Source organism: Cryobacterium sp. TMT4-31, from assembly GCF_004403385.1.
Lineage (GTDB): Bacteria > Actinomycetota > Actinomycetes > Actinomycetales > Microbacteriaceae > Cryobacterium > Cryobacterium zongtaii.
This window is the reverse complement of sequence record NZ_SOGI01000074.1, coordinates 170192-227315: the sequence shown is the minus strand read 5'-3', so window position 1 is coordinate 227315 and position 57124 is coordinate 170192. Positions and strand designations below refer to the sequence as shown.

50 protein-coding genes (1 of these 50 only partly in view) are annotated in these 57124 nt (G+C 69.1%); 20 read left to right on the top strand and 30 right to left on the bottom strand.

The window, feature by feature from the left end:
* Positions 1-71: 71 nt before the first annotated feature.
* The 5 genes from E3T19_RS18695 to E3T19_RS18675 form a co-directional block, all read right to left on the bottom strand.
* Positions 72-749, bottom strand: a complete 678-nt coding sequence (locus E3T19_RS18695; RefSeq protein WP_134409555.1) for a maleylpyruvate isomerase N-terminal domain-containing protein — start codon at positions 747-749, stop codon at positions 72-74.
* A gap of 47 nt (positions 750-796) precedes the next feature.
* Positions 797-1792, bottom strand: coding sequence for a dihydroxyacetone kinase subunit DhaK (dhaK, locus tag E3T19_RS18690; protein WP_088455688.1), 996 nt, complete (start codon positions 1790-1792; stop codon positions 797-799).
* Between the two features lie 93 nt (positions 1793-1885).
* Positions 1886-2575, bottom strand: coding sequence for a dihydroxyacetone kinase subunit DhaL (dhaL, locus tag E3T19_RS18685; RefSeq protein ID WP_088455687.1), 690 nt, complete (start codon positions 2573-2575; stop codon positions 1886-1888).
* Positions 2572-3375, bottom strand: coding sequence for an HAD-IA family hydrolase (locus E3T19_RS18680; RefSeq protein ID WP_134409554.1), 804 nt, complete (start codon positions 3373-3375; stop codon positions 2572-2574). Before E3T19_RS18680 ends, dhaL begins: the two co-directional genes overlap by 4 nt.
* 1 nt (position 3376) lies before the next feature.
* Positions 3377-4234, bottom strand: a complete 858-nt coding sequence (locus tag E3T19_RS18675; protein WP_134409553.1) for a class II fructose-bisphosphate aldolase — start codon at positions 4232-4234, stop codon at positions 3377-3379.
* A 143-nt stretch (positions 4235-4377) separates the two neighbouring features.
* On the opposite strand from E3T19_RS18675, the gene E3T19_RS18670 reads away from it, so the two are divergent.
* Positions 4378-5955, top strand: a complete 1578-nt coding sequence (locus E3T19_RS18670; protein WP_241980349.1) for a Na+/H+ antiporter — start codon at positions 4378-4380, stop codon at positions 5953-5955.
* Between the two features lie 55 nt (positions 5956-6010).
* On the opposite strand, the gene E3T19_RS18665 is transcribed toward E3T19_RS18670, so the two are convergent.
* Positions 6011-7135: an AI-2E family transporter gene (locus E3T19_RS18665; RefSeq protein ID WP_088455684.1), complete on the bottom strand. Its 1125-nt coding sequence runs from the start codon at positions 7133-7135 to the stop codon at positions 6011-6013.
* A 278-nt stretch (positions 7136-7413) separates the two neighbouring features.
* Between E3T19_RS18665 and fdhA the strand changes: the two genes are divergently transcribed.
* The 6 genes from fdhA (at position 7414) to E3T19_RS18640 (ending at position 11970) form a co-directional block, all read left to right on the top strand.
* Positions 7414-8631 (top strand): formaldehyde dehydrogenase, glutathione-independent, encoded by a 1218-nt coding sequence (gene fdhA, locus E3T19_RS18660; RefSeq protein WP_088455683.1) that lies wholly within the window; start codon positions 7414-7416, stop codon positions 8629-8631.
* Between the two features lie 137 nt (positions 8632-8768).
* Positions 8769-9500: a molybdenum cofactor guanylyltransferase gene (locus E3T19_RS18655; RefSeq protein WP_088455682.1), complete on the top strand. Its 732-nt coding sequence runs from the start codon at positions 8769-8771 to the stop codon at positions 9498-9500.
* Between the two features lie 2 nt (positions 9501-9502).
* Complete coding sequence (locus E3T19_RS19530; RefSeq protein ID WP_255453157.1) at positions 9503-9628, top strand: hypothetical protein; 126 nt, start codon at positions 9503-9505, stop codon at positions 9626-9628.
* Positions 9628-10821: a molybdopterin molybdotransferase MoeA gene (locus tag E3T19_RS18650; RefSeq protein WP_088455681.1), complete on the top strand. Its 1194-nt coding sequence runs from the start codon at positions 9628-9630 to the stop codon at positions 10819-10821. Before E3T19_RS19530 ends, E3T19_RS18650 begins: the two co-directional genes overlap by 1 nt.
* A 129-nt stretch (positions 10822-10950) precedes the next feature.
* Positions 10951-11553 carry an NADPH-dependent FMN reductase gene (locus E3T19_RS18645; protein ID WP_088455680.1) on the top strand — a complete coding sequence of 201 codons (603 nt, stop codon included), beginning with the start codon at positions 10951-10953 and terminating at the stop codon, positions 11551-11553.
* Between the two features lie 102 nt (positions 11554-11655).
* Positions 11656-11970: a DUF6457 domain-containing protein gene (locus tag E3T19_RS18640; protein WP_088455679.1), complete on the top strand. Its 315-nt coding sequence runs from the start codon at positions 11656-11658 to the stop codon at positions 11968-11970.
* Positions 11971-12021: 51 nt separating this feature from the next.
* Here E3T19_RS18640 and E3T19_RS18635 read toward each other — a convergent pair whose 3' ends face one another.
* The 7 genes from E3T19_RS18635 to nirD form a co-directional block, all read right to left on the bottom strand.
* Positions 12022-14400 (bottom strand): FdhF/YdeP family oxidoreductase, encoded by a 2379-nt coding sequence (locus tag E3T19_RS18635; protein ID WP_134409552.1) that lies wholly within the window; start codon positions 14398-14400, stop codon positions 12022-12024.
* Positions 14401-14826: 426 nt separating this feature from the next.
* Positions 14827-16602 carry an FAD-dependent oxidoreductase gene (locus E3T19_RS18630; RefSeq protein WP_134409551.1) on the bottom strand — a complete coding sequence of 592 codons (1776 nt, stop codon included), beginning with the start codon at positions 16600-16602 and terminating at the stop codon, positions 14827-14829.
* Positions 16595-18751 carry a molybdopterin oxidoreductase family protein gene (locus E3T19_RS18625; protein ID WP_134409550.1) on the bottom strand — a complete coding sequence of 719 codons (2157 nt, stop codon included), beginning with the start codon at positions 18749-18751 and terminating at the stop codon, positions 16595-16597. Before E3T19_RS18625 ends, E3T19_RS18630 begins: the two co-directional genes overlap by 8 nt.
* Before the next feature lie 102 nt (positions 18752-18853).
* Positions 18854-20272: an MFS transporter gene (locus E3T19_RS18620; RefSeq protein ID WP_088455675.1), complete on the bottom strand. Its 1419-nt coding sequence runs from the start codon at positions 20270-20272 to the stop codon at positions 18854-18856.
* 229 nt (positions 20273-20501) lie between these two features.
* Complete coding sequence (locus tag E3T19_RS18615) at positions 20502-21383, bottom strand: hypothetical protein (RefSeq protein WP_134409549.1); 882 nt, start codon at positions 21381-21383, stop codon at positions 20502-20504.
* Positions 21384-21453: 70 nt separating this feature from the next.
* Positions 21454-22263 carry a sirohydrochlorin chelatase gene (locus E3T19_RS18610; RefSeq protein ID WP_134409548.1) on the bottom strand — a complete coding sequence of 270 codons (810 nt, stop codon included), beginning with the start codon at positions 22261-22263 and terminating at the stop codon, positions 21454-21456.
* Positions 22260-22712 carry a nitrite reductase small subunit NirD gene (gene nirD, locus E3T19_RS18605; protein WP_088455672.1) on the bottom strand — a complete coding sequence of 151 codons (453 nt, stop codon included), beginning with the start codon at positions 22710-22712 and terminating at the stop codon, positions 22260-22262. The genes E3T19_RS18610 and nirD overlap by 4 nt, the downstream gene beginning before the upstream one ends.
* Before the next feature lie 251 nt (positions 22713-22963).
* On the opposite strand from nirD, the gene nirB reads away from it, so the two are divergent.
* Genes nirB through E3T19_RS18590 form a run of 3 tightly spaced genes read left to right on the top strand, consistent with a single transcriptional unit; the run spans position 22964 to position 28090 of the window.
* The gene (gene nirB / locus E3T19_RS18600) at positions 22964-25810 is read left to right on the top strand and encodes a nitrite reductase large subunit NirB (protein WP_134409547.1); all 2847 of its coding nucleotides are present in this window, start codon (positions 22964-22966) and stop codon (positions 25808-25810) included.
* A 4-nt stretch (positions 25811-25814) separates the two neighbouring features.
* Entirely contained in the window at positions 25815-26915 is a 1101-nt protein-coding gene (gene cobA, locus E3T19_RS18595) for a uroporphyrinogen-III C-methyltransferase (RefSeq protein ID WP_134409546.1), read from the top strand.
* A 2-nt stretch (positions 26916-26917) separates the two neighbouring features.
* On the top strand, positions 26918-28090 hold the full coding sequence (locus tag E3T19_RS18590) for a uroporphyrinogen-III synthase (protein ID WP_370291491.1): 1173 nt from the start codon (positions 26918-26920) through the stop codon (positions 28088-28090).
* Between the two features lie 206 nt (positions 28091-28296).
* Here E3T19_RS18590 and E3T19_RS18585 read toward each other — a convergent pair whose 3' ends face one another.
* Positions 28297-29175, bottom strand: coding sequence for an LLM class flavin-dependent oxidoreductase (locus tag E3T19_RS18585; protein ID WP_134409545.1), 879 nt, complete (start codon positions 29173-29175; stop codon positions 28297-28299).
* A gap of 144 nt (positions 29176-29319) precedes the next feature.
* Between E3T19_RS18585 and E3T19_RS18580 the strand changes: the two genes are divergently transcribed.
* The 5 genes from E3T19_RS18580 (at position 29320) to E3T19_RS18560 (ending at position 33312) form a co-directional block, all read left to right on the top strand.
* Positions 29320-30081, top strand: coding sequence for an SDR family NAD(P)-dependent oxidoreductase (locus E3T19_RS18580; RefSeq protein WP_088455667.1), 762 nt, complete (start codon positions 29320-29322; stop codon positions 30079-30081).
* A gap of 66 nt (positions 30082-30147) precedes the next feature.
* Entirely contained in the window at positions 30148-31293 is a 1146-nt protein-coding gene (locus E3T19_RS18575) for a M4 family metallopeptidase (protein WP_134409544.1), read from the top strand.
* Between the two features lie 92 nt (positions 31294-31385).
* Positions 31386-31652, top strand: coding sequence for a protealysin inhibitor emfourin (locus E3T19_RS18570; protein ID WP_134409543.1), 267 nt, complete (start codon positions 31386-31388; stop codon positions 31650-31652).
* A gap of 109 nt (positions 31653-31761) precedes the next feature.
* A complete protein-coding gene (locus tag E3T19_RS18565) occupies positions 31762-32823 on the top strand; it encodes a hypothetical protein (protein WP_088455664.1) in 1062 nt (353 codons plus the stop codon).
* A 63-nt stretch (positions 32824-32886) separates the two neighbouring features.
* Positions 32887-33312: a pyridoxamine 5'-phosphate oxidase family protein gene (locus E3T19_RS18560; RefSeq protein ID WP_088455663.1), complete on the top strand. Its 426-nt coding sequence runs from the start codon at positions 32887-32889 to the stop codon at positions 33310-33312.
* Positions 33313-33315: 3 nt separating this feature from the next.
* On the opposite strand, the gene E3T19_RS18555 is transcribed toward E3T19_RS18560, so the two are convergent.
* The 3 genes from E3T19_RS18555 to E3T19_RS18545 form a co-directional block, all read right to left on the bottom strand.
* Positions 33316-33756, bottom strand: coding sequence for a hypothetical protein (locus tag E3T19_RS18555; RefSeq protein WP_088455662.1), 441 nt, complete (start codon positions 33754-33756; stop codon positions 33316-33318).
* Between the two features lie 185 nt (positions 33757-33941).
* On the bottom strand, positions 33942-34313 hold the full coding sequence (locus E3T19_RS18550; RefSeq protein WP_088455661.1) for an FKBP-type peptidyl-prolyl cis-trans isomerase: 372 nt from the start codon (positions 34311-34313) through the stop codon (positions 33942-33944).
* 178 nt (positions 34314-34491) lie between these two features.
* A complete protein-coding gene (locus E3T19_RS18545; RefSeq protein ID WP_088455660.1) occupies positions 34492-35715 on the bottom strand; it encodes a PrsW family intramembrane metalloprotease in 1224 nt (407 codons plus the stop codon).
* A gap of 179 nt (positions 35716-35894) precedes the next feature.
* Between E3T19_RS18545 and E3T19_RS18540 the strand changes: the two genes are divergently transcribed.
* The 3 genes from E3T19_RS18540 to E3T19_RS18530 are packed head-to-tail and all read left to right on the top strand — an operon-like array spanning position 35895 to position 39118.
* Positions 35895-37475 (top strand): DNA-3-methyladenine glycosylase 2 family protein, encoded by a 1581-nt coding sequence (locus E3T19_RS18540; protein WP_134409575.1) that lies wholly within the window; start codon positions 35895-35897, stop codon positions 37473-37475.
* A gap of 4 nt (positions 37476-37479) precedes the next feature.
* Complete coding sequence (locus tag E3T19_RS18535; protein ID WP_088455658.1) at positions 37480-38355, top strand: fumarylacetoacetate hydrolase family protein; 876 nt, start codon at positions 37480-37482, stop codon at positions 38353-38355.
* A complete protein-coding gene (locus tag E3T19_RS18530) occupies positions 38345-39118 on the top strand; it encodes a glycosyltransferase family 2 protein (protein WP_088455657.1) in 774 nt (257 codons plus the stop codon). The genes E3T19_RS18535 and E3T19_RS18530 overlap by 11 nt, the downstream gene beginning before the upstream one ends.
* 41 nt (positions 39119-39159) lie before the next feature.
* Here E3T19_RS18530 and E3T19_RS18525 read toward each other — a convergent pair whose 3' ends face one another.
* The 4 genes from E3T19_RS18525 to E3T19_RS18510 form a co-directional block, all read right to left on the bottom strand.
* Positions 39160-40011, bottom strand: a complete 852-nt coding sequence (locus E3T19_RS18525) for an alpha/beta fold hydrolase (RefSeq protein WP_134409542.1) — start codon at positions 40009-40011, stop codon at positions 39160-39162.
* Positions 40012-40112: 101 nt separating this feature from the next.
* Positions 40113-41690: an aspartate ammonia-lyase gene (locus tag E3T19_RS18520; RefSeq protein ID WP_241980348.1), complete on the bottom strand. Its 1578-nt coding sequence runs from the start codon at positions 41688-41690 to the stop codon at positions 40113-40115.
* Positions 41691-42017: 327 nt separating this feature from the next.
* Positions 42018-43484 carry an NCS2 family permease gene (locus E3T19_RS18515; protein WP_240632418.1) on the bottom strand — a complete coding sequence of 489 codons (1467 nt, stop codon included), beginning with the start codon at positions 43482-43484 and terminating at the stop codon, positions 42018-42020.
* Between the two features lie 162 nt (positions 43485-43646).
* Positions 43647-45257: a carboxylesterase/lipase family protein gene (locus tag E3T19_RS18510; protein WP_134409541.1), complete on the bottom strand. Its 1611-nt coding sequence runs from the start codon at positions 45255-45257 to the stop codon at positions 43647-43649.
* A gap of 125 nt (positions 45258-45382) precedes the next feature.
* Between E3T19_RS18510 and E3T19_RS18505 the strand changes: the two genes are divergently transcribed.
* A complete protein-coding gene (locus tag E3T19_RS18505; protein ID WP_088455653.1) occupies positions 45383-46657 on the top strand; it encodes a uracil-xanthine permease family protein in 1275 nt (424 codons plus the stop codon).
* Between the two features lie 84 nt (positions 46658-46741).
* On the opposite strand, the gene E3T19_RS18500 is transcribed toward E3T19_RS18505, so the two are convergent.
* The 3 genes from E3T19_RS18500 to E3T19_RS18490 all read right to left on the bottom strand — a co-directional run bounded on the left by E3T19_RS18500 (position 46742) and on the right by E3T19_RS18490 (position 48908).
* Entirely contained in the window at positions 46742-47074 is a 333-nt protein-coding gene (locus tag E3T19_RS18500; protein WP_088455652.1) for a peptidase, read from the bottom strand.
* On the bottom strand, positions 47071-48261 hold the full coding sequence (locus E3T19_RS18495) for an inorganic phosphate transporter (protein WP_088455651.1): 1191 nt from the start codon (positions 48259-48261) through the stop codon (positions 47071-47073). Before E3T19_RS18495 ends, E3T19_RS18500 begins: the two co-directional genes overlap by 4 nt.
* Positions 48262-48431: 170 nt before the next feature.
* Positions 48432-48908, bottom strand: a complete 477-nt coding sequence (locus tag E3T19_RS18490) for an 8-oxo-dGTP diphosphatase (RefSeq protein WP_134409540.1) — start codon at positions 48906-48908, stop codon at positions 48432-48434.
* A gap of 57 nt (positions 48909-48965) precedes the next feature.
* Here E3T19_RS18490 and E3T19_RS18485 point away from each other — a divergent pair, with 57 nt between their 5' ends.
* Complete coding sequence (locus E3T19_RS18485; protein WP_088455649.1) at positions 48966-49229, top strand: mycoredoxin; 264 nt, start codon at positions 48966-48968, stop codon at positions 49227-49229.
* Positions 49230-49296: 67 nt separating this feature from the next.
* Here E3T19_RS18485 and E3T19_RS18480 read toward each other — a convergent pair whose 3' ends face one another.
* The 6 genes from E3T19_RS18480 to E3T19_RS18455 form a co-directional block, all read right to left on the bottom strand.
* The gene (locus E3T19_RS18480) at positions 49297-50325 is read right to left on the bottom strand and encodes a 6-phosphofructokinase (RefSeq protein WP_088455648.1); all 1029 of its coding nucleotides are present in this window, start codon (positions 50323-50325) and stop codon (positions 49297-49299) included.
* A gap of 132 nt (positions 50326-50457) precedes the next feature.
* Positions 50458-52632, bottom strand: a complete 2175-nt coding sequence (locus E3T19_RS18475) for a DEAD/DEAH box helicase (RefSeq protein ID WP_134409539.1) — start codon at positions 52630-52632, stop codon at positions 50458-50460.
* Between the two features lie 202 nt (positions 52633-52834).
* On the bottom strand, positions 52835-53173 hold the full coding sequence (locus E3T19_RS18470; RefSeq protein ID WP_240632417.1) for a DUF6804 family protein: 339 nt from the start codon (positions 53171-53173) through the stop codon (positions 52835-52837).
* Entirely contained in the window at positions 53173-55071 is a 1899-nt protein-coding gene (locus E3T19_RS18465; protein WP_134409538.1) for a DUF2207 domain-containing protein, read from the bottom strand. The genes E3T19_RS18470 and E3T19_RS18465 overlap by 1 nt, the downstream gene beginning before the upstream one ends.
* A gap of 76 nt (positions 55072-55147) precedes the next feature.
* Positions 55148-55708 (bottom strand): GDSL-type esterase/lipase family protein, encoded by a 561-nt coding sequence (locus E3T19_RS18460; RefSeq protein ID WP_088455645.1) that lies wholly within the window; start codon positions 55706-55708, stop codon positions 55148-55150.
* A 131-nt stretch (positions 55709-55839) separates the two neighbouring features.
* Positions 55840-57124, bottom strand: the 3' portion of a protein-coding gene (locus tag E3T19_RS18455) for an SDR family oxidoreductase (protein WP_134409537.1). The gene runs 287 nt beyond the window's last position; 1285 of the gene's 1572 nt are visible here — the last part of the coding sequence; its start codon lies off the right edge, out of view — the gene reads right to left on this strand; the stop codon is at positions 55840-55842.

Genomic DNA, 57124 nt, shown 5'->3' with positions numbered 1-57124 from the left:
CCCGTTCTAACGCGGGCCGCCGAGCACAACACGGGCCGCGGGGAGCAACACGGGCCGCGACAATAGTGCGCTCAGAGCACGGAGAACCCGGCGGGCAGCGGGGCACGGCCGGTGGCGGCGCGCAACAGGGGTGCGGACAGGCCCTTGTGGGCGGCCAGGTCGGCGAGCACGTGCAGGGTCGCGGCGGCGGCGGGCTCGGGCACGGTCTGGTCGGCGGCGGGTACTCCCTGGCTCTGCAGCAGGTCGCTCGTGTGCACGGTGAGTTCCAGGGTGCGCGACGGCAGGTACTCGGCGATGCGGATGCGCCCGGCCGGCGTATCCGCCGGCTCGGAGCCGTCGAGGGTGGCCACCCGGGCCAGCACCCTGGCGGCGAGCTCCGCGACCGCGACCGCGGGCTGGGCGCCGAGGGTGGCGGCGGTCTCCCGACCGCGTTGCGCGATCAGCTCGGGTGTTCCCGCGGCGAGCGCGCGCTCGAAGTAGGCCGCCGGCGTTGTCACCTCGATCGGGGCGGCGACGCCGACGGCATCCTCCTCTGCCGCGAGGTCGAGGTAGGCCTCAATGGTGGACAGGGCCCGGCTGGTGTGCCCGACGAGGTCGCGCACACTCCACTCGCCCAGGCCCAACTGCCCCCAGACCTCGTCATCCCCGGCGGCGCGCTCGGCGATGCCTGCGGTGACCGCCACGAACCACCTCGCGGCCGAATCGAAAGCGAAAACCGTGTCTGACCAGTCCCTGGGAGTCTCACTCATGCCCACAGAGTAGCCGCACCGTGCCCGCTCGTGCAGAACGCGCCGGGCTAGAACACTCGCGCCGCGATCTCGGCCGGCGCCGCCAGCAGCGCCTCGATCTCGTCGTCGAGCCGCACCAGGGTCAGTGACGCCCCAGCCATGTCGAGGGAGGTGCAGTATTCACCCACGTAGCTGCGTCCCACCGTGATGCCCAGTTCGGTGAGCCGCTCGTGCGCCCGCCCGAACAGGATGTAGAGCTCGCTGATCGGGGTTCCACCGAGCCCGTTGATCATCAGGGCCACCCTGTCGCCGGCCACATAGGGCAGGTCCTTCACGACGGCATCCAGCATCTCGTCGGTCATCTCGTTGGCCGTGGTGAGCTTGGCCCGCCGCCGGCCGGGTTCACCGTGGATGCCCACACCCACCTCGATCTCATCGTCGCCGAGCTCGAACAGCGGTGATCCCTTCGCCGGCGGGGTGCAGGAGGTGAGGGCGATCCCCATGGTGCGGGTGACGCTGTCGACCTTCTCCCCGATCCGGACCAGCTCGTCCAGGTCCGCGCCCTGCTCGGCGGCGGCGCCGACGGCTTTCATCACGAAGAAGTTGCCCGCCACCCCGCGCCGGCCCACGGTGTAGGTGGAGTCCTGCACGGCGACGTCATCGTCGATGAACAGGGTCTTCACGTTGACACCGTCGGCGGCGCTGAGCTCCTGCGCCATTTCGAAGGCCATCCGATCGCCCGTGTAGTTGTTCACCAGCAACAGCACACCCTTAGGAGAGGCCAGCAGCTTGGTGGTCTCGTACACGTAGTCCATCGGCGGTGCAGAGAACACGTCGCCGGGGCAGGCCGCGTCGAGCATGCCCTTGCCGACCGTCATCACGTGCGCCGGTTCGTGCCCGGAGCCCGAGCCCTGGATGATCGACACCCTGTCGGGGTTCGGGCTGTCGGCTCGCATGATCAGGTTGTACGCGGGCACATACTTCAGTGTGTCGGGGTTGGCCAGCGCGATGCCCTTGAGCATCTCCGGAACGTACTGCTTCGGATCATTGACGAATTTCTTCATGGCTCCCTCTCTGGGCGGTGCTCGGTCGGTCGTGTGCTCGGTCGGTGCGTGTGCCTTTCGGATACGGGTGCGTGTGCGTGTGCGGTGCGACGCTCAGTCCGTGTGACTGGATGGCCGTTCCGCGTCGTTCGGGGTGCCGGCGGATGAACCCACCCGGGCATCCCACTCGGCGCTCAGCCGCTCGAGGATCACGGCCACCGCCACCGCGCCGGGGTCCGGCGAGCCGATGCTCCGCTCCCCCGTGTAGCTGGCCCGGCCCCGACGGGCCTGCATCATGGCGGTCTGGTCGGAGGCTTGCCGGGCGACCGCGGCCATGCGGTGCAGGGTGGCGGGCGCGTCGGTGCCGGCCGTGACCTCCTCCTCGAGGGCATCCGTCATCGGCACGAGAGCGTCGAGCAGGGTCTTGTCGCCCACGTCGGAATTGCCGCGCGACTTGATGCCGGCGATTGCGCTGCGCAGCATCGCGACGGCGTCGCCGCCGCGCACCTCGTCCCTGCCCTTGACCGCGAGGGACGCCCGCAGGAACGCGGTTCCCCAGAGCGGCCCGGAGGTCCCGCCGATCCGCCCGGAGATGACCATGCCCACCTTCTGCAGGAACGCGCTCGGGCTGCTGCGGTCGTACTCGTCCCAGTCGGCGAGGACGATTTCGAAGCCCCTGGCGAGCGAATAGCCGAAGTCACCGTCGCCGACGACGGCGTCGAGGTCGCCGAACTCCTTCTCGTTGTCGACCGCCGTCTGGGCGATGCTGTGCACGACGAATTCGGTGTCGGCCAGGCTGGTCATGGGGTCTCGCTTCCTGTTCTTGAGGTGCCGGGCAGGGTGAGGATCGTGACGAGGTCCGCCAGCCGCAGATACGGGCCGGGGTGGATGCCGGCCGGGTCGGCCAGGATCTCGGCGGCGGGCCCGGCGGGGTCACCGAGGGACGAGACCACGAGGGCGGCGCCGTCGAAGTCCTCGTCGGCCGTGTAGCTGCTCACGGTCACAACGGTCGCAAGCCCGGCGGCGAGCGCGGCCCGCAGCCCGTTCTCGCTGTCCTCGATCACCAGCGTTTCGCTCGGGTCGACGCCCAGCGCACGCAGGGCATACAGGTAGATATCGGGCGCGGGCTTTTTTGCCGGAACGATGTCGCCCGCGAAGACGTGGAACCCCGCAGCGAGGTCGGGCCCCACCGCGTGGGTGAGCACCGCCCGCACCGACGCCTCGGCCGAGGTCGAGGCCACGGCGAGGGTCCAGCCCGCCGCGGCGGCTTCCTCGGCGAGGCGACGGATGCCGGGCCGGGCCGGCAGCACCCCCGCGGCCACGCGTTCGGTGTAGATCGCGGTCTTGCGATGGTGCCAGGCCAGGATGGTCTCGTCCCAGGCCGCCGGGTCCTCTGGCAGACCCAGCTGCCGGGCGACGTCCGGGGTGAGGATGCTCCGCATCCGTTCCTTTCCCCCGCCGATCCTCACCTTCTCGGCGTAGTCGGCGTCACTCCAGTGCACGGGCACCCCGAACTCGTCGAAGGTCTGGTTGAACGCCGGCAGGTGGCCGTCCCGTTCGGTGTCGGCGAGCACCCCGTCGCAGTCGAAGATCAGTGCCGGCATCTCAGGCCTTCCCCGCGCTGCCGAACTGTTCGGCCAGTCCCCTGGTGAGGTTGACGATGTCGGTGCGCACCTTCGCGAACAGCGACGGTGGGTCCCACTTGTCGCGCGCCTGGGCATCCGTGAGGAAGGAGAGGTTGGATTTCATGTAGGTGATCTTCAGTGCCGTGGAGATATTCACCTTGGCGCAGCCCCGAGCGATGAGGTCGGTGAATTGGGCGTCGGTCATGCCGCTGCCGCCGTGCAGGGCGATCGGGATCGGGTGGGCGGCGACGAGGTCGCTCACCCGCTGGAAGTCGAGCACCGGTTCCCGCTTGTACACCCCGTGCGCGTTGCCGATCGCCGGCGCGAACACGTCCACGCCGGTGGCCTCGAGGAACCTGAGCGACACCGCGAGGCTCTGCCTGGCCGCTTCGGTGTCATTGCCCACACCGTCTTCGACGCCCGTGATGGACTCGATCTCGCCCTCCACGTGAGCGCCGAACGTGCGGGCCTGCCGCACCACCTCGATGGTCTGGCGCTGGTTCTCCTCCACCGGCAGGGTGGAGGCGTCGAACAACACCGAGTTCCAGCCGCGTTCGAGGCACTCGGTGATCACATCCCGGTCCGGGCAGTGGTCCAGGTGCAGCGCGACGGGCACGTCGATGCCGGCGGTCATCGCCGACCACATGGCGAAGAGTACGTCGGATCCGATGGACTTGACGGTCTTCACCGAGGTTTGCACGATCACCGGCGAGCGGGCTTCGACGGCCCCGGCCAGCACCGCCTCCATCGTGAGGTCGTTCACCACGTTGATCGCGGGAACGCCGTATTTCTCGGCGAACGCACGATCGACGATCTCCTTGAGAGTGCTCACGGCCATGTGCGCCTCGCTTCCTCGCGTGTTTGCTGGGGATCGTAGGCGTCAACACACCAACGGGCAATGGCGGACGTGACTGGATGCTGCAGCACCCCTCGCCGCACAGCCCTCCCGCGGCGGCGCGGCGCTCGCGCATAATTGTCGCTATGGACCCCGTCAGCACCATTGTCTGGATCGTCGTGTTCGTCCTGGTCACCGTCACGGTGACCGGCTTCTCCCGGCGGATCGGCTGGTCGGCGCCGTTCGTCCTGGTGGTCGTCGGCGCGGCCGCGTCGTTCCTGCCGTCGGTGCCACGCATCGAGCTCGAGCCGGAGTTGGTGCTCTACGGGCTGTTGCCCCCGCTGCTGTTCGCGGCGGCCATCCGCACGTCGATCGTGGACGTGCGGGCCCGGCGGGACGGCATCCTGCTGCTGTCGGTGGGCCTGGTGGCCTTCACCGTCGTGACAGTGGGGCTGACCGCGTGGCTGGTGGTGCCGGCGATTTCGCTCGCTGCCGCGTTCGCGTTCGGCGCCGTCGTGGCACCGACGGATGCCGTGGCGATCACGGCCATCGCCGGGCGGCTGGGCCTGCCGCGGCGGGTGGTCACGGTGCTCGAGGGTGAGAGCCTGCTCAACGACGCGACCGCGCTGGTGGCCCTCAACGCGGCGATCGCGGCCATCCTGAGCACGGTGAGCCCGCTCTCGGTGACCGGCGACTTCGTCGTCGCTGTCGTCGGCGGTGTGGGCGTCGGGCTCGCCGTCGGGTTCGTGCTGGCCGTGATCCGTCGGCAGTTGCACGCGCCGGTGCTGGACACCAGCCTGTCGCTGGTGACGCCGTACCTGGCGTTCATCCTCGGCGAGCTGGTGCACGGTTCTGGGGTACTGGCGGTGGTGATCGCCGGCCTTTTCCTGGGCTACCGTGCGCCGGTGATCCAGTCGGCGGAGGCCCGCATCGCCGAGTCGATCAACTGGCGCACCATCCAGTTCCTGCTGGAGAACGCCGTGTTCCTGTTCATCGGCCTCAACCTGGCGTCGATTCTTGAGGGGGTGCGGCTCACCGGCACGGGGTTCTGGACCACGGTGTGGATCGCTCTGGTGATCCTCGCCGCCCTGCTCGTGTCGCGTTTCGTGTGGATGGCCATCACCACGTCGATCTATCGGTACGGACCGCGGCGGTTGCGGGAGCGCGGTTGGAGCTGGCGCACCGGGGTGGCCGTGTCGTTCGCGGGGATGCGCGGGGTGGTCACTCTCGCGGCGGTCTTTCTACTCCCCCCGGAGACACCCCAGCGCGAACTTCTGCAGCTGCTGGCCTTCGTGGTGGTGGTCGGCACCCTCCTGCAGGGGCTGGCGCTGCCGTGGATCATCCGCCGGTTGCGCCTGCCGCCGCCGGACCGGACCCAGGAGAGGATCGAGGCGCAGATGCTCCTGGCCGAGGCGCAGACCGCCGGCCTGGCCCGGCTCGACACCGAGGTGACCGACGCCGACGAGGACCGGGTGATCGGCCGGTTGCGCACCAACGCCGTGTTCCTCGCGGATGCGCTCGACAACCCGGCTCCGGATGAGGCGGAGCCGCTGCCGGCCGCGTACAACCGGCTGCGGCGGGCCATGATCGAGGCCGAGCGGGAGGCCGTGCTGGCCGCCCGGGCGGACGGCCGCTACCAGGAGCCGGCCATCCGCTCTGCGTTGGCCTTCATCGATGTGGAGGAGTCCGCGCTCAAAGCCGGGTCGCCCAAGCACCAGGAATGAGGTGGCGGCGCGCGGAGCACCATCGTGCTCGCGGCCAAACGGCCCGGGCGAGCGGCTAGGCCAGCTTGGCCTGCCCGGTGAGCGCCGGCGGCTCGTTCCAGGTCTTGACGATGGCCCAGCCGACGGCGGCGATGGGCACGGCGAGCACGGCACCGATGATGCCGGCCACGATGGTGCCGGCGGTCAAGGCGACGAGGATCACCAGCGGGTGCAGCTTGAGGGACTGTGCCATCACCACGGGCTGCAGGAAGTTGCCCTCGAGCTGGTTGACGACGATCACGATGCCCACCACGATCAACGCGATGACCCAGTCGGTGGCAACGAGCGCCACGAGAGCGGCCAGGATACCGGCCACTGTCGCACCGATCAGCGGGATGAAGGCCGTGAGGAACACGATGACCGCCAGCGGCAGTGCCAACGGCACCCCGAGCACGGCGAGGCCGATGCCGATCGCGGCGGCATCGACGAAGGCGATGATCGCCGTGCCGCGAACGTACCCGCCGAGCACCCGCACCGAGGTGGTGCCGATGCGGCGACCGCGCTGCAGGCGCTCGCCGCGGAACGGGCGCAGGAAGAACTTCCAGATGACGTCGCCGTCCTTGAGGAAGAAGAACAGGATCACGACGACGAGCACGGCGCCGGTGATGATCTCGGTCGCCACAGACACCCCGGCGAGGGCCCCGGAGCCGAACTGGCTGCTGGTGAGGAAGTCGATGCCCTGGTCGCGGAAGTCCTCGAGCTGGGCGGAGTCGAGGGCCAACGGCCCCTCGGTGAGGTAGGTGAACAGCTGGTCGATGCCGTCAGAGGCGCTCGTCACCAGCTCGCTCCACTGGTTCTCGACGGCGACGACGATCAGGGTCACGATTCCGCCGAACACGACGATGGCGGTCAGCAGGGTGACCCAGGTGGCCAGGATCGGCGACAACCCCCGGCGGCGCAGCCATCCGATGACCGGGCTCAGAGCGGATGCCAGGATGATCGCGATCAGCAGCGGGATCACCACGAGCTTCACCTGCACGAGGATGAAGATCACCACGGCGACGAGCGCCAGAGCGAGCAGGATCTGCCCGCTGCGGAGGCCCAGCCAGCCCAGCTTGTCGGTCAGCAAGGTGCGCAACGTCGTCGGACCGTCGGTTCGGGGCTCGGCCCTGCGGGCGCCGGTGTTGTCGGGAATTCGCATGTGACCACCCTAAACAAGGTTCCCCGACATAGCCCGGTAAAACGCGCGAGTTTGTGCACAGCCACAGGCGGATTTTGGGATTCGACACCCACACGATACACACGTTTTGCTCCACCGACACCCTTGAAATTCCCAGTGTGGTGGAGTGCCATGGAGGGTGTTCCGGCGCCCTGTGTTGCTGAGAGCGAACCACCGAGGAACACCACTGAGGATGCCGCGCCACAAGCGCGAACCGACCGGTTCAGGTGTCACGACAGGTATCAAGGAGGATACAAATAATGGCAGGAAACAGAGCAGTTGCTTACGAAGGTCCGGGCAAGGTCGACGTTATCGACATCGACTACCCCACCTTCGAGCTGAAGGACGGACCCGGCGTCAACCCGGCGAACATCGGCCGCCAGGTTCAGCACGGTGTCATCCTGAGAACCATCACCACCAACATCTGTGGCTCCGACCAGCACATGGTGCGCGGACGCACCACGGCTCCGATGGGTCTGGTCCTCGGCCACGAGATCACGGGCGAGGTAGTCGAAGTCGGCCGGGACGTCGAGTTCATCAAGGTCGGCGACATCGTGTCGGTCCCGTTCAATATCTCCTGCGGTCGCTGTCGCAACTGCAAGGAACGCAAGACCGGTGTCTGCCTGAACGTGAACCCGGACCGTCCGGGTAGTGCGTACGGGTATGTCGACATGGGTGGCTGGGTCGGCGGGCAGTCGCAGTACGTGCTGGTCCCGTACGCGGACTGGAACCTGTTGAAGTTCCCCGACCGGGAGCAGGCGCTGGAGAAGATCCTCGACCTCACCATGCTGTCGGACATCTTCCCGACCGGGTTCCACGGTGCCTTCACCGCCGGCATCGGCGTGGGCTCAACGGCCTACATCGCCGGCGCTGGACCGGTAGGACTCGCCGCGGCAGTCTCGGCGCAGCTGCTGGGTGCCGCCGTGGTGATCGTGGGTGACCTCAACCCCGAGCGCCTCGCACAGGCCCGCAGCTTCGGCTGTGAGACCGTTGACCTCACCAAGGGTGAGCCGCAGGATCAGATCGAACAGATCCTGGGGGTGCCGGAGGTGGATGCGGCGGTCGACGCCGTCGGATTCGAAGCGCACGGACACGGCAAGGATGCCGGAACTGAGAAGCCGGCAACCGTGCTGAACTCGCTGATGAGCATCACTGCGGCCGGCGGTGCGCTCGGTATTCCGGGGCTTTACGTCACGGGCGACCCGGGAGCTGCGACGGAAGCAGCCAAGGTGGGTTCGTTGTCGCTGAGCCTGGGTACCGGCTGGGCCAAGTCGCTGTCGTTCACCACCGGGCAGTGCCCGGTGATGAAGTACAACCGGCAGCTGATGATGGCGATCCTGCACGACCGCGTGCAGATCGCCAAGGCCGTGCACGCACAGCCGATCAGCCTCGAGGATGCCCCGCGCGGGTATGCCGAGTTCGATGCGGGTGCGGCGACGAAGTACGTGCTCAACCCGAACGGCTATCTCAAGGACTGAGATCTCAGACCTGACTGGCCTGTAGGCAGCATCCGGGACCGGGCCGCAGCACGCGGCCCGGTCCCGGCGTGTTGTGCCGGGCGCGGGTAGCCTGATCTGGTCGCGTACCTGCGGCTCCGAGCGCAAGGACCGCCCCGATGCCCCGCCATGACACCCCCACCACGCCCTCCGAGGCTGAGCGGACGGACGGCTCCGGCCTGGGTTGGGACGCGATCATCGTCGCCGGCGGCAGGGCCAGGCGGCTCGGCGGCATCGACAAGACCGCCCTGGTCTGGCGAGGCCGCAGCCTGCTCGACGGAGTGTTGGCCGCGACCACCGGCTGTCGGCGCACCTGCGTGGTCGGATCAGACGCTGACCTCCCCGCCGATGTGCTGCGCGCCGTCGAGCAGCCGCGCTGGGGCGGTCCGGCCGCCGCGATGGTGGCAGGCCTCGAGGCACTGGCCCGCGACTCCGGCGGCGCCTCCGCGGGCACGGGTTCCGCGGGCACAGGTTCTGCGGAGTGGATTGTGGTGCTCGCTGGCGACCTCGTGCACGCTGACGACGCCGTGCCGTACCTGCTGGCCGAACTCGACAGGCTCTTGACCGCCCCGCCGGCCCACGCCGCGCAGACCGACGCCGTGGCGCACCGATCCATCGACGGCCTGATCAGCGTCGATGCCGCCGGCCGGCGCCAACCGCTGCTCGCCGTCTACCGGCGTGCGGCCCTGGCCTCCTCCGCGCTGCTGCGTCCGGCCGACAACCTCTCGGTGATGGGCCTGATCGGCCCACTCAACCTGGTGGAACTGCGCCTCCCCGACGCCCTGGCCGAGGACGTCGACACCCCGGCCGACGCGGCCAGGCTCGGCATCGTCCTTCCTAATACTGGCTAGCCTTGACTCAGGCGACACTGTCGTCGACCATCCTCGAGGAGCCCGTCATGCCCATGATCCACACCGGCCGATCGGTCCGAATCGGTTCACGCGACACCGGCAACCAGGCCCGCGGCGTGGTCCTCTGATGGAGTGGCTGGAGGCCAGGGCCGCCGTGCACAGGGCCGGCGCGGAGATGCCCCGCGCCACCGAGATGGTGGCGCTCCCGGACGCCGTCGGGCGCACCCTTGCCGGCGCGGTGCACTCGCTGACCGCCTTGCCGAGCTTCGCGTCCTCGGCCATGGACGGCTGGGCCGTCAGCGGCGACGAACCGTGGATTCTGGGCGAACCGATCCTGGCGGGTGACCCTCCGCCGACGAGGGTCCTCGCGGCCGGGACCGCGCGGCCCATCGCCACAGGCGCCTGCGTGCCCGCCGGCACCCACGGCATCCTGCGCACGGAAAACGGTGAGCTGGTGCCGGGGTCTGCGGCCGGCACCGTGCCCACGCTCATCCGTTCGGCGCACACCGGTGCACACGAGCCGGCACGCGGCGAGCATGTGCGCGCCCGCGGTGAGGAATGCGGACTCGACGAACGGATGCTCGAGCCCGGCTGCCTGCTCACGGTTCCCAGGGTCGCTCTCGCTGCGGTGACGGGCCACGACACCCTCACCGTGACCACACAGCCGACCGTGGAGCTGCTGCTGCTCGGCACCGAGGTGATCGAGTCCGGCATCCCCGGTCCCGGGCAGGTGCGGGACGCGTACTCCCCAGAGTTTCCGGCCCTGCTCAGCGGACTGGGTGTGCGGCTGAGTGCACTGCGGCGGCTGCCCGACGACCTCGACCTGACCATCGACGCCATCCGATCGAGCACCGCGGCACTGGTGATCAGCACCGGAGGCAGCGCCCGCGGCCCGGCCGACCACCTGCGCGCCGCACTCAGCGCACTCGGGGCCACAGTGCTCATCGACGGCGTGCGGATGCGCCCCGGCCACCCCGTGATGCTCGCCCGCCTCGCCGACGGCCGCCTGATGCTCTGCCTGCCCGGCAATCCGCTGGCCGCGATGCTCGTGCTGGCCAGCCTGGGCGTACCGCTGATCGACGGGATGCTCGGCCGCCCGCTGGTGCCGCTGGGCCGAGTGACCCTCGCGCACGACATCGCCAACCTCAGCGGGTCGACTCGGCTGGTGGCGTACCGGCTCACGGACGACGGCGCGGTGCCGACGGCGCGTCAGGGTTCCGGCATGTTGCGCGGACTCGCTGAGGCCGACGGTGTGGCCGTGGTGCCGGCCGGCGGTGCGTGCTCCCCCGAGCCCGTCGCCACGATTCCGCTGCCCTGGTAGCCGGAGTGCTGACCCTGTCGGTGACCGGGTCGGAGTGCTAAACCGGAAGGGATCGACAGATATGGAGGCCGTGGGTCCGCTGCGTGAACTTCGGATGCCCTGTCGACAGATTCGGGAAAGAAGTCAGACATGGCGACCTACACAATCGGCTACTTCGTTGGCAGCCTGAGCAGCACGTCCATCAACCGCACCCTGTCCACGGCGCTGATCGCTCTCGCCCCTGAGGAGCTTGAATTCACCGAGATCACGATCGGGAACCTGCCCCTGTACAACCCGGACTTCGACGCGGACTTCCCGCCGGCCGGCCGGACCCTCAAGGCGGCCATCGACTCGTCGGACGGGATCCTCTTCGTCTCCCCGGAATACAATCGCTCGATCCCCGGCGCTCTGAAGAACGCGATCGACTGGGGGTCCAGGCCGTGGGGCACCAATTCCTTCGCACGCAAGCCCACCGGCATCATCGGCGCGTCCCCTGGCGGCATCGGAACCGCGGTCATGCAGTCGTCGATGCGGAGCGTCTTGAGCTTCCTCGATGCGCCTCAGCTGAATTCGCCCGAGGCTTACATCAGCTTCGACGCTGCCGTCTATGGTCCCAACGGCGAGGTCACCGACGAGTCCACCCGGTCATTCCTTCGCCACTATATGGAGGAGTATTCGGCTTTTGTGCAACGGGTGCTCACCGCGAACGCGCCTGGACACATCGGTGACGAGGACCCGAACTCCAGAAAATGACGCAGACAGTCCCGGGGGAAGCCCGAACGATTGCCGCGCCGCCGCTGAGATGCTATTCCTGAAGCGCACGTTCCGTGCCGTACCCGGCCAGAAGGAGACCCCATGAACGCCCCCGAAAACGACACCGGCCGGCTGGACGACCTGAGTCAACGGCTGACCCAGGCACTGCAGATTCTGGACCTGAAGGTCGACTACCCGCTCCTACTCGACCTGGCCGCCGAGACCACCCGCGCCGTAGGCCCTGCCGGCGGACCGATCAGCACCTTCCTGGTGGGATACGCGGCCGGCATGACGAGCACCTCGAGCAAACAGGCCACCACCGACGCCGTCGAGCGCGCCGTTGGAGTAGCCAGGCAGGCCACCCGGAAGAGCGGTGACGGCGGCATCGACGACGGGTGGGCGAACACCGCCCAGTAGTTGTCAGTCCAGTAGCCGTCAGTCCAGAGCCGTCAGCACAGGCGCCCTCCCCTACATGGTCGGCACCGCCTCGACGGTGCGCGCCGGCTCCACCCGCACGATCACCGCCTTCGAAACCGGCGTATTGCTGCCCTCCGCCACATGGTCGAGAGGCACAAGCACGTTCGCCTCCGGGTAGTACGCCGCCGCACAGCCCCGTGCGGTGGGGTATGACACGGCCCGGAACCCGCGCAGCACCCTCTCGACGCCGTCGTCGTACACGCCATGAACATCCACCATCTGCTCATCGTCGAGGCCGAGTTCGACAAGGTCGTTGGGGTTGATGAACACCACGTGACGGCCCTTCTTGATGCCGCGATACCTGTCGTCGTGCCCGTAGATGGTGGTGTTGAACTGGTCATGCGATCGCAGGCTCTGCAGGATCAGGGTGCCGACGGGCCGGTCCAGGTACTCGAGGTCGTTGACGGTGAGCATGGCCTTGCCGGTGGGGGTGGGGAAGGTGCGGGAATCGCGTGGCCCGTTCGGCAGCAGGAAGCCGCCGTCCTGCCGGATCTTGGCGTTGTAGTCGTCGCAGCCGGCGACGACGTGGGAGATGTGCTCCCGGACGAGGTCGTAGTCACGCTCGAATCCCACCCAGTCCACGCCCACCTTGGTGCCCAGCACCGCCCGGGCCAGGCGGCTCACGATGGCGACCTCCGACAGCAGGTTCGGTGCGACCGGGCGCACCTTGCCCCAGGACGGATGCACGGCGCAGACGGTGTCCTCCACCGACACGAACTGCTCCCCCGTGGCCTGCCGGTCGATCTCGGTGCGCCCCTTGGTCGGCAGGATCAGCGCCTCGTCGCCGACCACGGCATGCGACCGGTTCAGTTTGGTGGAGACCTGCACCGTCATCTCGGCACCGCGCATCGCGGCCTCGGCGGCCCCGGTATCGCTGATCGCGCCGACCAGGTTGCCGCCGAGAGCCATGAAGACCTTAACCCGGCCGTCCCGCAGTCCCCTGATGGTCTCGACCGAGTCCATCCCGTGCTCCCGGGGCGGATCGAAGCCGAACTCCCGTTCGATGGCGTCGAGGAACGCCGGCGGCATCTGCTCCCAGATGCCCATGGTGCGGTCGCCCTGCACGTTGCTGTGCCCGCGGATCGGCGATGCACCCGCGCCGGGCTTGCCGATGTTGCCGCGCAGCAGCAGCAGGTTGATGATCTCCTTGATCGTGGCGACGCCCTTTTTGTGCTGGGTGAGCCCCATCGCCCAGGTGATGATCACCTTTTCGGCCCGAAGGTACCGGGCGGCGAGCTCGTCGATGTCGGCGGTTTGCAGGCCGGTGGCGGCCAGCACGGCCTTCTCGTCGACCTGGGCGAGGTGCGCGGTGAGTTCCTCCAGCCCCTGGCAGTGCTCGCGCAGGAACTCGTGGTCGAGCACGGTGCCCGGGTTCGCGGCCTCCGCGGCGAGCACCCGCTTGGACACCGCCTGTAACAGGGCCATGTCGCCGCCGAGCCGCACCTGCACAAATTGGTCGGCCATTTCGGTGCCGTGCCCGATGATGCCCTTCACCTTCTGCGGGTTCTTGTACCGTCTGAGCCCGGCCTCCGGCATCGGATTGACCGCGACGATCTCGGCGCCGTTCTCCTTCGCCTCCTCCAGGGCGGTCAGCATCCGGGGATGGTTGGTGCCCGGATTCTGGCCCATCACGATGATCAGGTCGGCCTTGCCGAAGTCGTCATAGGTGATGGTTGCCTTGCCGATGCCGATGGTTTGCCCCATCGCCCAGCCGGACGACTCGTGGCACATGTTGGAGCAGTCGGGCAGGTTGTTGGTGCCGAAGGCGCGCACAAAGAGTTGGTAGGCGAACGCGGCCTCGTTCGAGGTGCGGCCGCTGGTGTAGAAGGCGGCCTGATCCGGCGAGTCCAGCCCGTTGAGCTTCTCGGCGAGCAGTCTGAACGCTTCGGCCCAGCTCAGCGGCCGGTAGTGGTCGTCGCCGGCGGCCTTGTAGACCGGTTCGGTCAGCCGCCCCTGCATGCCCAGCCAGTATTCCGAGCGGTCACGCAGGTCGCTGACCGGATGCTCGGCCCAGAATTCGCTCCCGATGGTGACGGGAGTCGCCTCCCAGGTGACGGCCTTGGCGCCGTTCTCGCAGAACTCGAAGGTCTTGCGGTGGGTGGGGTCAGGCCAGGCGCAGCTCATGCAGTCGAAGCCGTCTTTTTGGTTCATCGCCAGCAGGGTCTTGCGGCTGCGGCTGACGCCCATGCCCGCCAGCGCCGGGATGGTGGAGTGCAGCACTCCGGGCACGCCCGCCGCCCAGGACTTGGGCGAACCGACCTCGAGGGCGGACTCCCCCGCCTCGTCGGCGTCGTCGAGGTGGACCGGGCTCTTCTCGCGCGCCTGGTTGGCCCCAAACGGTGGGTTCGTGGTCACTTTTTTGGGCGTCATCCTGGGCATCCCTTTCGCCGGCCGGGATCAGCCGGCACTGTCGCGCCGGAGCCCGGAAACACTGGACTTACCCCCTCAGGGCTATCAGCATCCGGCGCTCACGGCAAGGACCCGGCAACGTTCAGGGCACACTCTGGGCGGCGAAGCGCTCGAGCCCGCAACGCCGAGTTCCGCCAAAACGCTCCTTCGGGCGCATGGGACCCCCAGCCCACCCGAGTTGCCACTTCGGGCACTCTCCGCAAGCCCGAAGGGGCGCCAACTGCCATCTCGCCTGCAGCGCGCCCCGCGACTTGCCAGTTCACGCCCTCTCCGCTGCGCTGCAGGGGCCTCAAGTGGCAAGTCATCGCAGGGCCCTGCGCCGAGATGTCGCACCCTCCTCCCTTTTGGCGCCGACGGGCTGCTTTCCGGCACGTCGGCGCTGCGGGCTCAGCCGACGATCTGCGCCGCGAAGCGCTCGAGCACCTCGCCGATGCGGCCCTTGCAGCCGCCGCAGCCGGTCCCCGCGCGGGTGGCCGTGCCGATGCAGGCCACGGTGGTGTTGCCGGCCTGCGCCGAGGTGGTGATCGCCTCCACCGTGACACCGTTGCACCAACAGACCGTGGACTCCGGCGCGAAGGCGTCGCCCGCGGTCGCGGGGTCGTAGTCGGGACCATCGAACCGCAGCAGCACCGACCGATCGGCGGGCAGCTCACTGCCGCGCTCGAACAACAGGGTGAGCTCGGCACCGGTACGGGGCATGCCCACACAGACGAAGCCGGTGAGGATGCCGCCGCGAGTGACCATTTTCACGTAGCGGCCGTGCTCGGGGTCGGCCCACTGCGCGACGGCCAGGGGCGCCGGATCGGACGAGCATCCGTGCGTGTGCGCGGTGCCGCCGTATCCGGCGTCGTCGCACCTGGCATCGACGTCGAACGGGTCGGCCGCGGTATCACCGGCGGCGACCACGTCGATGCCCTCGGCCTTGAGCATCACGACGGATGCGCCCGGTCCGGCCGCAAGCGCCGGTGCCGGTTCAGCGGTCACGGCGGCAGCTAGCACGGCCGGCCGGCCCGCTGCGACACCCGCCCTGATCTCGGCGCTGAACCGGGCCGCGAGGCTGTCGGCCTGCCGCCAGCCCGGCCCGATCAGACCGGACGGCCCACCGGCCGGTGCCATCCTGGCGCCGTTCCACGCTGCACCGGAGTCGGCATCGGCCGGACGGCCAGCCACATGAGCGCAGTCCCCGATGGCGTGGATCGCCGCATCCGCCCAGCTTCGCAGCGACTCGTCGACCAGGATGCCGGTGGATACGGGCAGCCCGGCCAGGTGGGCGAGTTCGGTGCGGGCACCCACACCGCAGGAAAGCAGCAGCAGGTCGCCGCTGATCTGCTTGCCGTCGGCGCAGATGAGGGCTTCGAAGCGTTCCACGCCGTCGTCGTCGTGGTGAAACAACACGCTCTCGGCGCGGGCGTGGTTGACCATGGTGACGCCCGCCCGGCGGGCGCTCCGGGTGAGCACCGAGCCGCCGCCGCGGTCGAGGTTGCGGTTCATCGGAATCTCGCCGTGAAAGACCACGCAGACCTCGGCGCCGGCGGCCGCGGCCGCGAGCGCGATCTCCATGCCGAGCACTCCGGCACCGAGCACCACGATGCGCTGACCGGCCTGCACGGCCGCCAGCACGGTGGCGGCGTCGGCGAGGTCGCGGAGCGCGCTGACACCGCAGGGCAGCGGCGCGCCGGCCCAATCCAGTGCAGCGGCGCCGAGGCCGCCGGCATCCGCACCGGGTTTTATCAGGCCGCGCCGCACCCGCTTGACGCCGTCCAGGGTGGGCACATTCGCGCGCGCCCCGGTGGCCAGCACCAGCCTGTCGTACGGCACTGAGCTGCCGTCGCCGAGCGTGACCGTACGGATGGTGCGCTTCACTTCGGTCACCGTGGTGCCGGTGAGGATGCGCGCGCCGGCAGCCAGGGCCCGGCTGCCGTCGGTGAGGTCGAGGGTGTCCCGGTCGGTGCGACCCACGGCGTAATCGGCCAGGAGCACCCGGTTGTAGGCGTGCACCTCTTCGGCTCCGACGACGGTGAGCTCGGCCAGACCGGCCTCGACGAGCGGCAGGAGCTCGTCGACGAACCGGGCGCCGACCGGGCCGTAGCCCACGACGACGATGCGTTCGGGGGCGGCCGGGCCGGGGGAATCGGGCAGCTCGGCAGAAGTGTGGTCAGGCATCCGCCATCGCCCACTCGTGGTCGGGAGCCGACAGGCCGGGCGCATCGATTGCCCGTACCCGCACGGCGGTGCGTTTGAACTCGGGCATGCCGGAGACCGGGTCGGTGGCGCCGGCGGTGAGCAGGTTGGCGCGCTGGTCGGCGGGAAAGTGGAAGGGCAGGAACACAGTGTCAGGCCGGATGTCGGCGCTCAGCTGCGCTCGGCACCGCACGATGCCACGCTCGTTGGCCAGCTCGACCCAACCGCCGTCGATCAGACCCAGGCTCGCGGCGGTGGCCGGGTGCACCTGCATCCGGGCCTCGGGCTGGGCCTCCGACAGCTCGGCCACCCGCCGGGTCTGCGCACCGGATTGGTAGTGCTCGAGCAGCCGGCCGGTGATCAGGGTGAGCGCACCCCGCGTCTGGGCCGGCGCCGCCACGGCTCGCGGGGTCACGGCGACGATGCGCGCGCGGCCGTCGTCGTGAACGAACCGCTCGAGGAAGAGCCGCGGGGTGCCGCCGGAGCCGGCCGGGTAGGGCCAGTACGCGGGCTCCCCCGTGGCGAGCAGGGCGTAGCCGAGGCCTGAGTAGTCGGCGATGCCGCCCTCGGTGGCCCGGCAGAGTTCGTCGAAGACCTCGCCGGGTTCGGCGCTGTACACGCCGGGGGCGTCCAGGCGCCGGGCGAGCTCCTGGAAGATCCACAGTTCGCTGCGCACCCCGGCCGGCGGGTCGATCGCACGTTGGCGGCGGAGAATCCGGCCCTCGAGCGAGGTCATGGTGCCCTCCTCCTCGGCCCACTGGGTGACCGGCAGCACTACGTCGGCCAGGGCGGCGGTCTCGGAGAAGAAGAAGTCGCTGACCACCAGGAAGTCGAGAGCCGCCAGGCCCTGGCGCACCCTGTCGGCGTCGGGCGCGGAGACCACGACGTTGGCACCGTGCACGAGCAGGGTGCGGATGCCGCCGGGTTGGCCGAGCGCGTTCAACAGTTCGACGGCGGGGATGCCCGCACCCGGGATCTGCTCGGGCGTCACACCCCAGACCCCGGCGACGTGGGCGCGGGCGGCGGGGTCGGTGATCTTGCGGTAGCCGGGCAGCTGGTCGCACTTCTGGCCGTGCTCCCGGCCGCCCTGCCCGTTGCCCTGGCCGGTGAGGGTTCCGTAGCCGGAGTGCGTCGTGCCGACGAGGCCGAGCACCAGCGCGAGGTTGATCGCGGCGGTGGCGGTGTCGGTACCGTCGACGTGCTGCTCGACGCCCCGGCCGGTGAGGATGTAGGTGCCCTTTCCGGCGGCGAGCCGACGGGCGAGGCCCTGCAGCTGCCAGACCGGAACACCGGTGTGTTCCTGCACCCGCTGCGGGTACCAGCCGGCGACACTGAAGCGCAACTGGTCGAGGCCGGTGGTGCGCCGGGCGAGGTAGTCGGTGTCGGCGAGACGTTCGGCGAGGACCAGGTGGGTGAGCCCGAGCAGCAGCACCAGGTCGGTGCCGGGGGCCGGCTGCACGTGCATGCCGGCGCCGTCGTCGGTGAGCCGGGCGGTGGCGGTGCGGCGCGGGTCCACGACGATGAGACCGCCGGCCTGCCGGGCACCATCGAGGTGGCCGATGAACGGCGGCATGGTCTGCGCCACATTGGAGCCGAGCATCAGGATGGTGTCGGCCGCGTCGAGGTCCTCCACCCGGAACGGCAGGCCCCGGTCGAGGCCGAAGGCGCGGTTGCCGGCCGCCGCGGCGCTGGACATGCAGAACCGGCCGTTGTAATCGATTCGGGAGGAACCGAGCGCCAGCCGGGTGAACTTGCCCAGCTGGTAGGCCTTCTCGTTGGTCAGGCCCCCGCCTCCGAAGACGCCCACGGAGTCGGCGCCGTGCTCGGCCCGGCTCGTGCGGAGCTTCTCGGCAACAAGGTCGAGCGCCTCGGTCCAGGAGACCGGGGCGAAGCTGCCGTCGGACGCACGGAGCATGGGCTGCCGGATGCGGTCGGCCGAGCCGAGCAGGTCGGCCGCGGTCCAGCCCTTTTTGCAGAGGCCACCGCGGTTGGTGGGGAAGGCCCGGCCGGCGATGGTGACCGGCAGTCCGATCGCATCCGCGGGCCGGGCGGGGGTGCTGGCGGGCGAGGGTGTGAGCGTCATCGCGCACTGCAGTGCGCAGTACGGGCAGTGCGTGTCGACGGGGGTCACGGAGGTGCCTTTCGTGTTGGTACGGGTTCGCGAGAGCGGCCGTTCGGTTGCTTCGGTCGTGCTGAAGCAACCGAACGACCGCTTTCGCGGATGCTGCGGGAGCTAGATGCGGTGTCCGGCCACGGAGGAGTTGCGGCGGAGGTAGACGAACGCGGTGACGGCCATCATCACCAGATAGGCGCCGGCGAAGGCGTAGATCGCGCTGGAGTAGTCACCCGTGGAGGTCTTCGAGAATCCGAGCACCTGCGGGATGACGAACCCGCCGTAGGCCCCGATCGCGGAGATCAGGCCGAGCGCGGCCGCGGTCTTCCGCTGCGTGCCGACATCGCCGGAGTCCTTGTGCGCATCCGCGACCCCGCTCCTGGCGGCGAAGACGCTGGGGATCATGCGGTAGGTGGAGCCGTTGCCGACCCCGGTGGCCACGAAGATCAGCAGGAAGTTGACCAGGAAGAGCCAGAAGTTACCGAGTGGCAGTACCAGGTTCACCAGCACCGCCCCGGCGGCCATCACGCCGAAGGCGAAGACGGTGACCAGGGCGCCGCCGAACCGGTCCGCGAGGCGGCCGCCGAACGGTCGGGCCAGGGAGCCGGTGAGCGCGCCGAGAAAGGCCAGCGAGAGTGACGCGGAGACGACCTGGAAGGAGGAGTAGTCGGGGAACTGGTCGGCGATCAGCTTGGGGAAGACGCTCGCGAAGCCGATGAACGAGCCGAAGGTGCCGATGTAGAGGAACGCCATGATCCACAGGTGCGGTTCCTTCACCGCGGCGATCGAGCCGGCGAAGTCGGCCTTGGCGTTGGAGAGGTTGTCCATGTACTTCCAGGCGCCGAACATGGCGAGCAGGATGAACGGCACCCAGAAGAACCCCGCCAGCGGCAGGTTGAGCGTGCCGAGGGCGCCGAGGGTGATCACGATCGGAACGATCAACTGAGCCACAGCGGCACCGAGGTTGCCGCCGGCGGCGTTGAGGCCGAGTGCGTAACCCTTCTGGCTCTGCGGGTAGAAGTAGGTGATGTTCGACATCGAGCTGGCGAAGTTGCCGCCGCCGAGCCCGGCGAGCGCTGCGATGAGAAGCATGACCGGGAACGGGGTGTCCGGGTTGCCCACAGCGAAGCCCAGGGCGATCGACGGGATGAGGAGCAGGCCCGCGGAGATGATGGTCCAGTTGCGGCCGCCGAACTTGGGCACCAGGAAGGTGTACGGAAACCGCATGGTGGCCCCCACGAGCGTGGGGATGGAGATGAGCCAGAAGATCTGGCCGGTGTCGAAGGTGAAGCCCGCGTTCGGCAGCTGCACCACCACGATGCTCCAGAGCTGCCAGATGACGAAGCCGAGGAATTCGGCGAAGATCGACCATTTGAGGTTGCGGGAGGCGATGGCCTTGCCCCCATTGGCCCACTGCTGGGGGTTCTCGGCGTTCCAGTTGTCGATCCACCGGCCCGGGCGGTGCACCAGTTCGGCGGATGCGGCGGGGGCGGTGAACGTGGCGGGCGGGGCTGTCGCGGTGCCGGTCGTCGGGGTCATCAGGTTCTCCTCGCGAGAAATGGTGCACTGTGAGTACGTGTCGCCGACGTTACGCAGGCCGTGTTTCCGGCAGCGGATGCCGCAGTTACCGTTCGATCACCGTGTACTCACACCCGCAACGGGCCGCTGATAGGCCTCCGTCACATGACCGACACAAAGCCAGGCGGGACCGGGTATCCCGGTCGGTCCCGGCCTCACATCCTCCTCCGGCGCTCGCCGGAACGCGGGCCTACTCGGAGCCGTCCGCGGCGCGGAGGGCCTGCACTCGGTGCAGCATCTGGCGCATCTCGTTGCTGGGCTGTGACGTGGCCCGATCGGCCTCCGGGAACAAGACCTGAATCTCGGGTCCCACCTCGGTTTGCACCGCAGCGGCAAGGTCGTGCCCGTCGATCAGGTAACCCAGAGTCGGCTCCGTCACCGCGATCCAGCGTTCGTTCCAGTCGGCCAGTCGGCCGACGAGCGGCCCGGACAGGCCCAGCACCGCCGGTTCAAGCCTGTCGTCGACCAGGTCGAGGAGAGGCGACCGGTTCCGCAGCGGGAGGCCGCCGTCCCGCGGCTCGAGGAGAATCCGCGTCGGTGTACGGCCGGGCGTCCACACCCACGCCGCAACATCGACGGTGCGGGTCATAGCTCTGAACTCGGCGTCGGGCATCGCCCACATCTGCTCCACGATTGACGATCGCGGGGGCGCCGGGCTGAACGTCTGACCGTCCCCGCCGACGGCGTGCCAGGCCGCGGCAGGCGGGGTGGCGGTCTGGGAAGCACGGGAGGTCTGGGGAGCACGGGAGCGCTCCGCGTCCGCGTCCAGGTAGAGAACGACGACGGCTGATCCGAACTCTTGTTGGAGCTCCGCGGCAAGGAGGTGTCCGTCGACGACAAAAGCGAGGTGCTCGGCCGGCGACGGCCACTCCTGTTGGTTCTGCCCCATCAGCAGCTCGTATCGCGAGTTCCAGCCGACCAGACGGTTCTCCAGGTCGTCGGACAGGCCGAGGACACCGCGAGGCAATGGACCGCCCCACGCGTCGGGCGACGGGGAGCGGTCCCACAACGGGAGCCCGGCGCAGTACTCGGCCATCAGCATCACTCTGGTCGGATAGGCATCGAGGTTCATGCCTCGACCCTACTGACAGAGGCGTACTGACACCGGCGTACTGACACCGGCGTACCGGTACCGGCTCGCGTCAGTCGGTGCGGCCGCGGCTGAACGACCAGGGCAGACCGGCCAGGGCCAGCTCGAGTCGAGCGCTGGAGGAGTAGAGGTCGATGACCACGTCCACCAGCTCGCGCGGCGGTGCCTCGCCGTCCACCAGCAGCGGGCGGCTCACCACATCCGCGCCGCACCGTTCGGCCAAGCCGGCGAAGTAGCCGGGGGCCAGCAGGTAGGTGGCCACCGCGACCCGCACCGGTGCTGCGGCGCGGGCGGCGAGCACGGCTGCGGCGAGGCGGGGCTGGGCGGCAGAGATGAACCCGACGGTCACCGGGCGGCCGAGCACGGCGGCGAGGCGGTCGCCCATGGCGTGGCAGTCGGCGACCGCGTCGGCATCGGTGGATCCGGCCGCGGCCAGCACCACGGTGTCGTCGGGCCTGAGGCCGACCTCGTGCAAGCGGTCGGCCAAGATGCGGGCCAGCCGCCAGTCGGGGCCGAGTGCCCCGGTGACCCGGACGGGTTGCCCGGCGTCGTCGGCGGCCTCGGCCAGGTCGACGCGCACGTGGTAGCCGGCCGAGAGCAGCAGGGGAACGATCACGACGGGGCGGTCGGCTCCATCGGCGGGGCCTGAGTCGGTAGGGCCGGTGTCGCTGGGGCAGGACTCGGCGGCGATGGCGCGGAGGCAGCTGGGCACATCCGGGCTCTGCACATCGACGTAACCGCCCCGCACGGTGAGGTGCGGCGCCGCGGCGGCCAAGGCGTCGACCAGGGCCAGGACGGCCCGCTGACCGGCCGGGTCGCTGGTGCCGTGCGAGGTCGCGAGCAACACCGGGGCGGTCGTCATGCTGCGGCGAATTCCACGGTGTCGGACAGCTCGGTCTCGGCCCGCTCGCCGGCCCGGCCGTGCGCGCTGCCCGGCACCTGGATCTGCACGGTGCCGTGATCGACGCGCACCGGGAAGGTGGGCAGGGCGTAGTCGGCAGAGGTGAAGCACTCCCCGGTTTCGAGGTCATAAACCTGCTTGTGCAGTGGGGAGGCCAGGGTGGGCCGGTCCCCGCGCGACCCGACGATGCCGCGGCTCATCACGCAGGAGCCCGTGGCGGGGTCCTGGTTGGATACTGCGAACAGGTGGCCGTCGGGCAGCAGCACCAGGGCCACCTGCACGCCGTCGATCAGCGCTGCCTCGGCCCACAGCGGTTCGAGTCGGTCGAGGTCGCAGACGCTGGTCCAGTCCGCGGAGCCAGCAGAGTCGTGGCCAGCAGAGTCGTGCGGGTGGGTGGGCGTTGTGTGCACGGGGTCCTCCAGTGGTTCTGCGGGCGAATGACACGGTCTGGGTCACGGCGACGTCGGTGCGGCCTGGCATCCACGGTAGGCAGACCTCGTGTCGGTCATCGTGCGGGGCCGTGACGATCGCGTAACGAAGACCTCTCACGCTGCCCGAAACGACGTGAGGACCCCGTCACACTCCGTTACCCGGGCGACACGGTCGGGAAATCGCCGAAATTTAGGCTGACGGAACAGCTCACCACTCGGAAAGGCACTCCATGGACCACGTCACCCCCGCAGCGGCCGACGCCGCCGCAGACGTCCCCGGCACGCCCCGACGCGTCGTGGTGATCGGCGGCGGCCCCGCCGCGCACCGGTTCACCGAGGCGATGGCCGCCCGCGCCACCGCATCCGGCAACACCGGGACCGTCGAGCACACCGTGACTGTATTCGGCGAGGAACCGCACCTGCCCTACGACAGGGTGGCGCTGTCCCGCCGCCTGGTCGACTCCGAAGACCTCACCCTCGGCGACACCGCCCTGTGGGACGCCGCCTTGATCAGTTACCGCGGCGGCAGCAGCGTCGTCGGCCTCGACACCGCGGCACAGGCGATCACCCTCGCCGACGGTGAACGGGTGCGGTACGACGACCTCGTCTTCGCCACCGGCTCCGCCGCCACCGTGCCGCCCATCCCCGGCGCCGAGGCCGGTCATGTGTACCGCACCATCGAAGACGTCGATTTCCTCGTCGGCGAGATCGGCCGGCTGCGCGAGCGCCTGGGGCGCCCGGCCAATGTCGTCGTCGTCGGCGGCGGACTGCTCGGCCTGGAAGCCGCCGGCGGTCTCGCCAGGCTCGGCGCCGCATCCACCCTGGTGCACTCGGGTGACTGGCTGATGTCGGCGCAACTCGACGAGGGCGCCGGCCAGGCGCTCGGCCGACTGATCGGCGCGCAGGGCATCGCCCTGGCGCTCGGCACCCGGCCCACCGAGATCCTGCGCTCCCCCACCGGCCGGGTCCTCGGTGTCTCGCTCACCAACGGCAGCCAGCTGCACGCCGACCTCGTGGTCTTCTCCATCGGCATCACCCCGCGCGACGAACTCGCCAGGGCCGCGGGTCTGGAGCTCGGCCCGCGCGGCGGCATCGTCATCGGCGACGACTGCCGCACCTCGGTAGCCGGGATCTGGGCCATCGGCGAGGTCGCCAGCATCGACGGCGTCTGCGTGGGACTGGTCGCCCCGGCCAACGCCATGGCCGAGGTCACCGCCGATCGGCTGCACGGCGGCGAAGCCGTCTTCCCCGGCATCGACGATGCCACCAAGCTCAAGCTCTCCGGGGTGGAGGTCGCCAGCTTCGGTGACGCCCTCGGCCGCACCGAACACTGTCTCGAGGTGGTCTACGCCGACCCGGCCCGCGGCCTGTACCAAAAGATCGTGGTCACCGGAGACGCCAAGACCCTGCTCGGCGGCATCTTCGTCGGCGACGCCTCGCCGTACACCTCGCTCCGGCCCCTGTTGGGCCGCGAACTGCCCGCGGAGCCCGGCGCCTACCTCTCCGCCGCCGGCGCCGAACCGCCCGCGAACAGCGACCTGCCCGACGATGTGCAGCTCTGCTCCTGCAACAACGTGTCGGTCGGCGCGGTGCGCGAAGCCGTCCGCGGCGACCACGGCGAGGCCTGCACCGAACTAGGCCCGCTCAAGGCCTGCACCCGTGCCGGCACCCAGTGCGGCTCCTGCGTCCCCCTGGTCAAGAAGATCCTCGAGACCGAGCTGCGCAAGGCCGGCGTCGAGGTGTCCAAGGCCCTCTGCGAGCACATCGCGTTCAGCCGCAGCGAACTGTTCGAGAGTGTGCGCATCCTGCAGCTCACCTCGTTCGACGACATCATGGAGCGCTTCGGTACCGGCCTCGGCTGCGACATCTGCAAGCCGACCATCGCGTCGATCCTGGCCACCCAGACCAACGGCTATGTGCTGGATGCCGGCCGTGGCGGCCTGCAGGACACGAATGACCGCGCCCTGGCCAACATGCAGAAGGACGGCACATACTCGGTGGTGCCGCGCATCCCGGGCGGGGAGATCACCCCGGCCAAGCTCAAGGTGATCGCCGAGGTCGCCGAGCAGTACAACCTCTATACGAAGATCACCGGCGGGCAGCGGATTGACCTGTTCGGTGCCCGTCTCGAGCAGCTGCCCGAGATCTGGACGATCCTGGTGGACGCCGGTTTCGAATCCGGTCAGGCCTACGGCAAGTCGTTGCGCACCGTGAAGAGCTGCGTGGGCAGCACCTGGTGCCGGTTCGGCGTGCAGGACTCGGTATCGATGGCCATCCAGTTGGAGCTGCGCTACCGGGGGCTGCGGTCGCCGCACAAATTCAAGCTCGGCGTCTCCGGCTGCGCCCGTGAGTGCGCCGAGGCCCGCGGTAAGGACATCGGCATCATCGCCACGGATGTGGGTTGGAACCTGTACGTGGGCGGCAACGGCGGCTTCCAGCCGGCGCACGCACAACTGCTCGCCCAGGACCTCGACGACGACACCCTGATCGCCTACATCGACAGGTACCTGATGTACTACATCCGCACCGGCGACAGGCTGCAGCGCACCGCGCGGTGGCAGGAGGAGTTGCCCGGCGGGCTCGAGCATGTGCGCGATGTTGTCGTGAACGACAGCCTGGGCCTGGCCGCCGAACTGGAACTGGCCATGGCCGCGCACGTGGGCAGCTACGAGGACGAATGGGCGGCGACCCTGAAGGATCCGGAGAGGCTCCGCCGGTTCCGCTCGTTCGTGAACGCGCCCACCACGCCGGACCCGGCGATCGTGCAGGTGCTCGAGCGCGGCCAGCCGCGCCCGGCCTGGCCCGGCGAGCGCGCGGCGCTGGCGGAGGCGGCACCGACGGATGCGGGTCAGACCAGCACTGTACAGAGCGGCACGGTGCAGACCGGCGCTGACTTCTTCGGTGTCAGCGTCAACGAGCCCGACGACACCGCCCCGGCCACCGGGCCGGTGCTGCTCTCCGGCGCCCGGATCCCCCTGCGGCCGGCCGACCGGAACGACACCGACCTGCCTCCAACCGGGCGGAACGACTCCGGGCGACACACAACCGCTCACACCGCTCCAGTAGACGGAGAATAGTGCCATGCCGAATCCAACCCTCGACATCGGTCTGAACGTGACCGGTCGCCGCGTGCTCATCATCGGCGGGAGCCGCCCCGCCCGCCGGGTCATCGCCCGGTACCGCGCTGCGGGCGCCGTGCTCTACCTCGCGGCAGACACCTACGAGGTGCCCAACCCTCTCGTGCGCGCCGTGGCCTGGCCGCATTCGCCGCGCGGCTGGCGCGACCTGGTCTCCGCCGTTGACCTCGTCGTGGCCGTCGACCTGCCCGCGCACGACGAGCCGCTGCTCGTCGCCGCCTGCGCCGAGAAATCGGTCTGGCTCACCCGGGAGGCGGCCGCCCCGGTGTCCAGGCCCGGGCACGTCACCCTCGTCGGCGGCGGTCCCGGCGACGACGACCTGCTCACCGTCGCCGCGCTCACCGCGCTCCGCGGCGCCGACATCGTCTACTACGACAGGCTCGGTCCGCACGACAGGCTCGACGAGTGGGCGCCCGGAGCCGAACTGGTGAACGTGGGCAAACATCCGGGCCACCACGCCGTACCGCAGGCCGAGATCGAGCAGTTGCTCGTGACCAGCGCCCGCGCCGGCCTCACCGTCGTGCGCCTCAAGGGCGGCGACCCTTTCGTGTTCGGCCGTGGCGGTGAAGAAATGGCCGCCTGCCGGGCCGCCGGAGTTCCGGTCACCGTGATCTCCGGGGTCACCAGCGCCATCTCCGTGCCGGCGCTGGCGGGCATCCCGGTCACCCACCGCGACGTCTCCCGCCTGTTCACGGTGCTCAGCGGTCACCTGCCGCTCAGCGAGGAGGAGCTGGCCCACCTGGTGGGCCTGGGCGGCACCATCGTGGTGCTGATGGGCGTGGGCACCCTGCCGCACCTGGCCAGCGGCCTGGCCCGGCACGGCATGCGCGCCGACATGCCCATCGCCATCATCGAGCGCGGCTTCTCCGCGCACCAGCGCACCACCGTTGCCGACATCGAAACCGTGGTGAGGGTCGCCGGCGAGGTCGGCGCCCGCTCCCCCGCCGTGCTCGTGATCGGCGAGGTCGTGCGGCTGGCCCAGTGCGACGACGCCGCGGCCGTTGAAGTGCTCGCAAACGCCGCTACACTCTCAGGCCAGAGGTAACCCTGCCTGACACGTCAGCCACCAGAACCATCGGAGACACAGTTAACGACATCGGAACAGAAGCGGGGCTGCCCGGCTTCCGACCGGACCAGCTCGAGGGCTTCCGCATCGGAGTCACGTCCGACCGCCGGAGTGAGGACCTCATCGCCGCGTTCGAACGACGCGGCGCCGATGTTCTGCATGCCCCGGCGATCCGCATCGCTGCCGCGGCCGACGACTCGCAGATCACCGCCGATACCGCGGCGATCATCGCCGGCCGACCGGACATCCTGCTGGCGACCACGTCGTACGGCATCCGTCGCTGGCTCGAAGCAGCGGATGCGGCCGGGCTCGGCCACGACCTCACCGAGACCCTCGAGAACAGCCGCATCCTCGTGCGCGGCCCCAAGGCTCGCGGCGCCATCCGCGCCGCCAACCTTGACGACTCCGGCATGAGCGACGAGGAAACCACCAGCTCGCTCGTGGACAAGGTGCTCGGCGAGGGCGCGGCCGGGTTGACGGTGGCCGTGCAGCTACACGGGTTCACCGACGAGTCCCAGATCCAGCGGCTGCTCGACGCCGGTGCCACGGTGCTCACCGTCGCGCCATACCGGTGGTTGCTGCCCGACGACTCCAGCCGGGTGCTCAAACTCATCGACGCGGTCTGCACCGGGTCGCTTGACGCCGTCACGTTCACCAGCGCACCCGCTGTCGAGGCGCTCTTCGGCGCGGCGGATGGCGTCGGCCGGCTCGAAGCTCTGCAGGAGGCCCTGCGCGGACCTGTCGTGGCCGCCGCGGTCGGGCATGTCACCGCCGCACCCCTGCTCGCGGCCGGCATCACCCCGATCGTGCCGGAACGGTTCCGCATGGGAGCGCTGATCAAGCTGGTCTGCGATTACCTCGCCGACGAACGGGTTCTGCGCCTGGACAGCCGGCACGGTCCGGTGGAACTGCGCGGACGGCGGGTGTCTGTCGCCGGCGCATCCGCCCTGCTGCCGCCGACGTCGCTCACCCTTCTGCGCGCCCTGCTCGCCGCACGGGGGTCGGTACTCTCCCGCGCCGATCTGACGGCCGCGCTGCCCGAAATCCAGGACGACCACGCCGTCGATGTGGCCATCAGCCGGCTGCGCCAGTCCCTGCCGGCGCCGGCGCTGGTCGCCACGGTGATCAAACGCGGCTACCGCATCGACGTGTAGCGGACGCTTCGCGCTCGCTCAGCAGGAGGCCACTCGAGTTGCCAGTTGAGGCCCTTCTGCCAGGGCACCTTTCGGCGATTCGACGAAACGTGCTGCGCCGATGTGCGCCAAAGTGCCCCTTCGCCCGCCCCGAAGCGGCGTAGTGCGGCAACTCGGCGGGCACTCCCCGCTGCGCGGGGGTGGCGAGTGGGGTGTGTCAGCTGCAGCTAGGTGAGGCGGGCGGCGACCTCGTCGAGGACCGACTCCGAGCCGGCGTAGATGCCGTCGGGCCGGGGCCAGTGACTGATCACGTCGGTGAAGCCGAGCTCGCCGGCCCGGCCGACGGCGTCATTGAAGGCACCGACACTCTCCAGCGAGTACGCCCCGCCGCTGTCGAGCGAGAGGTAGCGGTCCAGAGAGCCCGGCGCCCGGTCCGCCGCGGCGAGGGTGTCTTCCAGCCGGTGGACCAGCGCCGCCACCGCGCTCCACCATTCCTCGCCCACGGCACCGTCGGCGCCCGTGGTCACCCAGCCCGCACCGTGTTCGGCGACGAGCTTGAGGCCCTTCGGCCCGTTGGCGGCGATCACGAACGGAACCCGGGGCTGCTGCGCCGGCCGGCCCACCATACGGGCGTCCACCGCGGTGAACCAGTCGCCCGCGAAGTCGAAACCGCCCGCTCCCGGCTTCTCGTGGCGCAGCAGCAGGTCGAGGTCGGTGACGAACTCGGCGAACCTCTCGTGCCGCTGACGCGGGGTGTATGTCGGTTGCCCGAGCACGAAGGCGTCGAAGCCCGTTCCGCCCGATCCCAGCCCGAGCAGCATCCGCCCGCCGGAGATGTCGTCGACCGTGGCGACCTCCTTGGCGAACGGCACCGGATGCCGAAAGTTCGGTGAGGCGACGAAGGTGCCCAACCGGATCCGGTCGGTGACCGCCGCCGCGGCCGCCAGGGTGGGGATGGTGGCCTGCCACGGCTGATCGGCGAGGCTGCGCCAGGACAGGTGGTCGTAGGTCCAGGCGTGATCGAAACCGTACTGCTCGGCGCCCTGCCATTTCCGGCGGGCCTCGGGCCAGTCGAACTGGGGCAGGATGACGATTCCGTGGCGCATACCGGCAGTCTACAAACCCACCGGGCAGCCGGGCGGCCGGAGTCCCCGCATCCGCCTACCCCGCGCCGGGGCGACCAGAGGGTGCTATGACTGGTGCGTCGGCGCCGCGCCGCACTCGAGGAAGATCTGCAAAGGAGCACCCCGATGGACCCGATTGTGACCCCGGGCCGGTTCGCCGGCCAGACCGCCATCGTCACCGGAGCCGGCTCCGGGATCGGAAAAGCGACAGCCGTGCGACTGGCCAGGGAGGGCGCCAGGGTGATTGCCGGCGACGTGGTTCCCGCCCGTCTGCAGGAGCTCCTCGACCAGTTCGGCGACCTCGACATCGTGACCGTCGACGGCGACATCAGCCACCAGGACACCACCACACGGCTGGTCGCCGCGGCGAACGGCCGCATCGACGTCGTCGCCAACGTCGCCGGTGTCATGGACGGCTTCCTCCCGATCGCCGAGGTCGACGACGCCACCTGGGAGCGGGTTTTCGGCATCAACGTGACCGGCATGATGCGCCTGATCCGCGGGGCACTGCCGATCATGGTGGCCGGCGGCGGCGGGTCGATCGTCAACGTCACGTCCGAGGCCGGCCTTCGCGGCGGCGCGGCCGGGGTCGCCTACACGTCGTCCAAACACGCCGTGATCGGTCTGACCCGCAACACCTCCGTGATGTACTCGGCCCAGGGCATCCGCTGCAACGCGGTCGCGCCCGGCGGGGTTCAGACGAACATCGAGGCTCCGATGCGGTCTCCCCTGGCCGGGTCGGTGCTCGGCCCGGTGTTCCAGCACGTGTTGCCTCCGGTGGCCACCTCGGAGCAACTCGCCGCCACCATCACCTGGCTCGCCAGTCCGGACTCGGCCAATGTGACCGGCATCGTCCTGGCGTCGGACGGCGGCTGGTCGGCAATATGAGATCCGGTCTCCCTGTCGTCGCATGAGAGGGGTGCGGATCTCGGACGGTGCTGCCAGACTCACCGCATGACAGGCACAGACCAGACTCAGAGCCCCGTCCCGTTCCCCGGCCGCACGCACGGCCATGGCCGATCCGCCCCGCCGTTTCGGTGCGGCGTCGTGCCGCCCTACCTCCTCGAGCACCTGGCCGCGGTCGAGGACCCGCGCTTCGAGGCCGCGGCCGAGGCCGCCCGGCGATCGTTGCGCGTCGACGACCCCATCCGCAGCCTGCGCTTCGAGCGCCGCACCAGCGCGCTGCCCGCGCTACCCGTCGAGGCCGTGCCGGGCGTCAGCACCCGCACCATCAGCGACGCCGGTCAGCTGCAGCGGCTGCCCGGCCGCACCGTGCGCACCGAAGGTCAACCCCCGGTCGCCGACGTGGCGGTCAACGAGGCATACACCGGCCTCGGCGACACTCATGGCCTCTACTGGAGCCAGTACCAGCGCGACTCCATCGATGGGCGCGGCCTTCCGCTGGACGCCACGGTGCACTACGGACGGGACTATGACAACGCCTTCTGGGACGGCGAACGGATGGTGTTCGGCGATGGCGACGGCGAGGTCTTCAACAGGTTCACGATCTCGTTGAGCGTGATCGCGCACGAGCTCACCCACGGTGTCACCCAGTACAGCGCCAACCTCGCCTACCAGGGCCAGTCCGGTGCGCTCAACGAATCGGTGTCGGATGTCTTCGGCGCCCTCGTGGAGCAGTTCGCAGCCGGCCAGGACACCCGGTCGGCGAGCTGGTTGATCGGCGCAGGGCTCTTCACCGAGCAGGTGCAGGGCCAGGCGCTGCGTTCGATGAAGGCTCCGGGCACCGCCTATGACGACGATGTTCTCGGCACCGATCCGCAGCCGGCCTCGATGGACGGCTACATCGACACCGAAGACGACTATGGCGGAGTGCACCTCAATTCGGGCATCCCGAACCGGGCGTTCTATCTGGTCGCCGAGGCCCTCGGCGGCAACGCGTGGGAGGCGCCGGGGCAGATCTGGTACGACACGCTCACCGGCCCCACCCTCGCCGTGAACGCCGACTTCACCGCATTCGCGACGGCGACGGCGACGGCCGCGATCACCCGTTATGGCGCGGGCTCCGCCGAGCACGCCGCGGTTCTGGCGGGGTGGACCGGAGTGGGTGTGGTCTTCGATCCGCTGCGAGCGGCCTCCTGACGCGGCGGCGTCGGTTCAGCGTTCGCTGGCAAGCCGCCTTCGATCATGCCGACATCCCCGATCGTGGCCCCGGCCGGACGTACCATGGGGCCATGAAGGTCGTCGTCTCACGCAGCGGAGGCATCGCTGGGCTCCGGGTCACCTGGGACGTGCAGGTTGACGAGCAACCGGATGCTGCCGCGTGGATGCGTTTCCTTGAGGAACTGCCCTGGGACGAGGCCGTAGACAGCGCACTGATGCCGGACCGTTATGTGTACCGCATCCGGTGTGCCCCGCACGAGGTGGTGCTCGCCGAACCACAGGTGCACGGCGCCTGGAAAGACCTGATCGACAGGGTGCGCGCGGCGAGCGAACGCTGACGCAGAGCACCGAACATCGTGTCGTTAGCACCCTGTAATAACGCACGCCCGGCGATACTGATAACGTGACTCGAAAGGGGGTCACGGGGCCCCATCGAGGGGGGCCATCATGGCAACGGCATATTCGTCTGCATCATCACTTCCTGGCGTCGCGGGCGCCGCCGCTTCACGCCGCAGAGCCGGCCGGCCAGCCGCCGGGCGACCCGGTGCCCTGCTGCGGCGCGGCCTCGCCGTCACCTTCGGCCTGGTGGTTGCCGCCGCCGCGATCCTCGGCACCACGCAGGCGCCCGCCTCAGCGGCCCCGGTGCCCGGCACGGTCAACCAGTGCAACTACATCCAGGACGGCGGCGGTAACGAAATCGCCTGCGACGTCACCATCACGAACTACCTCGACCTCGACACGGGCCTGTCCCGCTCGGACATCACCGTGCGCACCTGTGAAGGCCCGGTCGGCGAACTGCTCTGCACCACCATCCCGGTGAGCTTCCCCACCGCCACCACCGTCGTCGATCAGTGCAACAACTCCGCCAACGGCGGCGGGTCGATCGCCACCTGCAACGTATCGGTGGAGAACGTCATCGTCGGCGATGCCACGACGTCCCCCGCAACTGTTGACCAGTGCGGCGGTTCCGGTGCGGAAGGACCCGAACCCACGCTCAACTGTGCTCCGGTGTCCACCACCACCTCGGCCACCATCACCCAATGCAACGGCTCCGTCAACGGTGGCGGCGCCGCACTTCGCGTCACCTGCACGGTCGATCCGTCGACAGTCAGCGCGGCGCTGCCCGTGACCATCCGTCAGTGCAACGATTCCGTGAACGGCGGCGGCTCCTTGCTGACCTGCACCGCTTCCCTCACCCACCGGATCCTGCCCGCCGGAAGCGTCATCCCCACCCCGACACCGCCGGTCACCACCCCCTCGGCGACGCCTCCGGTCACCACCCCCTCGGCAACGCCTCCTACCGTCGAGGCAGGCCAGACTCCCACCCCGTCGGCGAACCCTCTCATCCCCATCGCCGGCGGCGGCGGCAGCGGCGCCGGCTACGGTACCGAACTGGCTGAGACCGGTACGGACGCCCTGCCGGTGTTCCTCATTGCGGCCGGAGCGCTGCTGATCGGTGGAATCCTCCTCACCGTGATGCTGGTGCGTCGCCGTTCCACCCAGCTGTAGGGCAACACGCCGCGGTCCACTCGGCATACTCGCCGAGTGGACCGCAAAGTGGGACTATGAGGTATGGACAACAACGACCTTGATCCCGTTCGCATTCTCAGCGAGGACGAGTGCTGGGAGTTGTTGCTGTCCTCAAGCTTCGGCCGTCTCGCCGCGGCTGTCGCGGATGACATCGAGATCTTTCCACTCAACTTCGTCATGGCCGACAAACGGCTTCTGTTCCGTACGGCCGAGGGAACCAAGCTTCTCGCCCTCACCGTGAACAACAAGGTGGCTCTTGAGACCGACGCCATCGGGCGCGGCGACGCGTGGAGCGTTGTCGTGAAGGGTCTCGCCCGAGTCCTCGACACCCAGGCCGAGATCGAAGCCGCCAACGCGCTCCCGCTCCGTCCGCTGGTGCCCACACTCAAGTACATCTGGGTTGAGATCACCCCGACCGAGCTGAGCGGGCGCCGGTTCGCCCTGGAACCGGAACCGGAGCGGTACTAGCCGTTAGTCGCTGGCCGCCGCCGGAGCGACCCGGCCCTCGCCAGAGAGTCCGATGAGCATCAACACCGCAGTGCCGTAGGCATCCGCCGCGGTGGCCGCCTCGAACACCTCGTCGACTCCGCGCACGTGCACGCTCACCCGGTACCGGTCGTCGCTGAGCCTGTGCAGGGAGCGAAACGTGCCGCGCAGGAGCGCCCGCATCTGGTCTTCCCTCGGCAGCCACAGGGCATCCTCGAGCGCGAGCGAATCCAGTGCCCACTCCGTCGTGCCGTTGAAACCGAGGATGGTGCCGGTGTCGAACTCGTGCGCCTCGATGGTCATCTCGCTGACAGTGAAGACCTCGGAGTCGAAGCCCGGTCGTTCGATGCGGAACGAGTCACCGGATACCGGATGCCAGGACAATCCGGCCTGCTGCAGGGCACGGGCACAGTCGATTGAGATCATGTCCCATTATCGGCGCGGGATACCGTTGAGCGCGAGGGCGTTTTTCGCACTCACACCAGGCCGTCAGGCACAGAAGAATGGCACGCGGGTGCGCCTGCGTGCCACATATTTCGGGGTGCCCCGGAGCGCCGTCAGCATTCTCCGGGGCCACCACTCACCCATCAGGCGGGTGCGGATCGAACGGTCTAGCTGACGCCGTTCAGGTCGATCACGAAGATCAGGGTCTTACCGGACAGCCGGTGACCGGATCCGGCCGGGCCGTAGGCCAGGTGCGGCGGCACGGTGAGCTTGCGACGGCCACCCACCTTCATTCCGGGGATACCCTGCTGCCAGCCGGCGATGAGGGAGCCCAGCGGGAAGTTGATCGTCTGGCCGCGGTTCCAGGACGAGTCGAATTCTTCGCCGGTGTCGTATTCGACGCCGAGGTAGTGCACGTCGACGGTGGCGCCGGCGGTGGCCTCGGCCCCGTCACCTACCACGATGTCGACGATGTCGAGCTGTTCGGGCGCGGGGCCCTCCGGGAAGTCGAGTTCGGGCTTGGAGTTCAAATCAGTCATGAGACCATCCAATCGGATTCCGGCTCCGGACGCACACCTGGAAATTACCCCTTGCGCGAACGCCGTGGCCAGGTGCAGTCTTAGTGCATAGAAACTCGCCGCACCGGGAGAGTTGTCGGCAGTGCCACACCACCGGGCGGCGAGTTTTCTCGTGGGGCCGTGAATCCGGGCGGCACGGTCAGCCGATGACCTGGGCGCGGTCGTCCATCAGCAGGCCCAGCAGCCGGGCCTCCTCGACCTGGTCGGGGGTGGTTCCCGGCTGTGCCGCTGCGCCGCTGCGACGGGAGGGGCGCAGCTGGGCGCTGACCAGTCGTTGCCGCACCGATGCCAGCCGGGTGGCATCCGTGATGAAGCGGTTCATCGCGAGGCGACGCGCCTGCGGCTGGCCGTGTGCCCATGCCCGTGCCTGGCGTCGGCCGCGGGGAGTGGCCAGCATCGCCACCTCGGCCGGGGTGAACCAGCCCACGGCGGCATAGTCGCTGAGCCGTTGCACCGTCAGCGCCTCCTCCTTGCGCCGCAGCATGACCACGACCAGGATCGCGCCGAGGAACATCGGCACCTGTACGAGGAAGTAGTAGCCCACCAGGGATGCGTCGTCGGTGAGTAGGAAGAACGCCCCGTTCCACACCGCGTGCAGCAGAACCGCAGCGGCCAGGCCGATGAACACGGCGCCGAGATAACTTGAACCGCTCGCACGCCGGGCGGCGAAGCCGATGGCCAGGCCGGTGCAGGCCGTGAACAGCACGTGCGCGAACGGGGAGATCACCCCGCGCAACAGGAAGGTCACGCCGAGGTCGGCGATCCCGCCGTCGAGCATCGCCACACCGAAGTACTGGATGTTCTCCGAGAACGCGAAGCCGGCGGCGATCATGGCCGCGTAGACGACTCCGTCGATCGGACCGTTGAACTGGCCGCGGATCACCCAGAACAGCAGCAGGATGCCGAATCCCTTCGCCGACTCCTCCACGAGCGGCGCCTGGATGACGGCGGCCGTGAAGTCGCCCGCCGGTCGGGCCACGCCGCTGGTCGCGACGACGATCTGCACACCGAGGTCGAACACCAGCGCCGTCACGATAGAGACGCCGGCGCCCCAGAGGAAGGCAAACCAGAGCGCCGGCCGGGGTTCCGGCTCCCATCGGTCGATCCAACGCACCGCCAGCACCACCAGGGTGAGCGGCACCAGCGCCAGCAGCAGACAGACCAGCACCGCGCCCGGACCGAGGAAGGTCGAGAGGTATACCAGGACCAGCAACAGCGCGAGCGCGGCGACCACGATGCCGATGCTCGCCCACACGACAGTGCTCAGGTTTGTGCGCCGCACCGGCGAACTCCACACCGGCGTCTGGATGGGGGTGTCCTGCTGGGGCACGGCGAGCGGTCGGCCGGTCGGGTCGAGGGTCATGCCCGCCAGTTTACGGGGACCGGACCGGTTCGAACCGGGCAGATTCCGCCCGAGCGATGACCCCGAACGGCGATGTCTGATTCCCGCTACCGGTCGTGCGGTGCGCGTGTCAGTCTTGGGGGGTGACACCAGCGCCCAGCTCCCCCGACGACCCGGTCTTCGCCGAACGATACCGGGCCATGTCCTCCCGCGACGCCCGCTTCGACGGCCAGTTCATCACCGGCGTGCACTCCACGGGCATCTACTGCCGACCGAGCTGCCCGGCCGTGACCCCCAAGCCCGGCAATGTGTCGTTCTACCTCACGGCTGCCGCGGCTCATGAGGCGGGACTGCGGGCGTGCAAACGCTGCCTGCCCGATGCCGTGCCGGGGTCGCCGGCGTGGAACATCCGTGACGACCTGGCCGCCAGGGCGATGCGGCTGATCGGCGACGGCACCGTTGAACGAGAGGGCGTGCCCGGGCTGGCAAACCGGCTCGGCTACACCCCGCGACACCTCACCAGGGTGCTGGTCGCCGAGGTCGGCGCCGGCCCTCTGGCGCTGGCTCGCGCCCACCGCGCGCAGACCGCTCGCGTGCTGCTCATGAGCACCGACCTGCCGGTCACCGACATCGCATTCGCCGCCGGTTTCGGCAGCGTGCGGCAGTTCAACGACACCATCGCCGCGGTGTACGAGCGCACACCGTCGGCCCTGCGGGCCGGCGCCCGGGTGCGGGCCGGCAGCCGCGACCGGGACACCGAAACCGGCACCGGCACCGGCACCGGCACCGGCACCGGCACGAGGATCAGCCTGCTGCTGCCCGCCCGTGCACCGTTCGACGGCACGGGCCTGCTCGGCTTCCTGGGTGTGCGGGCCATCGACGGTGTCGAACGGTCCACCTCCGCCGGGTACGAACGCACCCTACGGCTCCCGCACGGCTGGGCCACCCTGCAGCTGGCCGTCGCGGGCACCCTCGAGGCACCCGCGATCGCCTGCACCGCCCGGCTGAGCAGCCTCGCCGACCTCGCTCCTCTCGTGAGCCGGGTGCGCCGCCTGTGCGACCTCGACGCGGATGCTCAGGCCATCGATCGTGCCCTGGCCGACGACCCGGCCCTGGCCGGCTCCGTGCACGGTACCCCCGGCATCCGGGTGCCGGGCAGCCTCGACCCCGAGGAGACCCTGTTCCGGGCCCTGCTGGGCCAGCAGGTGTCTGTCGCCGCCGCCCGCACCGCCCTCGGCCGGCTCAGTGCGGCCCTCGGCGAGCCGGTGCCCGGCGCCACCGCCCCAGACACAGACACAGACACAGACACAGACACAGACACCGCTACCGCCACCGCCGCCCCACAGCTGCTCTTCCCCACAGCCGCCAGCATCGCCGAACATGGCCGCGAGGTGCTGCGCGGCCCTGCGGCCCGCATCGACACGATCATCCGCGTCGCCGCGGCGTTAGCTGCCGGCGACCTCGTGCTCGACGTCGGGGAAACCCGCGACGATCTGCAGGCCCGACTGACCGCCCTGCCCGGCATCGGACCGTGGACTGCCGGGTACGTGGCCATGCGGGTTCTCGGCAGCCCCGACATCCTGCTCACCAGCGACCTCGCCCTGCGCCAGGGCGCCGATCGGCTCGGCCTGCCCGCAACGGCCAGAGACCTCGCCGCCCACGGCAGCGTCTGGGCGCCATGGCGCAGTTACGCCGGCATGCACCTCTGGCGGGCGGCGGGAGCCCCACGACCGGCCGGGCAGGCAGTTCACGGCAAGAACGGTTCTGGCCGGTTACGCTGAAGAAGTGAAGTTTGCGCATCTCAGAGTTGAAGGCCAATCCACCCCCCGTCTAGCCATCGTGGTGGACGACGCGGCACTCTTCCTCGACGAGGTGATCGATGACGCCCCGCGCGACCTCCAGGACCTCCTCGAGAAGGGCGCCCCGGAATACGACAGGGTGCGGGCGCTCACCGCGAACGCGCTGACCCACGGTGCCAGCCTCACCCCCATCGACGATCTGCGGCACTCGTCTGCGGTGTTGCGCCCCCCGCAGATCATCGCGATCGGCGCCAACTACGCGGCCCACTCCTCCGAGCTCAAGCTGCGCAGCGAGACCGCCGCGACGGTGTTCTCGTTGTGGCCGAACTCGCTCACCGGCCACGAGTCGATCATCTCTTGGCCGAGCGATCTCACCGGCCAGGTCGACTACGAGGCCGAACTCGGCGTGATCATCGGCCGGCCCGCCCGCAACGTGTCGGTTCGCGACGCCCTCGACTACGTCTTCGGGTACACCGTCGTGAACGACATCACCGCCCGCGACCTGCAGTTTTCCGAGGCGCAGTGGTCCAGGTGCAAGTCGTTCGACGGGTTCACCCCCACCGGCCCGTTGGTGGTCACCGCAGACGAGATCGCCGACCCGCAGAACCTCTGGCTGACCACCCACGTCGACGGGCGCATCCTGCAGGACGCCTCCAGCGGCGACATGGTGCGCACGGTGGCCGAGATCATCGCCTACCTGTCGCTGACGTCCACGCTGCTACCCGGCACGCTGATCTCCACCGGCAGTCCCGGCGGCGCCGGCTACAGCCGCAAGCCGCAGGTGTTCCTCAAGGACGGCTCGACCGTCACCGTCTCCATCGACCGGATCGGGCTCCTCACGACCCACTGCCGTGAAATCTGAGCCTGGCCGGCCACCGGTCACCATCTCGGTCGTCATCCCGGTCTACAACGACGCCGACTTCCTGCGCACCTGTCTGCGCGCACTGTCTCAGCAGCGCCGGCCGGCCGACGAGATCATTGTGGTCGACAACGCCAGCACGGATGCGACGGCCGCAGTGGCCACCGCCGCCGGTGTGTGCCTGGTCCGCGAACCGCTGCGGGGAATCTGGCCGGCCACCGCGGCCGGCTACGACGCGGCCACCGGCGACGTGATCGCCCGGCTCGACTCCGACTCGGTGCCCCCGGTGGACTGGCTGGAGCGGATCGAGGCCCGATTCACGACCCATCCCGACACCGCCGTGTACACCGGTCCCGGCGACTTCTACAACTGCGGCCCCGTCACAGCCTGGTTGGGTGGCCGGGTCTACATCGGCGGCTACTTCCGCTGGATGGGGTTCTGGCTGGGCCACCCGCCGCTGTTCGGATCGAATTTCGCGATGCGCCGACAGGTCTGGGCCGCCAACCGCGACAGGGTTCGCCGCACCCGCAACGATGTGCACGACGACCTCGACTTCAGCATGCACCTGGGCCGCGACGAACCGGTCACTCTCGACCGCTCCCTCAGAGTAGCGATCTCCGCCCGCCCGTTCGAGACCCCGCGCGGGCTCGGCCGCCGGGTGGCGTGGGCCGGCCGCACTCTCTTCTCGGGCTGGCCGGACTACTCGCCCTGGCGCATCCGCCGGCGCGCGGCGAGTCGCCGCAAAAGACCGCTTCGCGCGCTCTGACAGGTCGTTTTGCGGCAACTCACAACCAGGAATCCCTGCCGTCAGCGACCGCTCGCGTAGAGAGCGAGCAGGTCGCGGGCCAGCTGGTGCGGGGTGGTCTCGCAGGGGCTGTGCCCGGCCGGGTAGACGCGCAGGTCCGCGCCGATCCGGTGGGCGAAGCTCCGGTGCTGCGCCACCTTCCACAGGTCGCGGTCGCCCACGGCGATGAGCTTGGGCACCCGGCTGCTGGCCAGTTCCCTGCGCACATCTGGGGTGTGCTTCATCAGAGCCATGATCTGGTCGAGGCTGGTGCGCCGGGTGTAACCGAACCGCCTGCGCGCCAGGTCGAGACGGCCGGGCCGGGTGTGGTTGCGGTTGGTGACGATGCCCCAGATCATCAGGGACGCGATGGTGTGCGCGGGCACCAGGCCGCTGATCGAGCCGAGCCAGCGCACGCCGCGAAAGGTCTGGCCGGGCCCCGGCGGCGTGGTCAGCAACACCAGCGAGGCGAACAGCTCCGGCCGCCGCGCCAGGGCCAGCTCGGCGACGAGGCCGGCGAACGAGTAGCCGAGCACGTGCACCGGGCTCTCCCCCGATTCCAGCACCGCGACCAGGTCGGCAACGAAGAGGTCGTAATCGAAACGCCGGCCCTGCACCGGCCCGGCCGCCGCGGACTCGTACTGGCCGGCGAGGTCGAAGCTCTCCACCCTGTAGCCGGCGTCGGCGATCAGCGGCGCGAGCAGCACGAAGTCCTCCTTCGACCCGGTGGCCCCCGGCACGAGAAGGACCCGCGGGTCGCCCCGCCGGCCCAGCCCGATGGCGGCCAGCCGGCCGCTGGGCGCGTGGAACCTGAACCGCTCGGTGCCCGGCGGCAGGATCGTCCAGTCGAGGTCGGGCAGGGCGGCGTCGAGCATCGCGAGTCGATCGGGCCGGATCGGCTCGTTCCTGTGGAGCGGTTGCCTCACACGCAGGGACACGGCACCAGAGTAGCGCCGCCCGCCATTCCTCGGCGGGCCTACTCGATGATGGGGATCGAGGAAGTTCCGGTGTCGGGCCGCATCCCGGACAACCGGGCCGGTTCGAGCTCGCGCATCACGTCTTCCCTGGTCATCAGGTTGGCCTCGACCACCAGGTCGGACACGTTGCGCCCGGTGAGCAGCGCCGTCTGAGCGAGCGCCGCGGCGGCCGCGTAGCCGATGTGCGGGATGAGCGCGGTGATCACGCCGACACTCGAGCCGACCATAGCGGCGAGCCGGTCCTCGTTGGCGGTTATGCCGTCGATACAGTTCACCCGCAGGGTCCACATCGCCTGGGTCATCCAGGTGAGGCTCTGGAACAGGTAGTGAGCGATGACGGGTTCGAAGGCGTTGAGCTGCAGCTGCCCGCCCTCTGCGGCCATCGTCACCGTCACATCCGCCCCGGCGACGGCGAAGGCAACCTGGTTGACGACCTCGGGGATGACCGGGTTGACCTTGCCGGGCATGATGCTCGAACCGGCCTGGCGGGGCGGCAGGTTGATCTCGCCGAACCCGGCCTGCGGGCCGGAGGAGAGCAGCCGCAGGTCGTTGCAGATCTTGGAGAGCTTGATGGCGCTGCGCTTGAGGTTGCCGCTGAACGACATGAAGCTGCCGGCATCGCTGGTCGACTCGATCAGGTCCGGCGCCGCCTCCAGCTTGAGCCCGGTGATCAGATTGAGGTGGCGGATGGCCGCGGCCGCGTACCCGGGATCGGCCGTGATGCCGGTGCCGATCGCGGTGGCGCCCAGGTTGACCTCGGCGAGAAGCCAGATCGTCTCGGTGAGCCTGTCGTAGTCCTCGCCGAGGGTGGTGGCGAAGCCGTGGAACTCCTGGCCGAGGGTCATCGGCACCGCGTCCTGCATCTGGGTGCGCCCCACCTTGAGGATCTGCTCGAACTCCTCGGCCTTGACCGAGAAGGAGCCCTGCAGCGCTTTCAGTTCGCGGAGCAGGTGCTTGAGGAAGAACGCCAGGGCGATCTTGATCGCGGTGGGATAGGTGTCGTTGGTGGACTGGCTGCGGTTGACGTGGTCGATCGGGCTGAGAATGTCGTAGCGGCCGCGCCCATAGCCCGCGTTTTCCAGCGCGAGGTTGCAGATGACCTCGTTGGCGTTCATGTTGGTGGAGGTGCCGGCGCCGCCCTGCATGACTCCCACCACGAACTGGTCGTGGTGCTTGCCCTCGATGATCTCCTGGCAGGCGGCGTCGATCCAGTCGGCCCGCTTTTGGGAGAGCGCGCCCACCTCGGCGTTCGCGCGGGCGCAGGCCTGCTTCACCGAGGCGAGGGCCACGACGAAGTCGGGGTAGACCGAGATCGGACGCTTGGCGATGGGAAAGTTCTCCAGCGCCCGCTTGGTGTGCACACCCCAGTAGGCGTCCGCGGGGACCTCGACGCGGCCGAGCGAATCGCGCTCGATGCGGAAGCCGGGGGTGACGGCGGGGATGTCGGCGCTGAGATCCTGGGTGCTGGTCGTGTCTTCTATGGTCAATTCGGCGTTCGTCGTTTCGGTTCTTGCGGACATGCTGCTGGTGGGGTGCACGTGGGCTCCATTGCCTTCGGTGAAGAGCTTGTGGCTCATGACCGACCCACTCTATCGCGAGGCCCCGGCCCGGCACCGGAGCCGCACGTTTCGCCTGCGTTACGCAGGGAACCGTCGTCTCCGGGCAGGGTCTGTGCAAGAAAACGCAGGTGCGACTCCACAAGTTACGTGGCGGCGGGCTCCTCGGGGAGGACGTCGTGTTCGATGGCCTCGTAGCCTTCAGCGGAGCTACGCGGCTTACTGGAGTAGCGCATCCCTCGCACGGCGCACGCACCAGAAGCCAGTTGAGGCCCCCTGGAACGCATCCAGGAGGCCTCAAATGTCATGTCACAGCCGGCCAGTCGCGGTGGCGGGCGCGCGCATCCGTTAGACGCCGAACAGGACCTCGACGGGACCGCGCACGAAGAAGACCAGGAAGCCGACCGCGACGACCCAGAGCAGCGGGCTGATCTCACGCGCCTTGCCGGAGAGCGAGCGCACGATGACCCAGCTGATGAAGCCGGCGCCGATGCCGTTGGCGATCGAGTAACTCAGCGGCATCACGATGATGGTGAGGAACACCGGCAGCACGATGGAGAAGTCGCTGAAGTCGATAAACCGGATCTGCGACACCATCATGGCACCCACGATCACGAGGGCCGCTGCGGCCACCTCGAGCGGAACGATCTGGGTGAGCGGGGTGAAGAACATTGCGGCCAGGAACAAGAGCCCGGTGACGACGTTCGCGAAGCCCGTTCGGGCACCCTCACCGATTCCGGCGCCGGACTCGATGAAGACAGTGTTCGACGAGGAGGAGGTGGCGCCACCGACGACGGCACCGACGCCCTCGACGATCAGCGCCGACTTGAGCCGGGGGAAGTTGCCGTCCTTGTCGGCGACACCGGCCTCGTTGGAGAGCCCGGTCATGGTGCCCATGGCGTCGAAGAAGTTCGTGAAGACCAGCGTGAAGACCAGCATCACTGCCGCAAGAACACCGATGCGCTCGAACGCGCCGAAGCTCACCTCGCCCACGAGGGACAGGTCGGGCAGTGCGACGAAGCTGGTCGGCAGCACCGGGGCGTTGAGGTTCCAACCGGCCGGGTTGGTGCCGAGCGAAGGACCTACCTTGAAGATGGCCTCCAGGATCACGGCGAGCACCGTGGTGCCGACGATACCGATGAGCAGGGCCCCCTTCACCTTGCGGGCCACAAGCACACCGATCAGCAAAAGCCCGATCACGAACACCGCGGTGGGCAGGCTGGCGACCGAACCGGACTCGCCCAGCTGCACGGGCGGGGAGGCGACGCCGCTGGAGCGAACAAAACCGGAGTCGACCAGGCCGATGAACGCGATGAAGAGGCCGATCCCCACGGTGATGGCGATCTTGAGCTGACGGGGCACGGCGGTGAAGATCATTTCGCGCAGGCCCGTGGATGCCAGCAGCACGATGATGAGGCCGTTGATGACGACCAGGCCCATGGCCTCCGGCCAGGTGACCTGGCCCACGACGCTCACGGCCAGGAACGAGTTGATACCGAGCCCGGCTGCGAAACCGAACGGCAGTCGGGCGATGACACCGAACAGGATGGTCATCACCCCGGCCGTGAGCGCGGTCACCGCGGCGACCTGGCCGTTGGGCAGCCAGTTGCCGGCGACATCCACCGCGGCCTGGTCGGCACTGAAGCCGCCGAGGATCAGCGGGTTGAGGATGACGATGTAGGCCATCGTGACGAAGGTGACCAGGCCGCCACGCACCTCGCGGCTCCAGGTGGAGCCGCGGCGAGTGACCTCGAAATACCGGTCGAGCACGGACTTGGTACCGCGCCCCGTGGGCTCGGATGGACCGGACGCCAATGGGGTTCCGGTCGAGGTGCCTGTCGTGGCGGTTGGGGCTGCTGCGGTGGACTCGTGCTCTGATGCGGAAATGATGCTCTCCCGGTCGGTGTGCGGCGGCGTGCCAAACGCCTTATTCTACGACGCGTCCCGCGGCCGTGATAATCGGCCCAACCTGGCTGGCTAAACGTGCGGCACGAATTTGCCCCAGGCGACCCGCCGTTCGGCCTGCGGATCGGCCTCGATCCGGTCGCGGCTGTCGATGACCAGCGTCAACCTGTCCGCCTCGGTATATGGCGGCCAGGCGGCATCCGGAACGCCCGTGCCGGCAAAACCCAGCCACCAACCCTGCATGCGCGCACCGATGGCCTTGAACTCCCGCCGGCCGCCGAGCACCGTCATGCCCCGGCCGAACCAGCCGTCCAGTCTGTCGAAGAGCGGGAACAGTTCGAGGCCGTGCGTGGCATCCAGGCCCATCCGACGCAGTAGCCGGGGCGCGGCGTCGAACCTGTAGAAGTACACCGGGGCGTATCTGGAGTGCCGCTCGCCCACCTTCACGCTCGGATACCAGAACGAGTAGTCGCCGCCGAAGTCGAGCGCGGCCCGCGCCGCGGGGATGCCCGGGTACTGCGCTTTGAGGGCCTTCTTGGCCTTCTTCTTGGTGTTGGCGAAGACCGCCCGCATGCGCGGCGGCGTTGACGCGAGAATGTCGATGCGGCCGCTGAACAGCGAACCCTCGCGCTGGTTGGTGCCGATGAGCAGCGGGATGCGGTGCGCCCGGCCGTCGCGGAACGCGTCCAGCGGCCGTTCGGGCAAGAAATCACCGTCGATGACCGGGCAGAGCGGGATGGTGCCTGGGTACTGGTCGGGCGAGCGCACGGTGAGGGTGGTGGTGGCCTGGGCGAGGCGGGCGGGGTCGGCGTCCAGCAGCAGACGAACGGCCTCGGCGTCGGTCAGGCCCGAAATCACCGGCGGTTCGGCCTGGTGCCCTGCGCCGGCGGTCGGCGATGCCGGGGCAGCGGGGGCCTGCTCGGCGAGGATGCGCACGAATGTCGCCGCCCACTCGGCGGTCAGCGCCGGCGGGTACACGGCGTTCGGCGGGGCGCTCTGGGCGATGGCCCGCTGGAACAGCCCCGCGGCCGCCGGCACGGTCATCAGGGTGGTCACCGCGTTGCCGCCGGCCGATTCGCCGAACAGGGTCACCGCATCCGGGTCGCCGCCGAACGCACGGATGTTGGCGCGCACCCAGGCAAGCGCCGCGACCTGGTCGCGGAGACCCAGGTTGCTCTCGAACGGCCGCTCGGGCGTGGAGTAGCGACTGAAGTCGAGGTAGCCGAGCGCGCCCAGCCTGTAGTTCATGCTCACGTACAGGATCCCGGCGCGGCGGACCAGTCCCTCACCCTGGCGGGGATTCTCGCGCGACGACCCGACGCTGTACGCGCCGCCGTGCACGAACACCATTACGGGGCGAAGCGCCCCGTCGTCGATCGGCGCATCCGGGGCGATCACGTTGAGGGCCAGGCAATCTTCGCTCTGCGGGATGCGCGGGTGCGCGCCGAGGAACTGGCCCTTATGGCTCTGGGTGGCGACCGGTCCGAACTCCGTCGCGTCGCGCACGCCCGGCCAGGGCGGAGCCGCGGCGGGGGCGCGGAAACGCAGTGGGCCCACCGGAGCAGCCGCATAGGGGATGCCTCGCCACGCGCGGATTCCGCGCTCGCTGACGCCGCGCACCAGCCCGCCGGACACCCGGATCTCGAGGGGATCGAGAGCGCGCGCGCCGGTATGCGAAGTCATGGGGTGATCCTAATCCGGTCCGCTGACCCCGGGGCAAACTCGGTGGTGCGGCTGGCGGAGCACTACGCTCAGCTAGGGCTGCGCGAGGTATGCGTGCGGCCGGATCCCAGAGAAACGAGACACCAATGGCACTGCCCTGGACCCTGCACGGCGACGGTAAGACCGTCGGCCCGACCGACGTCGTGGCCCCCGGCGAACGCCTGAATTGGCCGATTACGATCGGCATCGGAGCCCAGCACGTGGTCGCGATGTTCGGCGCGACCTTCCTGGTCCCGTTGATCACCGGTTTCCCGCCGAGCACCACCATCCTCTTCTCCGGCATCGGCACGATCCTGTTCCTGCTGATCACGCGCAACAAACTGCCGTCCTACCTCGGGTCGTCGTTCGCGTTCATCGCCCCGATCACCGCCGCCGTCGCTACCGCGGGCATGGGCAGCGCGCTGTTCGGCATCCTGGCCGTCGGAGTGCTGCTGGCACTGGTCGGCGCCATCGTGCAGTTCACCGGGGCCGGCTGGATCGACGCCCTGATGCCGCCGGTCGTGTCCGGTGCGATCGTCGCGCTGATCGGCTTCAACCTGGCACCGGTGGCGAAGGCCAACTTCACCCTCGCGCCGCTCACCGCGCTGATAACCCTCGCCGCCGTCATCCTCTCAACGGTGCTGTTCCGCGGCATCCTCGGCCGTCTGTCGATCTTCCTGGGCGTCATCGTCGGTTACATCGCCGCGGTCATCCAGGGCGAGGTCGACTTCAGCGCCGTCGGTGACGCCGCCTGGGTCGGCCTGCCGCCGCTGACCCTGCCGACGAACCCGTTCGAGAACCCCGCGGTGTGGGCGATCCTGCCGGCGTTCCTCCCCGTGGTGCTGGTGCTGATCGCCGAGAACGTGGGCCACATCCGCGGTGTCGCGCAGATGACCGACAGCTCGGTCAACAAGCTCACCGGCCGTGCCCTGCTCGCCGACGGCCTCGCCACGGTTCTGGCCGGTTTCGGCGGCGGCTCCGGCACCACCACCTACGGCGAGAACATCGGCGTGATGGCCGCCACCCGGATCTACTCGACGGCCGCGTACTGGGTGGCCGGCATCACCGCGGTGCTGCTGGGCCTCTCCCCCAAGATCGGCGCCGTCATCAGCACCATCCCGGCGGGCGTGCTCGGCGGCGTCACGACGGCCTTGTACGGGCTCATCGGCATCATCGGCGTGAAGATCTGGCTCGACAACAAAGTGGACTTCAGCAAGCCGGTCAACCAGTTCACCGCCGCCACCGCCCTGATCATCGGCATCGCCGACTACACCTTCAGCGCCGGCACCCTCACGTTCAACGGCATCGCGCTGGGCACCGTGGCCGCCATCGTGATCTACCACCTGATGACCTGGGTGGCCCGGGTGCGCCGCACGGCGTAGCCCCCCGCCGGCCCGCGAACTGTGAGCCAAGCACCTTCCCGAGCGGTTTTTCGGGGCTTTTCTCTCGGTTCGCGGGGCTGGTCGCTACTGGTGCAGCGCGGGGACGATCAGGTAGACGCCGTAGAGCACGATCAGGCCGCACAGCCCGAAGCAGAGGTAGCCTGCGTACTGAGCGACCGACTTCTGGATGTCGGTGAGCGGGTTGGCCTTGAGGGCCTTACGGGCGCGTTTGGCGTCCTTCGCGGCCCGCGCCGGGCTGAGCACGGTGATCGCGCCGGTGAACTCGGCGGGTTCCACCGTCGGGATGCGCCCGGCCGTGGTGAGCAGGCGCAGGCCCAGCGAGTAGAGCGAGACGACGACGGCCGAGGACACCAGCGCGGCTGCCGCGACAACGAGGAAAGCGGCCCAGTCGATCACAGTGCAACCTTCTGTCGGTCCTTGCGGGACGGTTTGCGGGGCGTTTTCCTGATCTTCACGACGTGGCCCGCGTCATCGATGTCGTGCAGGTTGTCGTGTGAGATCCTGTCGCGCTTGGACCACTGGAAGAGCACGTAGACCACGGCCGTGCCGATGACGACGTCGAGCACGATGCCGATCGGGCCGAGCAGGGCCAGACCTGCGGCGAACGCGCCCATGATGGCGGAAGCCGGCAGGGTGAGCAGCCAACCCAGCGCGATCTGGCCGGCCATGCCCCAACGCACCGTGGAGCCGCGTCGGCCCAGGCCGGAGCCGATGACCGACCCGGAGGCGACCTGGGTGGTGGAGAGAGCGAAGCCGAGGTGGCTGGACGCGAGGATGGTCGCGGCGGTGCTGGTCTCGGCAGCGAAGCCCTGGGCGGGCTTGATCTCGGTGAGCCCACGGCCCATGGTGAGAATGATGCGCCAGCCGCCGGTGTAGGTACCGATCGCGATCGCGAGGGCGCAGCACGCCACCACCCAGAACTGCGGTCCCGAACCCACGGCCTGGTAACCACCGGCGATGAGGGTCAGGGTGATGACGCCCATGGTCTTCTGCGCGTCGTTGGTGCCGTGCGAGAGGGCCACCAGCGACGAGGAGAAGATCTGCGCGTAGCGGAAGCCGCCGCGGCCATCAGGCTTGCCGGCGTCGCGGCGGGTGATGGCGTAGGCCAGGCGGGTGGCGAGGTACGCGACGATGCCGACGGTGATCGGAGCGATCAGCGCGGGCAGGATCACCTTGGCCAGGACGACGTCGAAGGCCACGGCCTGCGCCCCCACCCCGATGATGGTGGCGCCGATGAGGCCGCCGAACAGGGCGTGGCTGGAACTGGACGGCAGGCCGCGCAGCCAGGTGATCAGGTTCCAGACGATCGCGCCGATCAGTCCGGCGAAGATCATTTCCGGGCTGATCTGGATTCCTCCGTCACCCTCCTTGATGATGCCGCCGGACACCGTCTTGGCGACCTCGGTGGACAGGAACGCTCCGACGAGGTTGAGAACTGCCGCGACACCGACCGCGACCTTGGGCTTCATGGCCCCGGTTGCGATCGGGGTGGCCATGGCGTTGGCCGTGTCGTGGAATCCGTTGGTGAAGTCGAAGATGAGTGCCAGTGCGATGACCAGCGCGACGATAAGGGTGAAATCCACCGGCGTCTTTCCTTGTATTACCCGAACCGTGGTCGGGTACATACATAACCGGCACGCAAGAGAGATGGCTGGCTCGAAACCGGGCCTCGTTGATCCTGACAGCCTGAGGCGGGCAGGTCAATTCAGGGTGCGTTCATTCGTCGTTCACCCGGAATTGAGGTGGCAGGACGTCAGTCGCGGGCCACGACGGTGGCGAGGTCCGCACCGAAGGTGAACGTGGCCTCGACCCGCTGTCCGGCCAGCACACCGGGCAGCCAGTGCCTGGCGTCATCCCACATCTCGTCGACGGGTAGCAGGGCGATCGTGAACCATTCAGGGTTCAGCTCGTCGGATTCGCGCGGAATTCCGCTGAACCGGTCGGTGACGAAGACGTTCGACCGCTGGCTCCAGGCGGGTTTGTGCGGGAACAGGTAGGTGAGCACCCCCATCGGGGTGAGCGCGTCGGCTCCCACGGTCAGGCCCGACTCCTCCTCGATCTCCCGCACCGCGGCATCCAGGGCGGATTCACCGGGTTCGAGCTTGCCGCCGAGCCCGACGATGTTGCCCAGACCCAGGCCCTTCTTCTTGCGGCCGAGCAGAACCTGGGGCTCGCCGGTCTCGGAGAGGCGGGTGAGGTAGCACACGCACACCTGGGGCAGTTCGGTCATGGTGTCATCGTAGCGAGCGCCCCGCGGGGCTCCAGAATCCTCGGTTACGCTGTACCCATGGATTTTGTGCCTGAGACCGGAACTATCACGATGTTCACCACGACCTGGTGCGGCTACTGCTCGCGCCTGAAGAGTCAGCTCGACAAGGTCGGCATCGGCTACACCGAGGTGAACGTCGAAGAGGTCGACGGCACGTCAGAGCTCGTCATGAGCCTCAACGGCGGCAACCGCACCGTGCCGACAGTGCTGTTCCCGGATGGCTCGGCCGCGACGAACCCGTCGCTCGCGCAGGTGCAGGCCAAGCTCGCACCCGCCGCCTGACTTGTCGTCAGACAGAAACTGCCCGGCCGACCTGAGTCGTCCGGGCAGTTCTGTCATGAGTACGGGTTTAGCCGAAGAGCACGGCCGCTTCGTCGTAACGCTCCTGGGTGACCCGGTTGAGGTCCATGGTGGCGTCGGCGATGCTGACGTTACGGATGTCGGTGCCCTTGAGGGAAACCATCGAACCCCACTTGCCCTCGATGACGGCGTCGACCGCTGACATGCCGAGGCGGGTGGCCAGCACCCGGTCGTAGGCCGACGGGGCGCCACCACGCTGGGTGTGGCCGAGTACGGTCGCCCGTGCTTCGATGCCGGTGCGTTCTTCGATCATCGGGGCAATGAGCTCGCTGATGCCGCCGAGGCGCGGACGGTTGAACGCGTCCAGGCCCTTGTGCGAGTGCGCCTCGCCCATTTCGGCGAGCAGGAATCCTTCGGAAACCACGAGGACCGGCGCGCGGCCGCGGTCGCGGACGCTCTCGACCCACTCGCAGATCTGCTCGATGGTCTGCGGCTGCTCGGGGATGAGGATGGCGTGTGCTCCGCCGGCCATGCCGGAGTGCAGGGCGATCCAGCCCACGTGGCGGCCCATGACCTCGACGACCATGCAGCGGCCGTGGGAGTCAGCGGTGGTGCGGAGACGGTCGATGGCTTCGGTGGCGATCTCGACGGCGGTGTTGAAGCCGAAGGAGTAGTCGGTGGCGGCGAGGTCGTTGTCGATGGTCTTGGGCACGCCGACGATCTTGATACCGGCATCCGTGAGGCGGCGGGCAGCCGTGAGGGTGCCCTCCCCGCCGATGGCGATGATGGCGTCGATACCCTCGGCGTCCATAGTCTTCTGGATGTTTTCCGGACCCGCGTTCTCGCCCTCGTAAGGGTTGGTGCGCGAGCTACCCAGGATGGTGCCGCCCTGGCGGGACAGGCCACGAACGCTGTGCCGGTCGAGCTTCATGAACTCGCCCTGTACCAGCCCGCGCCAGCCGTTGCGGATGCCCACGAACTCCGAGTCGTATGCGCGTCCCCCCTTGAGGACGGCACCCCGAATCACTGCGTTGAGGCCCGGGCAGTCTCCGCCGCTGGTGAGGATACCGATCTTCATTTCTTGGCTACTCCTTATTACATGCATGTGTGTTTCGGCGGATCGCCCGTCCACCATCATGGCGGCGAGCATTGGCCTGGATCAAGTCAACACCGGCGGCGCTGCTCTGAGGTAGGGACTTCCGGCCCGGTGTTACAGCTCACCGTCCAGCGCCTGCGTGAGTACGTATACCAACGCGCTGGCCTGCACTGAATCTGCCGCGGAGACGTCTTCGTCTGCCCCGTCGAGCGCGCGGGCCGCGAGGCCCTGCTTGCTGCCGATGAGTTCGGCGATGCGCGCGTCAATAGTGTGTGCGGCGATGATCCGCCAGGCGGTCACAGGCTCGGCCTGGCCGATCCGGTGCACCCGGTCGATGGCCTGGGTCTGCTCGGCCGCCGTCCAGCTCAGTTCCGCGAGCACCACGTTGGATGCCGCCTGCAGGTTCACGCCGACTCCGGCCGCGGTCAGCGAGCACACCACGACGGCGACCTCGGGGTCGGTGTTGAACGAGTCGATCGCGGCCTGGCGGGCCAGGGCACTCTGATCGCCCCGCAGCGACACCGTGCGCAGGCCGCGTTTGGCGAAGATCTCCTCCGCGGCATCCATCACGTCGATGTGCTTGGCGAAGAAGACGACCTTGCCCACCGAGTGGGCCAGCTGGGCCGCGTAGTCCGCGGCGAGCCCGGCCTTGGCCTGACCGATCTTGCGCACCATGGTGAACACGTTCTCACCGGTGCTGGTGCCCTTGGATTCCTCGAGATCGGCGTGGGCGACGGCGCGGATGTACGCGGCGCGCTGCTCGTCGTCGATCTCCGGGTTGCGCACGCCGGGGTGGCGCGCGGCGACGAGGGCCTTGTACCGCTGCACCAGGCGGGCGCCGAGCTCACGTTCGGCCTTCTGGATGGAACGGCCCAGTTCGCTGTCGAGCTCCACCGGAAGGTCGGCGATGCGCTTGGCGGGCAGGTCGGCGGCGACGTCGACCTTGCGGCGGCGCACGATGCCCATGTCGATGACCGCGGCGCGGGCCGCGGTGTAGAAGCCGGCATCGGCGGGGGTAAGCCCGGTCTCCTCCAGGCGTGCCATGAGCTTGGCGGTCGGCTTGTCGCCGTCGATCCAGCCGAGGAATTGCCAGATGGCACGGAAGTCGTCGACGTCGTTGATCAGCGGGGTTCCGGTCAGCGCCATCAGCAGCGGGTTGTTACCCGGGGTGCGGCGGCGGATCTGCTCGGCGAGGCTGAGCACGTGCTTGGACCGCTGCGACTGCAGGTTCTTGATGAAGTGGGCCTCGTCGACGACCATGCCCTTGAAGCCCAGGGTGCCGAGCCAGGCCAGGTGCCGGTCGAGAACGTCGTAGTTGACCACGACGACATCGGCGAAGGCGTCGAGGGTGTCGCCGTCACCGTGGATGACCGTGGCGCGACGGTGCGGCGTCCACAGTTCGACCTCGCGCACCCAGTTCATCTTCACGACGTTGGGCACGATCGCCAGCAGCGGGTAGGCACCGGCGACGGAGGCGGCGAGCAGGCTCTGCGCGGTCTTGCCGAGGCCGGGCTCGTCGGCGAGCAGGTAGCTGCGGTGGCCGAGGCGGGCGCTTTCCACGAACCGTGCCTGGTGGCGCATAAGCTCCATGCCGCGCGGAGAGAACCTGTCGGCGTTGGGCGCTTCGGGCAGGTCCATACTGGCGGCCTGGCCGCCGGAACCGAACTCGAAGGCCTTGAACAGCGGGCCGAGCAGTTCCCAGTTGGCCAGGCGACGGGCGGCAGAGACCGGCGCGGCCTTCACGGCGCTGAAGTCGGGGGCCAGGAACGGATTGGCCATCTGGCGGGCACGCACGGACTGCGGGATGACCTGGTTCTGCGGCACCTCGGGCTTGGCCTCGGGTTCGCGGGTGATGATGAGTTCGTCCGGGCTGAGTTCCGCGCCCGATTCCAACAGCCAGTCGCGGCGGAACCGCTGGGCGACGGTGGAGACGCCGGCATCCGGTTCGAGCAGGGTGATCAGACTGGTGTCGCGGGCCGCGGTCTTCGCGAGGATCTGGGCGATACCGTCGAGGCGTTTGAGAAGTTCGGCGCGGTTCGCGTCGGTCAGTTCGGGGTCGGTCTTCACGCGGGCGCGTTCTTCGCGCATCAGCAGCGCGATGACCTGGTACTTGGTGCGGTTGGTGGGGCCGAGCTTGGTGCCGCTCTGAGCCTTGGCTTCGACCTCGCGCACCTTGCGGGCGAGGATCGGGATGATCGGGGCGTCGTCGTCGCGCGAGCGCGGTCGTTGACGTGTTCGACCGCTGCCGGCTCCAGCGCGGCCCGCTCCGTTGGGGCGGGTGTGTGCCATTTTTCTCCACTTCACACCAGCGCATCACTCAATGCGCGCTGGTCGTGTTGCGCATCCGCAGGATGCCTGTGCGATCGATACGCCGAACCCCATGATCGAGCAGCGGGACGCCGCAGCTTTCAGTCACTTGTGCACTGATGGCCGCGGGGCCACGGTCGAGCCCGGCTCCAGACGCATCCTTAGTCTATGCCCGCCCCCGGATTTAGCGGTGCACAGCGGTCGGGACCTTGGTCCGGATTCCGACGATGATGAAGACCAGAGCGGCAATGAACTGAGCGGACACCCAGCCCTGCCCGTGCAGTTCGATCACGACGATCGGATTCCACAGCACCGCGATCGGCACCAGCCCGATGAGCCACCACCACGCCTTGGCCTGAATGACGAAGACGCAGATGATGAGAGCCAGGATGCTGACGATGTACCGGATGATCACAAAGCTGTCGACATCGAGCAGGGCCAGCCCGGCCAGCAGCGCGATCGCGCCGAGCAGGCCGGGTGCCAGGGCCGAGCGGGTATAGGCAGGTTCTGCCGGGGTGCCCATCAGACGCCCCCTCCCCCGCCGCCGCCTCCGCCGCCGCCGACGGAGCCACCACCGCTCGAACCGGAACCGGCCGAGCTGGCTGCGATACCCGTCGATGCTGACGTGGCGAACGCTGAGACGCCGGTGGCGAAGTACGCGGCGCTGAACGGCGCGGTACCGACGTACCAGTCCGGCTGCTGGTGGGCACCGGCATAGTAGTCGCCCAGCACCGTGGACCACTCCTTCTCCTGACCGGTCAGCACGGCGAACGGCAGCAGTCGCTCGTAGAGCTTGAGCACCTGCACGGGGTCGGTCGCCACCGCACCGGGAGTCTTATCCGGCCGGGACGGCGTGCGCAGGGCGCCGGCGGGGCTCTGCAGCACCCGAAGTCGGTCCGCTTCGGCCAGTGAGATGTACACGGAAACACCCTTCAGGTAGTCGCGCAGTTCGGCGCCGCGGGCCGTGAGCGGGCGCACGTCGGCCGTCACGGCGATCGTAAGTATCGCGGCGCCCAGGCCAACGACCAGGAGCAGCGCGGGCCACGCGCCGGCGACCTCGGTGGCGAACGACACTATGCTCGCGATCATCGCGACGAGGCCGGCGACGATGGCCACACCGAACAGCCAACCGCTGAGGGCGCCGCCCTTCTTCTCTCGGAGCCCGTCGGTGAGCAACTGCTTGCGGGCGTCACTCTTGGCGGCGGTCAGGGCGGTGCCCAGTTTCGCATCCGTCTTCTTGAAGTCCCGAATGGTGCCGATGGGCCGGTGGGCGGGGAACAGGGCGTCGAGGACGGCACGCTCGGTGGGGTCAATGCCCGCCCGGCTGCGCAACTCGAGGAGGTAGTGGTTCTTGCCGTCGCCCTCGAGGACCCGCACGTTGCCGTTCACGGCGAACTGCAGGAACTGGGCGGTGAGGGACTTGCCGCTGGCCTTGGCGCCGAGAACACCGCCGGCCTGCAACAGGTTCACGCCCGTCGGCGGCAGGTATTCGGCGATGATGGTGGGCCGGCCGGGCCGGTTGCGCCAGCGGGTGTTGCGCAGGGCGACGCCGATCACGGCCGTGGTCAGCGCGGCCAGAGCCGCGAGCAACGCGATCGTCGGGAACACGTTGGCGGTGAACGAATCGTCCCTGGGGACGAAAGTACCCTCGTCGAAGCCCACAGCGAGGGCGAGGCCCTCGTGCGGGCCCAGGTCGCGTGCGGTGGCCTCAATGACCCATTCGTCGCCGTCGGCGGCGCTGTCGAGCGTGTCGCAGGTCGCGCCGGATGTCGACACGCCCTGGTAGCAGGTGGTCTGACCGGTGAGGGCGGGAACCAGGTCGGCTGCCACGTGCACCGTGGCGGAGACGGTGCCGAACGGCTGGGCCCATCCGGTGCCGTTCACCTCCCAGAAGAACTCCTCATCCGTCGTGTCGTCGGGGAAGTGGGCGACGTTCTTCTGGGTATAGCTGATGACGTAGGTCTGTTCGCCGTGGACGAAGTCGTCGTCGGCGATGGTGATGATGAGGAACTCGTCATCGGAGTCGTCGCTGTCGGTGTCGGTTTCGTAGTCCCGCTCGGTGCCGTTCTCGTCGGTGACCCTGACGTTGGTCGGGTTGGTGGGCTCACCCCGGTAGTGGGTGGGGATCTGCCGCCGGATGCCCTTGTTCTGGTCGGTCTCGGGGAACTGGGCGACGAGGGTCTCGGTGGTGGCCAGGGTGGAATGGCCCTCCTCGTCACGGTCGAGCCTGTAGTCGGCGTGCAGGGACGCGAAACTGAAATCGTCGACGCCGGCCGAAACCGACTGGGGCGCGAATGTCGCTCCGGCAGCGCGGGCCGGGGCGGCCAAAGCCGACGCAGGGCTCGCGCCGAGGAGGGTGAGCCCGGCGAGAATCGTCGCGGCCAACGACAGTCGGAGGCGGAAACTGACGGGTCGGTGCATGCTCTCATGGTACCGAGGGAGGTCAGACACCGGTCACCGGCCGTGTGCGTTTCTCTCCGGTGCCGCGACGGGTGCGTCAGGCGGGGTGCCGGCTGACGGACAGCGTTTCCGGCGGGTGTTCAAGCAGGTCGACGAGTGCGGGCCGTAGCTCGGTGAACCAGACGACGTAGCCGGCTTCGATGAGGTGCAGGTGATCGGCCGACCATTCGGCGCTGAGCGTGCCGTCCTCGGCGGCCAACACCGGCCAGAGATCCAGGTAGCGAGCCTTGACGGTCGGCGCGAACTGGCGCAGGTGTCGGTTGACCGACCGGATCACGTGCACGAATTCCTTCTCCCTCGGGGGCACGGACTGGATGAGCAGCCGGGTGCCGGGCAGCTGCTTGCGCAGGGTGCACAGGATGGTCTCAATGTTGCGCACGATGTACTCGTCCGAACGGTTCCAGCCCACATCGTTGGTACCCACCTGCAGGACGACGGCATCGGGGTCGGCCTGCACAACCTGATCGAGCCGACCCAGGACCTCATCTGTCGTGTCCCCGTTCACGCCGAGGTTCTGCACCTCAAGGTCGGGGAACCGTTCCTCCCAGCGAGCGCCCGCGCTGAGACCATCGCCGACGAACACCACCGCACCGGACATCTGGACTCCTCACCGCTTGCTTCCATGATGCGCTCCGCGGTGCACGGTGGCTAGGGTCGAAACTGGCAAGGTCCCGTCAGCCGGCTCCCCCTCGAGCTCGCCGCACGGATGAGCGGTCAGCGGGGGGCGGGTCAGGAGCCGATGGCGGCCTCCGCGGTCGTGGCCGCCGGTGGGGCACCGATCGGGGTCCCCGGCTGGGTGGCGAGGGTGGCGCCTTCGGTTTCGGCAGCTTCGGTTTCGGCGGCGGCGGTGATGCGGTTGGCCATGCCGCTGAAGATCACGCCGTGGAACGGCAGGATCGAGAACCAGTACAGCCGGCCGCCGAGTCCGCGCGGGAAGAATACCGCACGCTGGCGGTAAATCGAGCCACCGTCATCCGTGGGCTCGGCACGCATCTCGAGCCAGGCCCGGCCGGGCACCCGCATCTCGGCGCGCAACCGCAGAAAGCTGCCTCGATCGATGCGTTCGACGCGCCAGAAGTCGAGCACGTCGCCGGTCTGCAGCCGGTCGGGATGCCGGCGGCCGCGGCGCAGGCCCACTCCCCCGACGACCTTGTCCATCCAACCGCGCACCGCCCAAGCGAGCGGGAACGAGTACCAACCGTTCTCCCCGCCGATGCTCTCGATGACCCGCCACAGGTCCGCCGGCTTGGCGGAGGTGCGCTTCTCCTTGAGGTCGGTGTACACGAGGTGACCGGCCCAGTCGGGGTCGCTGGGCAGCGGGTTGCTCGATGCCCCTTCCGTCGCGGCGTTCTGCCAGCTGGTTTCCACGTCGCCGTCGCGCACCCGGCCCAGGGCCAGGCGCACGGCCCGGCGATAGGTGGTGAGGCCGCCGGCCGGCGGTGGGATCACCGCGTCGATGTCGTGTTCGTGCATGACGCAGTCGTATTGCAGCGACGCGATTATCGGCACGGCCAGGCTGCGCGGGATGGGCGTGACCAGGTTGACCCACTGCGACGCGAGCCACGGGGTGAGCACCGGCAGTGGCGCGATCGGGCGCTGGTGCAGGCCCGCTTCGACGGCGTAGCCGTTCATCATCTGGCCGTACCGCAGCACGTCCGGACCGCCGATGTCGAAGGTGCGGTTGACCTCCGCGGGCACATCGGCGGCGGCGACCAGATAGTGCAAAACGTCGCGCACCGCGATGGGCTGGATGAAGTTGCGCACCCACCGTGGCGCCGGCATGTACGGCAGCACATCGGTCAGGTGCCGGATCATCTCGAACGACGTCGACCCGGAGCCGATGACGACCCCGGCCTGGAAGGCGACAGTGGGCACGCCGGAGTCCAGCAGGATGCGGCCGACCTCGGCGCGAGAACGCAGGTGCGGCGAGAGGGTCGGGCTGTCGGGGTGCAGGCCGCCGAGATAGACGATGCGCGAAACCATCGCCTCGGCCGCAGCGCCGGCCACGTTCCGG

Coding starts and splice junctions, on each gene's coding strand:
- E3T19_RS18675 (WP_134409553.1), bottom strand. CDS start 4,234: ATGGCCGTGAGCACTCTCAAGGAGATCGTCGATCGTGCGTTCGCCGAG.
- E3T19_RS18615 (WP_134409549.1), bottom strand. CDS start 21,383: ATGAACCTCGATGCCTATCCGACCAGAGTGATGCTGATGGCCGAGTAC.
- E3T19_RS18525 (WP_134409542.1), bottom strand. CDS start 40,011: ATGCTCGACGCCGCCCTGCCCGACCTCGACTGGACGATCCTGCCGCCG.
- E3T19_RS18650 (WP_088455681.1), top strand. CDS start 9,628: ATGGAGTGGCTGGAGGCCAGGGCCGCCGTGCACAGGGCCGGCGCGGAG.
- dhaL (WP_088455687.1), bottom strand. CDS start 2,575: ATGACCAGCCTGGCCGACACCGAATTCGTCGTGCACAGCATCGCCCAG.
- E3T19_RS18665 (WP_088455684.1), bottom strand. CDS start 7,135: ATGCGAATTCCCGACAACACCGGCGCCCGCAGGGCCGAGCCCCGAACC.
- E3T19_RS18510 (WP_134409541.1), bottom strand. CDS start 45,257: ATGACTTCGCATACCGGCGCGCGCGCTCTCGATCCCCTCGAGATCCGG.
- E3T19_RS18695 (WP_134409555.1), bottom strand. CDS start 749: ATGAGTGAGACTCCCAGGGACTGGTCAGACACGGTTTTCGCTTTCGAT.
- E3T19_RS18655 (WP_088455682.1), top strand. CDS start 8,769: ATGCCCCGCCATGACACCCCCACCACGCCCTCCGAGGCTGAGCGGACG.
- E3T19_RS18565 (WP_088455664.1), top strand. CDS start 31,762: ATGGCAACGGCATATTCGTCTGCATCATCACTTCCTGGCGTCGCGGGC.
- E3T19_RS18540 (WP_134409575.1), top strand. CDS start 35,895: ATGTCCTCCCGCGACGCCCGCTTCGACGGCCAGTTCATCACCGGCGTG.
- E3T19_RS18620 (WP_088455675.1), bottom strand. CDS start 20,272: ATGACCCCGACGACCGGCACCGCGACAGCCCCGCCCGCCACGTTCACC.
- E3T19_RS18460 (WP_088455645.1), bottom strand. CDS start 55,708: ATGTCCGGTGCGGTGGTGTTCGTCGGCGATGGTCTCAGCGCGGGCGCT.
- E3T19_RS18680 (WP_134409554.1), bottom strand. CDS start 3,375: ATGCCGGCACTGATCTTCGACTGCGACGGGGTGCTCGCCGACACCGAA.
- dhaK (WP_088455688.1), bottom strand. CDS start 1,792: ATGAAGAAATTCGTCAATGATCCGAAGCAGTACGTTCCGGAGATGCTC.
- E3T19_RS18475 (WP_134409539.1), bottom strand. CDS start 52,632: ATGGCACACACCCGCCCCAACGGAGCGGGCCGCGCTGGAGCCGGCAGC.
- E3T19_RS18560 (WP_088455663.1), top strand. CDS start 32,887: ATGGACAACAACGACCTTGATCCCGTTCGCATTCTCAGCGAGGACGAG.
- E3T19_RS18630 (WP_134409551.1), bottom strand. CDS start 16,602: ATGCCTGACCACACTTCTGCCGAGCTGCCCGATTCCCCCGGCCCGGCC.
- E3T19_RS18570 (WP_134409543.1), top strand. CDS start 31,386: ATGAAGGTCGTCGTCTCACGCAGCGGAGGCATCGCTGGGCTCCGGGTC.
- E3T19_RS18575 (WP_134409544.1), top strand. CDS start 30,148: ATGACAGGCACAGACCAGACTCAGAGCCCCGTCCCGTTCCCCGGCCGC.
- E3T19_RS18520 (WP_241980348.1), bottom strand. CDS start 41,690: ATGAGCCACAAGCTCTTCACCGAAGGCAATGGAGCCCACGTGCACCCC.
- E3T19_RS18670 (WP_241980349.1), top strand. CDS start 4,378: ATGGACCCCGTCAGCACCATTGTCTGGATCGTCGTGTTCGTCCTGGTC.
- E3T19_RS18545 (WP_088455660.1), bottom strand. CDS start 35,715: ATGACCCTCGACCCGACCGGCCGACCGCTCGCCGTGCCCCAGCAGGAC.
- E3T19_RS18480 (WP_088455648.1), bottom strand. CDS start 50,325: ATGAAGATCGGTATCCTCACCAGCGGCGGAGACTGCCCGGGCCTCAAC.
- E3T19_RS18585 (WP_134409545.1), bottom strand. CDS start 29,175: ATGCGCCACGGAATCGTCATCCTGCCCCAGTTCGACTGGCCCGAGGCC.
- E3T19_RS18470 (WP_240632417.1), bottom strand. CDS start 53,173: ATGGGCACCCCGGCAGAACCTGCCTATACCCGCTCGGCCCTGGCACCC.
- E3T19_RS18645 (WP_088455680.1), top strand. CDS start 10,951: ATGGCGACCTACACAATCGGCTACTTCGTTGGCAGCCTGAGCAGCACG.
- E3T19_RS18550 (WP_088455661.1), bottom strand. CDS start 34,313: ATGACTGATTTGAACTCCAAGCCCGAACTCGACTTCCCGGAGGGCCCC.
- E3T19_RS18490 (WP_134409540.1), bottom strand. CDS start 48,908: ATGACCGAACTGCCCCAGGTGTGCGTGTGCTACCTCACCCGCCTCTCC.
- E3T19_RS18505 (WP_088455653.1), top strand. CDS start 45,383: ATGGCACTGCCCTGGACCCTGCACGGCGACGGTAAGACCGTCGGCCCG.
- fdhA (WP_088455683.1), top strand. CDS start 7,414: ATGGCAGGAAACAGAGCAGTTGCTTACGAAGGTCCGGGCAAGGTCGAC.
- cobA (WP_134409546.1), top strand. CDS start 25,815: ATGCCGAATCCAACCCTCGACATCGGTCTGAACGTGACCGGTCGCCGC.
- E3T19_RS18485 (WP_088455649.1), top strand. CDS start 48,966: ATGGATTTTGTGCCTGAGACCGGAACTATCACGATGTTCACCACGACC.
- E3T19_RS18610 (WP_134409548.1), bottom strand. CDS start 22,263: ATGACGACCGCCCCGGTGTTGCTCGCGACCTCGCACGGCACCAGCGAC.
- nirB (WP_134409547.1), top strand. CDS start 22,964: ATGGACCACGTCACCCCCGCAGCGGCCGACGCCGCCGCAGACGTCCCC.
- E3T19_RS18640 (WP_088455679.1), top strand. CDS start 11,656: ATGAACGCCCCCGAAAACGACACCGGCCGGCTGGACGACCTGAGTCAA.
- E3T19_RS18580 (WP_088455667.1), top strand. CDS start 29,320: ATGGACCCGATTGTGACCCCGGGCCGGTTCGCCGGCCAGACCGCCATC.
- E3T19_RS18635 (WP_134409552.1), bottom strand. CDS start 14,400: ATGACGCCCAAAAAAGTGACCACGAACCCACCGTTTGGGGCCAACCAG.
- E3T19_RS18555 (WP_088455662.1), bottom strand. CDS start 33,756: ATGATCTCAATCGACTGTGCCCGTGCCCTGCAGCAGGCCGGATTGTCC.
- E3T19_RS18465 (WP_134409538.1), bottom strand. CDS start 55,071: ATGCACCGACCCGTCAGTTTCCGCCTCCGACTGTCGTTGGCCGCGACG.